This window comes from Nostoc sp. (assembly GCF_036917275.1).
In the GTDB taxonomy this organism is placed as follows: domain Bacteria; phylum Cyanobacteriota; class Cyanobacteriia; order Cyanobacteriales; family Nostocaceae; genus Nostoc.
In genome coordinates, this window is the sequence record NZ_JBALDF010000068.1 from 1 (window position 1) to 57671 (window position 57671).

Annotated in this window: 54 protein-coding genes and 2 pseudogenes (1 of these 56 running past the window's edge); 31 read left to right on the top strand and 25 right to left on the bottom strand. The window is 43.1% G+C overall.

What is annotated here, in order from left to right; genetic code table 11:
- Positions 1-1721, top strand: a 1721-nt coding sequence (locus V7K35_RS26270) for an AAA family ATPase (protein WP_335083048.1), incomplete at its 5' end; no start/stop codon positions are given.
- A gap of 2 nt (positions 1722-1723) precedes the next feature.
- On the opposite strand, the gene V7K35_RS26275 is transcribed toward V7K35_RS26270, so the two are convergent.
- Both V7K35_RS26275 and V7K35_RS26280 read right to left on the bottom strand, forming a co-directional pair.
- Complete coding sequence (locus V7K35_RS26275; protein ID WP_335083050.1) at positions 1724-1864, bottom strand: hypothetical protein; 141 nt, start codon at positions 1862-1864, stop codon at positions 1724-1726.
- Complete coding sequence (locus V7K35_RS26280) at positions 1827-2093, bottom strand: hypothetical protein (RefSeq protein ID WP_335083052.1); 267 nt, start codon at positions 2091-2093, stop codon at positions 1827-1829. The genes V7K35_RS26275 and V7K35_RS26280 overlap by 38 nt, the downstream gene beginning before the upstream one ends.
- A 360-nt stretch (positions 2094-2453) precedes the next feature.
- On the opposite strand from V7K35_RS26280, the gene V7K35_RS26285 reads away from it, so the two are divergent.
- The 4 genes from V7K35_RS26285 to V7K35_RS26300 all read left to right on the top strand — a co-directional run bounded on the left by V7K35_RS26285 (position 2454) and on the right by V7K35_RS26300 (position 7149).
- Positions 2454-2759 (top strand): glucose-6-phosphate dehydrogenase, encoded by a 306-nt coding sequence (locus tag V7K35_RS26285; protein WP_335083054.1) that lies wholly within the window; start codon positions 2454-2456, stop codon positions 2757-2759.
- 5 nt (positions 2760-2764) lie between these two features.
- Positions 2765-5650 (top strand): hypothetical protein, encoded by a 2886-nt coding sequence (locus tag V7K35_RS26290; protein WP_335083056.1) that lies wholly within the window; start codon positions 2765-2767, stop codon positions 5648-5650.
- 6 nt (positions 5651-5656) lie between these two features.
- Positions 5657-6478, top strand: a complete 822-nt coding sequence (locus tag V7K35_RS26295; protein ID WP_335083058.1) for a hypothetical protein — start codon at positions 5657-5659, stop codon at positions 6476-6478.
- A gap of 302 nt (positions 6479-6780) precedes the next feature.
- Positions 6781-7149 carry a hypothetical protein gene (locus tag V7K35_RS26300; protein WP_335083060.1) on the top strand — a complete coding sequence of 123 codons (369 nt, stop codon included), beginning with the start codon at positions 6781-6783 and terminating at the stop codon, positions 7147-7149.
- Here V7K35_RS26300 and V7K35_RS26305 read toward each other — a convergent pair whose 3' ends face one another.
- The gene (locus V7K35_RS26305; RefSeq protein ID WP_335083062.1) at positions 7150-7404 is read right to left on the bottom strand and encodes a hypothetical protein; all 255 of its coding nucleotides are present in this window, start codon (positions 7402-7404) and stop codon (positions 7150-7152) included.
- A gap of 98 nt (positions 7405-7502) precedes the next feature.
- Positions 7503-7730 (bottom strand): hypothetical protein, encoded by a 228-nt coding sequence (locus V7K35_RS26310; protein ID WP_335083064.1) that lies wholly within the window; start codon positions 7728-7730, stop codon positions 7503-7505.
- Positions 7731-7796: 66 nt separating this feature from the next.
- Between V7K35_RS26310 and V7K35_RS26315 the strand changes: the two are divergent.
- A pseudogene (locus tag V7K35_RS26315) lies at positions 7797-8563 on the top strand (thioesterase II family protein).
- Between the two features lie 85 nt (positions 8564-8648).
- On the opposite strand, the gene V7K35_RS26320 reads toward V7K35_RS26315, so the two are convergent.
- Together V7K35_RS26320 and V7K35_RS26325 are read right to left on the bottom strand one after the other, a co-directional pair.
- Positions 8649-9053, bottom strand: coding sequence for an ExbD/TolR family protein (locus V7K35_RS26320; RefSeq protein ID WP_335083066.1), 405 nt, complete (start codon positions 9051-9053; stop codon positions 8649-8651).
- Entirely contained in the window at positions 9040-9708 is a 669-nt protein-coding gene (locus tag V7K35_RS26325) for a MotA/TolQ/ExbB proton channel family protein (RefSeq protein WP_335083068.1), read from the bottom strand. Before V7K35_RS26325 ends, V7K35_RS26320 begins: the two co-directional genes overlap by 14 nt.
- A gap of 346 nt (positions 9709-10054) precedes the next feature.
- Here V7K35_RS26325 and V7K35_RS26330 point away from each other — a divergent pair, with 346 nt between their 5' ends.
- The 3 genes from V7K35_RS26330 (at position 10055) to V7K35_RS26340 (ending at position 13298) form a co-directional block, all read left to right on the top strand.
- Complete coding sequence (locus tag V7K35_RS26330) at positions 10055-11509, top strand: energy transducer TonB (protein ID WP_335083070.1); 1455 nt, start codon at positions 10055-10057, stop codon at positions 11507-11509.
- A gap of 498 nt (positions 11510-12007) precedes the next feature.
- Positions 12008-12253 (top strand): hypothetical protein, encoded by a 246-nt coding sequence (locus V7K35_RS26335; protein WP_273767526.1) that lies wholly within the window; start codon positions 12008-12010, stop codon positions 12251-12253.
- Positions 12254-12263: 10 nt separating this feature from the next.
- A complete protein-coding gene (locus V7K35_RS26340) occupies positions 12264-13298 on the top strand; it encodes a hypothetical protein (RefSeq protein ID WP_335083072.1) in 1035 nt (344 codons plus the stop codon).
- A 285-nt stretch (positions 13299-13583) separates the two neighbouring features.
- On the opposite strand, the gene ilvA is transcribed toward V7K35_RS26340, so the two are convergent.
- Positions 13584-15095 (bottom strand): threonine ammonia-lyase, biosynthetic, encoded by a 1512-nt coding sequence (gene ilvA / locus V7K35_RS26345; protein ID WP_335083074.1) that lies wholly within the window; start codon positions 15093-15095, stop codon positions 13584-13586.
- 251 nt (positions 15096-15346) lie between these two features.
- Here ilvA and V7K35_RS26350 point away from each other — a divergent pair, with 251 nt between their 5' ends.
- Positions 15347-16327 carry an aldo/keto reductase gene (locus V7K35_RS26350; protein ID WP_335083077.1) on the top strand — a complete coding sequence of 327 codons (981 nt, stop codon included), beginning with the start codon at positions 15347-15349 and terminating at the stop codon, positions 16325-16327.
- A 203-nt stretch (positions 16328-16530) separates the two neighbouring features.
- Here V7K35_RS26350 and V7K35_RS26355 read toward each other — a convergent pair whose 3' ends face one another.
- Positions 16531-17226: a pentapeptide repeat-containing protein gene (locus V7K35_RS26355; protein ID WP_335083079.1), complete on the bottom strand. Its 696-nt coding sequence runs from the start codon at positions 17224-17226 to the stop codon at positions 16531-16533.
- Positions 17227-17572: 346 nt separating this feature from the next.
- A complete protein-coding gene (locus V7K35_RS26360; protein WP_273767515.1) occupies positions 17573-17755 on the bottom strand; it encodes a hypothetical protein in 183 nt (60 codons plus the stop codon).
- Positions 17756-18379: 624 nt separating this feature from the next.
- Between V7K35_RS26360 and V7K35_RS26365 the strand changes: the two genes are divergently transcribed.
- Complete coding sequence (locus tag V7K35_RS26365) at positions 18380-19474, top strand: WD40 repeat domain-containing protein (RefSeq protein ID WP_335083081.1); 1095 nt, start codon at positions 18380-18382, stop codon at positions 19472-19474.
- A 305-nt stretch (positions 19475-19779) separates the two neighbouring features.
- Here the strand turns inward: V7K35_RS26365 and V7K35_RS26370 are convergent, their stop codons facing one another.
- Positions 19780-20046, bottom strand: a complete 267-nt coding sequence (locus V7K35_RS26370; RefSeq protein WP_335083174.1) for a Precorrin-3B methylase — start codon at positions 20044-20046, stop codon at positions 19780-19782.
- A 260-nt stretch (positions 20047-20306) separates the two neighbouring features.
- Between V7K35_RS26370 and V7K35_RS26375 the strand changes: the two genes are divergently transcribed.
- From V7K35_RS26375 to V7K35_RS26385, 3 genes are all read left to right on the top strand, one after another.
- Positions 20307-21149 (top strand): MBL fold metallo-hydrolase, encoded by an 843-nt coding sequence (locus tag V7K35_RS26375; RefSeq protein ID WP_335083176.1) that lies wholly within the window; start codon positions 20307-20309, stop codon positions 21147-21149.
- A 1015-nt stretch (positions 21150-22164) separates the two neighbouring features.
- Positions 22165-22599: a hypothetical protein gene (locus V7K35_RS26380; protein WP_335083083.1), complete on the top strand. Its 435-nt coding sequence runs from the start codon at positions 22165-22167 to the stop codon at positions 22597-22599.
- A gap of 271 nt (positions 22600-22870) precedes the next feature.
- Positions 22871-24088: a type I restriction endonuclease gene (locus tag V7K35_RS26385; RefSeq protein WP_335083085.1), complete on the top strand. Its 1218-nt coding sequence runs from the start codon at positions 22871-22873 to the stop codon at positions 24086-24088.
- A gap of 140 nt (positions 24089-24228) precedes the next feature.
- On the opposite strand, the gene V7K35_RS26390 is transcribed toward V7K35_RS26385, so the two are convergent.
- From V7K35_RS26390 to acsF, 3 genes and pseudogenes are all read right to left on the bottom strand, one after another.
- The gene (locus tag V7K35_RS26390) at positions 24229-25176 is read right to left on the bottom strand and encodes an L-lactate dehydrogenase (protein ID WP_335083087.1); all 948 of its coding nucleotides are present in this window, start codon (positions 25174-25176) and stop codon (positions 24229-24231) included.
- A gap of 146 nt (positions 25177-25322) precedes the next feature.
- A pseudogene (locus tag V7K35_RS26395) lies at positions 25323-25442 on the bottom strand (IS630 family transposase); the annotation flags it as partial.
- 589 nt (positions 25443-26031) lie between these two features.
- A complete protein-coding gene (gene acsF, locus V7K35_RS26400; protein ID WP_335083089.1) occupies positions 26032-27108 on the bottom strand; it encodes a magnesium-protoporphyrin IX monomethyl ester (oxidative) cyclase in 1077 nt (358 codons plus the stop codon).
- Between the two features lie 696 nt (positions 27109-27804).
- On the opposite strand from acsF, the gene V7K35_RS26405 reads away from it, so the two are divergent.
- On the top strand, positions 27805-28299 hold the full coding sequence (locus tag V7K35_RS26405) for a TM2 domain-containing protein (RefSeq protein ID WP_335083091.1): 495 nt from the start codon (positions 27805-27807) through the stop codon (positions 28297-28299).
- A gap of 120 nt (positions 28300-28419) precedes the next feature.
- Here the strand turns inward: V7K35_RS26405 and V7K35_RS26410 are convergent, their stop codons facing one another.
- Both V7K35_RS26410 and V7K35_RS26415 read right to left on the bottom strand, forming a co-directional pair.
- A complete protein-coding gene (locus tag V7K35_RS26410; protein WP_335083093.1) occupies positions 28420-29142 on the bottom strand; it encodes a DUF2996 domain-containing protein in 723 nt (240 codons plus the stop codon).
- 340 nt (positions 29143-29482) lie between these two features.
- The gene (locus V7K35_RS26415) at positions 29483-30538 is read right to left on the bottom strand and encodes a DMT family transporter (RefSeq protein WP_335083095.1); all 1056 of its coding nucleotides are present in this window, start codon (positions 30536-30538) and stop codon (positions 29483-29485) included.
- A gap of 255 nt (positions 30539-30793) precedes the next feature.
- Between V7K35_RS26415 and V7K35_RS26420 the strand changes: the two genes are divergently transcribed.
- The 5 genes from V7K35_RS26420 (at position 30794) to V7K35_RS26440 (ending at position 37233) form a co-directional block, all read left to right on the top strand.
- Positions 30794-31156 carry a hypothetical protein gene (locus V7K35_RS26420; RefSeq protein WP_335083097.1) on the top strand — a complete coding sequence of 121 codons (363 nt, stop codon included), beginning with the start codon at positions 30794-30796 and terminating at the stop codon, positions 31154-31156.
- Between the two features lie 729 nt (positions 31157-31885).
- On the top strand, positions 31886-32419 hold the full coding sequence (infC, locus tag V7K35_RS26425) for a translation initiation factor IF-3 (protein WP_335083099.1): 534 nt from the start codon (positions 31886-31888) through the stop codon (positions 32417-32419).
- 290 nt (positions 32420-32709) lie between these two features.
- Complete coding sequence (locus V7K35_RS26430; RefSeq protein WP_335083101.1) at positions 32710-35709, top strand: MFS transporter; 3000 nt, start codon at positions 32710-32712, stop codon at positions 35707-35709.
- Positions 35710-35934: 225 nt separating this feature from the next.
- Positions 35935-36612, top strand: coding sequence for a potassium channel family protein (locus V7K35_RS26435; RefSeq protein WP_335083103.1), 678 nt, complete (start codon positions 35935-35937; stop codon positions 36610-36612).
- A gap of 75 nt (positions 36613-36687) precedes the next feature.
- Entirely contained in the window at positions 36688-37233 is a 546-nt protein-coding gene (locus V7K35_RS26440) for a DUF3124 domain-containing protein (RefSeq protein ID WP_334724348.1), read from the top strand.
- Here V7K35_RS26440 and V7K35_RS26445 read toward each other — a convergent pair.
- The 5 genes from V7K35_RS26445 to V7K35_RS26465 form a co-directional block, all read right to left on the bottom strand.
- Positions 37218-37490, bottom strand: coding sequence for an SDR family oxidoreductase (locus tag V7K35_RS26445; protein WP_335083105.1), 273 nt, complete (start codon positions 37488-37490; stop codon positions 37218-37220). The genes V7K35_RS26440 and V7K35_RS26445 overlap by 16 nt on opposite strands.
- A 401-nt stretch (positions 37491-37891) precedes the next feature.
- Entirely contained in the window at positions 37892-38893 is a 1002-nt protein-coding gene (locus tag V7K35_RS26450) for a hypothetical protein (RefSeq protein WP_335083107.1), read from the bottom strand.
- 356 nt (positions 38894-39249) lie between these two features.
- Positions 39250-39675: a YybH family protein gene (locus V7K35_RS26455; RefSeq protein ID WP_335083109.1), complete on the bottom strand. Its 426-nt coding sequence runs from the start codon at positions 39673-39675 to the stop codon at positions 39250-39252.
- 255 nt (positions 39676-39930) lie between these two features.
- Positions 39931-40554 (bottom strand): NAD(P)-dependent oxidoreductase, encoded by a 624-nt coding sequence (locus V7K35_RS26460; RefSeq protein ID WP_335083111.1) that lies wholly within the window; start codon positions 40552-40554, stop codon positions 39931-39933.
- A gap of 59 nt (positions 40555-40613) precedes the next feature.
- Positions 40614-40913 carry a muconolactone Delta-isomerase family protein gene (locus tag V7K35_RS26465; RefSeq protein ID WP_334965188.1) on the bottom strand — a complete coding sequence of 100 codons (300 nt, stop codon included), beginning with the start codon at positions 40911-40913 and terminating at the stop codon, positions 40614-40616.
- Positions 40914-41070: 157 nt separating this feature from the next.
- Between V7K35_RS26465 and V7K35_RS26470 the strand changes: the two genes are divergently transcribed.
- From V7K35_RS26470 to V7K35_RS26485, 4 genes are all read left to right on the top strand, one after another.
- Entirely contained in the window at positions 41071-41955 is an 885-nt protein-coding gene (locus V7K35_RS26470) for a LysR family transcriptional regulator (protein WP_335083113.1), read from the top strand.
- Positions 41956-42536: 581 nt separating this feature from the next.
- Positions 42537-44189, top strand: a complete 1653-nt coding sequence (locus V7K35_RS26475) for an adenylate/guanylate cyclase domain-containing protein (protein ID WP_335083115.1) — start codon at positions 42537-42539, stop codon at positions 44187-44189.
- A gap of 227 nt (positions 44190-44416) precedes the next feature.
- Entirely contained in the window at positions 44417-45784 is a 1368-nt protein-coding gene (locus tag V7K35_RS26480; RefSeq protein WP_335083117.1) for an NAD-dependent succinate-semialdehyde dehydrogenase, read from the top strand.
- Between the two features lie 248 nt (positions 45785-46032).
- The gene (locus tag V7K35_RS26485) at positions 46033-47676 is read left to right on the top strand and encodes an acetolactate synthase large subunit (protein WP_335083119.1); all 1644 of its coding nucleotides are present in this window, start codon (positions 46033-46035) and stop codon (positions 47674-47676) included.
- Positions 47677-47829: 153 nt separating this feature from the next.
- Here the strand turns inward: V7K35_RS26485 and V7K35_RS26490 are convergent, their stop codons facing one another.
- Positions 47830-48186, bottom strand: coding sequence for a hypothetical protein (locus V7K35_RS26490; RefSeq protein ID WP_335083121.1), 357 nt, complete (start codon positions 48184-48186; stop codon positions 47830-47832).
- 58 nt (positions 48187-48244) lie between these two features.
- Positions 48245-48481, bottom strand: coding sequence for a hypothetical protein (locus V7K35_RS26495; RefSeq protein ID WP_335083123.1), 237 nt, complete (start codon positions 48479-48481; stop codon positions 48245-48247).
- A 215-nt stretch (positions 48482-48696) separates the two neighbouring features.
- On the opposite strand from V7K35_RS26495, the gene V7K35_RS26500 reads away from it, so the two are divergent.
- The 4 genes from V7K35_RS26500 (at position 48697) to V7K35_RS26515 (ending at position 52965) form a co-directional block, all read left to right on the top strand.
- The gene (locus V7K35_RS26500) at positions 48697-49794 is read left to right on the top strand and encodes an ATP-binding protein (protein WP_335083124.1); all 1098 of its coding nucleotides are present in this window, start codon (positions 48697-48699) and stop codon (positions 49792-49794) included.
- A gap of 14 nt (positions 49795-49808) precedes the next feature.
- Positions 49809-50027, top strand: coding sequence for a hypothetical protein (locus V7K35_RS26505; protein ID WP_335083125.1), 219 nt, complete (start codon positions 49809-49811; stop codon positions 50025-50027).
- Complete coding sequence (locus tag V7K35_RS26510) at positions 50024-50416, top strand: type II toxin-antitoxin system VapC family toxin (RefSeq protein ID WP_335083126.1); 393 nt, start codon at positions 50024-50026, stop codon at positions 50414-50416. The genes V7K35_RS26505 and V7K35_RS26510 overlap by 4 nt, the downstream gene beginning before the upstream one ends.
- 263 nt (positions 50417-50679) lie before the next feature.
- Positions 50680-52965: an AAA family ATPase gene (locus V7K35_RS26515; RefSeq protein WP_335083128.1), complete on the top strand. Its 2286-nt coding sequence runs from the start codon at positions 50680-50682 to the stop codon at positions 52963-52965.
- Positions 52966-52995: 30 nt separating this feature from the next.
- Here the strand turns inward: V7K35_RS26515 and V7K35_RS26520 are convergent, their stop codons facing one another.
- On the bottom strand, positions 52996-53316 hold the full coding sequence (locus V7K35_RS26520; protein WP_335083130.1) for a hypothetical protein: 321 nt from the start codon (positions 53314-53316) through the stop codon (positions 52996-52998).
- A gap of 597 nt (positions 53317-53913) precedes the next feature.
- Complete coding sequence (locus V7K35_RS26525) at positions 53914-54231, bottom strand: hypothetical protein (RefSeq protein WP_335083132.1); 318 nt, start codon at positions 54229-54231, stop codon at positions 53914-53916.
- 120 nt (positions 54232-54351) lie between these two features.
- Between V7K35_RS26525 and V7K35_RS26530 the strand changes: the two genes are divergently transcribed.
- The 3 genes from V7K35_RS26530 (at position 54352) to V7K35_RS26535 (ending at position 56209) form a co-directional block, all read left to right on the top strand.
- A complete protein-coding gene (locus V7K35_RS26530; protein ID WP_335083134.1) occupies positions 54352-54483 on the top strand; it encodes a hypothetical protein in 132 nt (43 codons plus the stop codon).
- Between the two features lie 110 nt (positions 54484-54593).
- Positions 54594-54656 carry a hypothetical protein gene (locus V7K35_RS29840; protein ID WP_442939768.1) on the top strand — a complete coding sequence of 21 codons (63 nt, stop codon included), beginning with the start codon at positions 54594-54596 and terminating at the stop codon, positions 54654-54656.
- 470 nt (positions 54657-55126) lie between these two features.
- Positions 55127-56209, top strand: a complete 1083-nt coding sequence (locus V7K35_RS26535; protein ID WP_335083136.1) for a class I fructose-bisphosphate aldolase — start codon at positions 55127-55129, stop codon at positions 56207-56209.
- A gap of 71 nt (positions 56210-56280) precedes the next feature.
- Here the strand turns inward: V7K35_RS26535 and V7K35_RS26540 are convergent, their stop codons facing one another.
- Positions 56281-57671, bottom strand: the 3' portion of a protein-coding gene (locus V7K35_RS26540) for an inorganic phosphate transporter (protein ID WP_335083138.1). 70 nt of this gene lie beyond the right edge of the window; the window shows 1391 of its 1461 coding nt (coding positions 71-1461); its start codon lies off the right edge, out of view; the stop codon is at positions 56281-56283.

The following is a 57671-nucleotide window of genomic DNA, read 5'->3' on the forward strand; positions in this document are numbered from 1 at the left end:
AGGAATTAGCAGGTTCCACGGTTCGGGAATGGCTACTAAACGGACTTATCCCTAAAAGTACAACCATCTTGCTAGCCTCAGATGGTGGAGTAGGTAAAACCAAATTTGCTTATGCAATTGGCAAGATCCTGATTCAAGGGACTCAGCTTGGTTCATTCGTAACCACAGGAAAAAGAAAAATTCTTTACTACCAGGGAGATGAAAGCCCCGGTGACATGCTGCAAGCTTTAGATTCTCTGGGTTATTCCGAGGAAGATATTGGCGATTCTGTTCGCGTTCGCTTTGGTTGGAGCGCTGAAAATATGCCAACACTCATCCAGGATTTAAAAGAATTTCAGCCAGAAATTGTTTTTATTGATTCGCTATCCACGGCCAACCGATTTTCGATTTACCGCGAGTCAGAAATGGAGTATGCCCGTCCCATTTTGGAAATGACTGGACTAGCCAACCAGTACAAAACCACCTTTGTAATCATTCACCACATGAACAAGGGCGGTGAAGTCAGAGGTACAACCGCAATTAGAAACGCAGTTAGTGAAGTTTGGACGCTATCCAAGGACAACAAAGAAACCGCCACTGCTTACGACCGGATACTAGAAATCGACAAATCGCGATCGCGCTCTTGCAATAAGAAATACCGAATGTATTTCAACCCAGAAGACCTCAGCTTCACATTTTTAGGAGAAGAGGGAGAAGAATTTGGAGGACCGGCTCACTCTGCCAAGGAATCAACCTTGCAATTCTTAGCTAACAACAGAAATATCAAATTCACCGGTGAGGAGATTGCTCATCGGCTAGACATTTCCAAAGACTATACCCGCCGTTTCCTAAACGAACTATCAGCTGATGGATTGATCGGTGTAAAACGCCATCCAGGAAAAGCAAATACCTACTTCTTAACTTTTGAGGGAGGATCACCAAAGGATCACCCCTCGGATCACCTCACTTTACATTCCGTAAGCGTTGATGGCAATAGCTTACAAGCTAATTCTGAGCTTGGTATAAAAAAAGTAGGATCACCCCCAGATCACCTCTATGATCACCCCATAAAAGCCGACACAGCAAGGGATACAAGCGAAGGTGATCCTGGGAGTGGTGAAAATAGCAAAAAAAATCCCAACGCAAAGATTTCTGAGGATAAAGGGGGGGTAAAGGATCACCTTTGCCTGAAAGCTTTGTCAGTCAACCACTTTGGGGGTGATCCTGGGGGTAATCCTAGTACTGACCTGGGGGTGATCCTGCACGAAAATATACTTGACAAAGAAATGGTCGCTAAACCATTACCAGACAACAACCCTGGCAGTTTTTACCAGGGTGATCCTAAGGGTGATCCTTCAAATTCTCAGGATCACCTCGACAGCAATAATCCCTCCCCCCTGAAACAAGCAGATTTTGAGGAAAAGGGTATTTACTGGTCGCCACGACTCAACAACCAAGTAATGATATGGAAGCTTTTTAAATCCCTGCCAGAAGCCGAAGTTTACCAAGCTGGGAATCCTACAGATAAAATTCGGGTGAAACTGTCTGAGCTTTACCCACTGCCGGAATTCAAAATTAATGATGAGGTGGCAGTCATTGGCGATCACAAAAAATTCAACGACAGAGTATTCACAATCAGCGCTATTCACCCTGGTGGTATCTGGATTGAAGGGAAAACCAGAACGGGCACTGACTCTTATGGTCCATTTTCGCCAAGTCAACTGAGAAAAGTAAGCGGCTAATTCTAATTCGCCACTTGGTGATTAGTAGTTACTGCGATCGCCCTTCTGCCTTGAAGCGATCGCTCCGGCGAAATCAAGAGCGATCGCAATCGATTTATTGAGGTTTTAAACAGCAACGTGAACGGGCGTTGAGGTTGACTCATACTCTGCAAGCAGTTGCTCTAGAGAAGCCAGCTTTGCTGTTGTGTCGGCTTTTTCTTGTTCGTCTTGATTTAGCGAAGATGATATCGCCTCAAGTTTAGAAGCCAGTTCGGTATTAGCTGCTTTCAGTTGGGCGTTCTCAGACCGCAGTTGTACATTTTCTTGGATGGAAGCGATCGCACTTTGAAAAAAGCCAGTCAATTTGTCTAAAAAGTCGGGTGTCGTAGTCATGGGATGCCCTAATTTCTTTACTCTGGTTCAGGATAATAGATAAAAAATACAATTGTCTAATCAAGAGCGATCCGTGTAGCTTTAAGTAAAATCAGAATATCTTGATAAAACTTTACATTGTTTTATCCAGTATAAATGCGAGTAAAAAGGAAGTGTAAATTCAACTAAGTTCCTGTTTTGCCTTCTGGCAAGGTAAAACAGGTGTACTTCTCCATGTTTCTAACAGCTATATCTCTGCATCCGAGATATAGCAAGGCTTTAAGTCGGTAAAAACACTTCCGAAATTACATAAAAGTGGCATATTTACTTATTTGAAATTGATTAATAAAACAGAGAAGTAACTATTCAAAACTTCTTCTGATGACAGCAATTAATATAGCTACTCAAATTCCTTCCCAAATCACAACTTTAGAACAGTTGCACGCCTGGTCAGCGCAAGCTTTATTTGCAATTAATCCAGGACTTACGATCATCGAAGGTGTGGGGTATACCGAACGCGCCGCTCAAGCAGGTACTTTTTGGGTAGCGGCAGATTCAAAAACAAGAATGATTTGTCGGTTGTCCTTAGAAGTTTCCCCAGATTATTTAAGTGCTAGTGGTAAGCCGTGGACATTTATCCAACCACTTAGTAGCACCGCTTTACCTGCAAGCTTTAGCGCCAATTAATTAAAATGTCAGACGAAATTAATCCCCGGCAGTTCATTTCACTTGACTACAACGATGCTGATTTATACGGGGGATTAAGTCAACGTCCAGCGCCAGCTATCCCACTAGAAAAAGCCATCGCGCCAACGCAAACGGGTAGAGAAAACGCCAGTACTAGGGCGATGGAAAAAAATCTCTGGGAATTAGAAACAGCAAGAAATGCTCAATTCCTTCGAGAACAAAAAGAGCAGGCAATTGCTAGAGAAGAAGAGATAATTCGCCGTGAACAAGCCCGCCGTCAAGAAATAGCTAACAAAATCTCTAACAATCAACCGAAATCAGAAGAGGTATCCCAGCCACCTAAATCAGAATCGCCTTTAACAAAACAACAAAGATCCACACCAGAACGCCAACCGCAACCATCGACAGGTTCGCCACCTCCAACGCCTAGCGGGACTGCTGCAAGAGCAAACCCACTAGTGGAACCGACTGCAACGCCAGCCCCCGCAGCATTGCCTGAACCAATGCCCAGCCCAGCCCCAAAAGCAGGTAGTGGACTTTCATTTAGTTCTTTACCAACAGGAGTAGGTAGAGCAATTGTTCCAGGTGTTTTTACAGCTGCAAATTTTGCAGATCGGGTTGTTCATGGTCAGCCAGTGGTGCAAGCAGCTAGCGGCGCGGGGGCTTCTTTGGTTGGTGGAATTGCTGGTGGTATTGCAGGTACGGCTGTTGCTGGGCCCATCGGTGGACTTGTGGGCGGATATGTTGGCGGAGCAATTAGTGACTGGTTTTTTCAACCTCCAAATACAGGCAGCCCGCCTGTTGAAGTTCCTAACTACCCTCCTTTTCGAGGTGGACAAGTCCCAAGAGTGCAATATTTGGTAAAAGGAGAATTTGATGTTTTTCAAGCGTTGACTCAAAATAGAATACCAGCATTTGTTCGCCATTCAAGCGTTCAAGGGGTAATTTTTGGGCCTATAAATAGTATTAAATTCAAAGATGGAAAAGATGGCGATTTTATTGGATTTTTAATCGATGGTTACAATCAATTCGGAGATCCAGAGATTGCTTTTCCTCAAGTAGGACATGCTGGGGGTGAATATGGTGCAAATCCATCTAAAATAACAATTTTAAGAGTTGACGGAAAAAACGAAATCTATCCCGATAAAACAGCCCCCGCACCACCACCCGATAATGATCCATATCATTTTAATGTTTCTCCAATAGGAAATAATAACTCGACTCCATCAGGCACGCCAGGAGCTAGAAAAAAAATTGGAAATAACAAAGATGTTGCCCCTTCAATGCCAAGCGGCAACACTCCCAACGGAAATTCATTTTTTCCAGGACACGGAGGATTAGCCCCAAGTAAAAATCCAAACCCAACACAAGCACCCTCAAACCTTGGAGGAGGATTACCCGCAACCAAACAACCACCTCCACCCCCATTGCCTTTTGCTGAACCAGATGATATTCCCGCACCGCGCACAATTACTTTTAATACTCCAGGTGGGGGAACTGTAACTTCAAGTCAAGGTGGGGGACTTGCTTTAGGACCGCCATCTTTTCCGGGTTCAACAGTTAAATACGATTCTCAAGGAAACGTTTTACCCACAGGCATTGATGGTAAAGATCCTTATTCGTTTAAACCTAATCCTTTAGTTGCTAACCCATTAGTAGCCAATGGATTACAGCCAAATGGACTACCTTCGACCAAAGCTCCAAGCCCAATAAGTGATGCTGATTCCCCAATACCAAAAAGTAACACATCACCCAAACCAGAAACAACCGGGCAAGCAGAAACACACAAGCAATCAGATAATAATGAAGCTACTAAAAAAGCGATACAAGAAGAAGTCAAAAAACTTACAGAAATAGGTGCTTTAATAGCTGGACTAACACCAATTATCAAAGGAATTCCTGATGCAATTGCTAAAAGCCCCACAGTACAAGCGGCTAATAAAAAAACAACTAAAGATGCAGTATGCGAAATTGCTCAACCTGGGGGATGCCTCGGAAACGCTTTAGATGATTCGGCTGATAAAATCAATCAAAATAATGATAAAAACGCAAATAATATTTTAGACAAAATTAATGCTGGGGCAAATGCTGCACAATTGGCACTTTTAGAATTAATTAATACTAAATTAGGTAATTTAATCCCTGGTGGATTATCAGGAAAGCTTGAACGTCTCAGTAAATGGCTGCATCTTAATAGAGCATTAAATATATTAATTTGGTGGCAAACTCTTCACAATGCTTACATGTTAAGCGCTAATTTAGGACAAACTTTAACCAGCGCTATATCGAATGTTTTAGCAGCAATCGGCATTAAAGATGCCGAAGGTAGTCCATTAAATATTGGAGAAATATTAGGTCATGAGTTTGACTCTCTTGCAAAATCTGTAATTGGTGAGAGTGAATGGGGAAGCATCAAAGCAGAATACAAAAAATGGAATCGTATTTATCAAGCTGCTGCTAACTTACTCAATGCAGTTCAATCAATTGGATATTCAATTATTAGCGCTTTAGAAGTTGTTGGTAGCTATGTTGCTTTAATTGGCAATGCTTTACGCAAATGGGGTGAAGTTGGAGAAAGCGCTTACCGCTGGTTTAACCCACAGCCTAATTTTCATGATAAGTTTTTTACCGTACTAGAAAATACTACTAATGTTGTCTCTCAAGTAGATCAGGTAGCTTCCGAAGTCTTATCTGTACAAGATAATGTCAATCAAATTGGCCAATTAAAAAATGAACTCAACAAATCATTGAGTGAAGAATCAGAATCCAAGCAAGGTACTATTCCCCCGGAAGCTGCCAAAATTAAAGATACAGCCGAAAAATCTAAATCAGCAAGCGCTACTGGATTACAGCTTCAGGATACAGATTTTGAACCTGACGATGGAGACTAATAAATAATGCCATTACCAGATGATTTTAATGAATGGGAACACCTACAAGATACTTTAAGACTTTGGCACAATAGAGCAGTAAACCAGTATTTTAAAAATACTGAATCTGACAGTTTAGCTACTCCCAAACAATCTTTAAAGGTAGCTTGCCTGATGAAAGATTCTGATACTTCAACAATGACATTAATGAGAATGTGGTTATTTGAAGTAACAGCCGGAAGATTACAAAGCGTCCAACGACCTGTCTATGGTATTCCTTGGTTTGATGTGCAATCAGAACGTACCTTCAAACCTCAAGTAAAACTTTATTTTTTAGAACCTTACAATTTTGAAATTCACGAGAATGAATCAACCCCTCAGCTAGAAGGTGAAATCACTTTTAGATTAATGCACGAGTCTAGCGAAACTATTAGTAGAAGTGATGCTCAAAGGCTAGCTAGACAAATTAAAAATGTCTTTGCTACTCCTCCTTTTTTGTGGCACAAAGGACATTTCAAATGCACTTATTTTGATACAGCACGCGGTTATGAGTTGAAACTTTTAGTTCCTAATAAAGCTGAGGGGGAACGAATCATCAGAGCAGTGTTAGAAATTCAAGAACACCCCTTTGAACGTGAATTTTTGCAATTTATTGACAATGACCGAACTTATCCCACAAATCCCGGAACTCATCGTGTTTATGGGCGTACAGTCAAAAAATTTGCTAGACGGCGAACGGCACAAGTAAAGTTTCGCTTCGCTCAACTACTAATCTGGGGGAAACAAAACCCTGTTAACTTGGTTGCTACATCTGGCTCTCGGTTGCGGAGCGTCATCGAACGAGTTTAAACAGAATCATAGCATTAAAACTAGGTCAGATAACGCCGATTACTATCCTAGAAATTGGCAATTTTTAGGAAGCAATGATGCAATTAATTGGGACTTATTAGATGAACAGATAAACAATAATGTTTTAAATAGTATTAGTCAGTGGCTAACAATTTCTGTCTCAACAGCTACTAGATATTCATACTTTAAATTATTACAAAACGGAGTAGATTCGTCAGGCGTAGGATATTTATGCTTAGGGGAAGTAGAACTGTACGGAAATTATACCCGGTGAATAACAATTAAATTTTTGTAGTAACAAAATGGATACTCACAATAATATTGCTGTTATTGTTGGCATTACTGCGGTTATATCAACTGTTTATAAGCTTTTGATTGAGCCAAGTATTGATGCGAAAATAGCAGGGTTAGAAACAAAAGGTTTTTTGGCAATTGATACTTTTAAAAGTAATCTCAATGATAAAATTATCGTTTTAGATAGAAAAGTTGATATTCACCTACAAGATTACACTAACTATAAAGAAGCTAATCTTTTACATAACAATGGTTTGAACGAAAAAATTAACCATACTTGGAATAAAACAAAAGAGTTGTTTTCTGAAGAGAAAGCTACAAGGAAAGAGATTCAAGCGTTTTTTCAAAAGCAGCATGGGTCAAAAAATCCTAACTAGTCATGATTCCATTTTTTTTTGTAATTTTTTTTCAAAGCTGACTTTTACCCAATTAGGCGGGTGGTAGAATTCAGCCATATAGTAATCAATTTCCTCTCCCATCTCTTCAAAGCCTTCAGCCCAGATGTTTAAGTGAAACCCAACAGATTTTTTGCAGACCAGGATTGAGTAAAGTAATTCCGGTTGACTGCAAGGTAAAATTTTTCCTGTACTGTCTAACTTCCAAAAGCAGTATTTTGCATCATTTCCTTTCAAGCCTGGTTCAATTATTGGTTGGTAGGGTGCAAAGCTAAATTTATTTGCATTTTGGAGGTAGAACTGGTAATCACGCTCGAACTGAACACTATATTGCATTACTGTAATAAAAAATTATCCGTTAGTGTGCCCAGTTTGCCCTTTGGGGATTCTTCGTACTTCTGGACATATTGTTTTGATGCGGCAAAAATTATCTCCCTAGTTTTTTCGTCTAGGCTTTTACCAAATATTCCTAAGACCTTACTGCCACCTCCCCAAAGGATTTGGAAAATCGGAACTGCTACACCACTAACGACTGATATCGCCCAAGGTTCCATTCCTGTCATAAGATTATTCAGTGAATATTTTTAGCAATTAAAGCTGGATTGTGTTATCCAACTCTAAGTTATATTATGACAACTACACCAAGCTTCAATTCCTGGGTTATCTGTCCCCAACCAAATCCTCAAGCCAACTTGCGTTTATTCTGCTTCCCCTACGCTGGCGGGAACTCAGCGATTTTTCGCACCTGGCCTAATAATCTACCTAATAATGTCGAAGTCTATGCTGTGGAATATCCGGGACGGGGAAGACAAATTAAGTCAGCACATTGACGCGATTAGAACCTCTTGTGGAAGCGATCGCTCCAATTCTTTTACCATATTTAGACAAACCATTCGCTTTCTTCGGTCACAGTATGGGCGGATTAGTTAGCTTCGAGTTAACCCGTCTACTTCGCTCTAAATATAGTCTTGCTCCCTTTCATCTCTTCATATCTGCTCGTCGCGCCCCGCAAATCCCGTTGATAAAACCACCCCTCCACGTCCTATCAGACGTTGATTTGCAAGACGAGCTACACAGTCTTAACGGTACACCTAAAGCAGTTTTAGAAACTCCAGAACTGATGCAGATATTCCTGCCGATTTTACGGGCAGATTTTGCAGTTCTGGAAACTTATATTTACACTCAAAAACAGCCATTGAAGTGTCCTATTACTGTTTTTGGTGGTTTGCAAGACCGAGAAGTTAGTCATGAAGAGATGCAAGCATGGCAAGAGCAGACTATCGCTGCTTTTTCATTACATGAATTTAACGGTGATCACTTTTTCATCCATTCACACCAAGAATTATTATTAAAACTTATATCTCAAGGATTGCAGATGCGTCAGCGCAGCTGGTAGTAGTCATTAGACGAGAAGGAGTTAGGAGTCAGAATATAGAATTTTCCTGACTCTCTGAACTTCTGATGTACAATATTTTTACTGTTTATCTTTGGGTAGCGATCGCTAGCCTTGCTCCCTTTACCTGACGGACTTGATCCATTATCCCCACTATCTCACCGTGCAAGACTTTTTGATCAGCATTAATAATCACCAATGCATCTGGGTTAGAACCAATTAAAGTCCGCACTCGCGCTGCTAAATCATTAACTGCTATTGGATCGCGGTTTAAGCTTACCTGACCTTTTTCATCTACCGTGATGGTAACTTTAGTGGGAATTTGCTGTTCCTTCGCCGTAGCTGCTTTCGGTAGATTTACTGGTAATCCTTCTGAGCGTGTTAAAAACAGCGTTGACATGATAAAAAATGTCAAAAGGGCAAACATCACATCAATCAGAGGTACTACATTTATAAATGGTGCTAAATCTGGTTCATTCTCATCTAGATCCATAGGACTTCTCCTGTTGTTGGTAGCGATCGTGTTGTTCATAGCGATCGAGGAACAGTATTTCTAACTGTCCGCCGTACTCTTGAATCATTGTTATCTGCCGCTGGTATAATCCCCGGAAAATGCTGGCTCCTAAAAGCACAAAGATAGCCACAATCAATCCTGAGGCGGTAGCAACTAAAGCTTCACTAATACCAGCAGTAACCGCACCAGTTTTAGTACCTCCGACATCACCAATATTCAGTCCAGCAAATGAGCGAATTAATCCTAAAATTGTGCCGAGAAGTCCCAACAGAGGCGCTAAACCGATAATGGTGTCAAATACAGGTTGAAACCGCTTGAGTGTAGGAATTTCTGCTTGCGCCTCGCTTTTCAAAGCCAAACGAAATTTTTCTGGAGTCGGTCTTTCTAGCTGTAGTCCAGCCAGAAAAATGCGTGCTATGGGTAAATCTACATTTTTTTGCAGCTTATCCACAGCACTAACGACATTATCAAGTCGATAAAGATTTAAAACTTCTCGCACCACTCGGTTTTGACGCTTACCAATTTGTAGCCAAAACTTCGCCCGCTCAATCATTAGCGCCCCTGCCAACACTGAAAACAGCAACAGCGGCAACATGACTACACCACCTGCTGCAAACAAATTTTGAATTCCCATGTAGTGCCTCTAAACGTCATCAACAATACAAAATTAGACTACCAGAATTAAGGGAAAAAATGAAACTTTTTCTCAATAGAGTTTAAGAGACAATCATAATTCTTTAAAATATAATCTAACATCATTATTTTTACTTACTTTTTTTTTGTTTTAGATAAAATAATTTAATTAACAAAAAATTAATCATATCTAAAAATCGTGATATAGAACAGTATTTTTCAAAAATATTTTGATGATGTAAGTATGCTGTTGCGTAATACTGCCAAAATAATTTTAATTTTTTACTTGATATTTGCAACCATGCATTCTAAGATGACTAAATTAGTGAGAATAGGTAGCAATAGCTATGAGCTTTTCCGGCACTACTGTCGAGCAACGTTCCAAAGAAGTTGAGGCTCTCAAGTCTTTTCTGACTTATAGTCTGATAGGTTCACTGGCGCTGCATATCGGCGTACTGTCCTCAGGCATAGGTAATTATTTAACGAGAGTGCCCACAGACGAAGATGAACCAATAGAGGTGGCGATCGTAGATTCTCCGACTGCCGAACCAGAAAAACCACTTGAGAAAATTCCCGAAGAACCCAAAAAAGAACCAGAAATTGTTCAAAAACAGCCTAGAGAAATTCCATCAGTACAAAAACCAGTACAAGAATTGATTGAAAGACCACAAATTCAGCCAGTTCAACAACAACCAAAACAAACTACTCAAATTCAGCCAGTTCAACAACAACCAAAACAAACTACTCAAAACCCACAACCTACAAATAGGGAAATTGCTCCCAAGCTACATGTCCCTGTGACAACTGTTGCACCTGTGAGCGGCGGCGGTGGCGGTGGCGGCGGCGGCGCTAGTCCAGTCCTGACAGATAACTCTGGTAGCTCTGGCTCAGGCGTTGCTTTAAATACAGGTTCAGGTTCAGGTTCAGGTTCAGGTTCAGGTTCAGGTATTGGCAGTGGTATTGGCAGTGGTATTGGCAGTGGTATTGGCAGTGGTATAGGTTCAGGTATTGGCAGTGGTATTGGCAATGGAGTAGGAAACCCTCCGACAGTAGCAACAGCACCAATACCTCCGGCATCTCCAAAAGTCAATAGTTCAGGTAATGGTAATGGTAATGGTAGGGTAGCTTGCCGTCGCAATTGCAAATTCCAGTATCCAACTTCATTAAAAGGGCAACACGTTGAAGGCAGCCCAGACTTACATCTTGAATTAGATGAACAAGGTAATGTCACTAATGTGCGTCTTGTTCGCTCCAGTGGAAACTCCACCGTGGATGAAGACGCCATCAAACAGGCACGTACAATCCAACTAAGTGGTGGCAAAAAACAAGTGACACTCAGGCCTAATTATACTATTGAAGGTTCACGCCGAAACCGAGAAGCTAACGAACGGAAAGCACAAAGAGAAGCACAAGAAAGAACCCAGCAGGCAGCAACAACTGCTAACTCCACACCAGAAAATCCAAGACGTAGGCGCAGAGAGTTGACACCCTCATCTAACGAAGCTACAGCCACAAGACCAGCAATATCTGGATTGAGTAGACGCTTGGAACCTCAAAGACGAGAAATTATTACCTCAGGCTCATCATCTGAAGCGAGGATAAATCGCACTCAAGGAAGTGCCAGAGACTCCCTACGCAATATCCAGCGTGAACGAGCGGCTACCAATTCATCACAACAGCCACAAGCAACCCCAACTCGGCGGCGGCGAGCAGAAAACACCAGTCAGAACAAGTTGCGGGAGTCTTTGCGGCGTTTACGCCCACAACCTCAATCCCAACCTGCTGCTCCCAGTCAGCAGTAGTCTGTCAAAGACTACTAGTAGAGGGACAAAACTTACAAAAATCATACTTTGATTAACGATAATCGCCGCCTCCTGTTTTTAGGAGGCGGTTGTTTTTTAGATCCGAATGGCTACATTAAGCATCATCCCTCTACCATGAGGAAGAGGGGTTAGGAGTGCGGTAATTTTATGATGGGCAATTAGACACACTGGCGATCGCGCCCTTTGCCAATCAATGGAAGTGGAAGTGAATAATCCCGTACTTTCCCATCCCCTATTTCTCTGATGAAGGCGATGAAAATCGCTTGCGCCTAAGGAATGGTTTGCTCATCACCAAATTATATGCTGAGAGGATAGTCAATGGCTAACTCTCAAGTTGCTCATCTGCACTTTATGCTAGGCTTCAAATTCACTGATTTGAATAAAACTTCTACATAAACACACACTGATGCAGTTTCATTTGCTTGAATAGCTATATTGATAAGACATTGATCCGACGGCAATTCACAATTCCTGATTATGGCAAGTAAATTCATTGATGTTAGGGAATATACTGTCAGAGCGCATAAAAGACAGATCCACACTCGTGTTTTCCAGTTTGTCTGTAAAGAGTGTAACGATCTGACAAAACGCGAGACTTTCGGACCTCGACCTTTATATTGTGAGAGATGCCGCCCTCCCCAACCGCCTAAGAAATCCCAACCAACATCTCACAAAGCAAAACCCAGACCAATGTCTTACAAAAGTGACATCAACTTAAATTGATTGAAGCCTTATGACTCAAAATGGACAATTAGAACCACCTCCGGGCACCTTTGTTTCACCACTGTTGGAATTACGAGACTATTATGCTCGCCTTACAGAAGAGTATGAACGCCTTTTCGTGCAGGCGCGATCGCAGCTCGATCATGTAGAAGCGTTGTTGTCTAACTGGTCTTTTTCTGATACCAACAAGCAGATATCAAGTCTGACGGCAGCTGAGGAAATCTCAAATCTTTCTCAACAAGGCTCTTTGCGGTTTTTAGCACCTCTTGATGACATCGACGAAATCAACTTGGTGGAGTCTGTATCAGAACTCGCAGACTCAGATAAGGTTGAGATAGATAATTCTTTTTCTGCTGTTGATACAAAAGAGAGTCAATCTTCAACTACATCGCCAGATCCAAAGATAGCCCTAGAGAACAACGATAGTTCAACAAAGGTGGCGGAAATCCCCATGCTACCCCAGTATGATCACGCTCTCTCGCGAATGGAAGCCATAAAACAGCTATTGCAAGAGCAGATAGGCACTGTCTGTCATATTGATTTTATCGTGCGATCGCTTTATGGAGAGTTGGATTCCAATCTATTCAAAGTAGTTAAAGGTAGGGTTCAATCTTCCCTCACCCAAGGCAGAGAAAGGAATTACTGGGTAACTATTCCCGATGAACCAGGTTGTTATACTCTGGATTTAAGTTTAGTAGCCTCAAGTAACCGCAATGGTGCTTTTAGGAGCATCAAAAACAAAAATAAGAAGCCTTTCGTACCTCCGATAAAAACAGTACCAATGCTCAAAGCCTTTGAGGGTCAATTCTTAATTGATGCCCTCACTTCTCTGTTAGAACAAAATCCAGGTAAAGTTTTCAGCGTTGCTGAAGTCATTGCCGGAATTTATGGAGAACTAGATTCTCAGCAACTTAGAGAGATCAAAAATAAGGTGCTGAATGAATTATCTAGAGGCTATCGGACAGGCAGATTTTCTAGGGTTCCTAACCAAATTGGCTTCTATACTTGGGACTCCAATCTGATATTGGAGGGTAGTTCTCGCTAAATGGGCATTGGGCACAAAAGGCAGAGGGGCAGGGGGCAAGGGGAGAATGACACTAAGATAAGTCCAAAGTCTTGTGTTGCCTCGTTAAGAGCCTCCAGGCTGGGAAACCATTGTGAGAGGCTCTGCCTCCTCTTTGTTGACCAGAGGCAGAGCCTCTTGGAACTAGTTCCCAGTCTGAAGACTGGGAACAAGGCTAGACAAGCTTTTCGGCTTTTCTTAGTGCCATTCGGGCAAGGGGGCAAGGGGGAGAATTAAAATTACCTCTTTCCCCCCTGCCTCCCCTGCCTATCCCAAAAACAGCTTGTATGCCGGATTCTTGTTTTCATCCCAATAACGATAGCCCAAGTTATCGAGAAAAGCTTGCCACTCTTTCATCTCGTCGGGGGGAACCTGGATACCAACAACGATTCGTCCGTAATCTGCGCCATTGTTGCGGTAGTGAAAAAGACTAATATTCCAATTGGGACTCATGGAAGTAACAAACTTCATCAATGCGCCGGGACGTTCGGGAAACTCAAAACGGTAGAGCAATTCATTGTGAGCCAAGGGAGAGTGCCCACCCACCATGTGCCGCAGATGTAATTTAGTTAGTTCGTCGTCTGTTAAATCAAGAGTTTTAAATCCTTGAGCTTCAAAGTTTTCTACCATCTTTGCAGCATCGGCCCGGTTTTGAATTTGCACACCTACAAAAATATGGGCTGTTTTTTCATCGGCAATGCGATAATTAAACTCGGTAAGATTACGGTTGCCAATACATTCACAAAACCGACGAATACTTCCCCGTTCCTCAGGGATTGTGACTGCAAAGATAGCTTCGCGGCGTTCGCCCAACTCTGCCCGTTCTGCCACAAAGCGGAGGCGATCAAAATTCATGTTTGCACCACAAGCTACAGCAATTAAGGTTTGTCCCTCAATTTGTTCTCGTTCTGCGTAGGCTTTGGCAGCTGCGATCGCCAATGCACCGGCTGGTTCTAAAATGGATCGCGTATCCTCAAACACGTCTTTAATCGCGGCACAAGTTTTGTCTGTATCCACCAGAATAATTTCATCTACATACTGCTGACATAAACGAAAGGTTTCTTCACCTACTTCTCGCACCGCCACGCCATCAGCAAATAACCCCACTTGGGACAAGCGCACCCGATGTCCGGCTTTTAGTGATTGAGACATCGCATCAGCATCTACTGGCTCAACCCCAATAATCTTGATTTCCGGACGCAATCGTTTCACATAAGCCCCAATCCCAGAAATTAATCCGCCCCCTCCAATTGCGACAAAAATTGCATGGATAGGTTGCTGATATTGCCGTAAAATTTCCATCCCGATTGTTCCCTGTCCAGCAATTACATAAGGATCATCGAAAGGATGAATAAAGGTCAATCCTTTTTCTACTTCTAATTCACGGGCATAACTATAAGCATCGTCGTAGGTATTTCCATGTAACACGACTGCTCCACCCCTCATCCTAACCGCATCTACCTTAACTTGGGGTGTGGTTACTGGCATGACGATAATCGCTTTGGTTCCCAAGCGCTGGGCTGCAAGGGCGACCCCCTGAGCATGGTTCCCCGCAGACGCTGCGATTACACCTTGCGCCAATATATCTGGTGGCAGTTGCACCATTTTGTTATAAGCACCCCGCAGTTTAAAGGAAAATACTGACTGCATATCCTCACGTTTCAGCAGGAGTCGATTATTTAGCCGCGCAGACAAATTTGGAGCATACTCCAGTGGTGTTTCCTGGGCAACATCGTACACACGGGCAGTTAGAATTTGGATGAGGTAGTCACAATACATGGGTGTCAAGGTGTTAGCAAATGCCTGATGGAAATTAATTTTACGTTACAAGCGATCACACTGGTTTGAATTCACCATCGCATCTTGGATGGATTATAGAGAGACTAAACTATGTAAATTTTTAAAACAAAATAGGCACAGTTGCACAACTATCAAGAAGATTCTCCTGATTTGCTTGATAATCATGCTACTCGCGCGTTAATACCTGCTATATGCCTGATAATTAATAAAGCAATCTACAGAGAGCAAAGATGCAGACTCTCCAAAAACTCTCCCTCCCAAGCATGGGCTGCGGGACTTGGGCCTGGGGCAACCAACTGCTTTGGGGATATAACGAAAGTATGGATGACCAGTTGCAAGCCGTCTTTAACCTATGTGTAAGCAACGCTGTGACTTTATTTGATACAGGTGATTCTTACGGAACTGGGAGATTGAATGGTCGCAGTGAGTTACTCTTGGGACGATTCAACCGAGAATATGTATGTTCAGGTAAAGAAAATATTTGTATTGCGACTAAGCTTGCTGCTTACCCGTGGAGATGGACACGTCAGTCAATGGTGAAAGCTTGCAAATCATCTGCCCAACGCCTGGGAAGAAACGTAGATTTGGTACAGATGCACTGGTCTACAGCAAATTATGCTCCTTGGCAAGAGGGAGGGCTGTTAGATGGTCTTGGCGATTTGTATGAGCAAGGACTGGTTAAGGGAGTGGGACTATCTAATTATGGGCCTAAGCGGCTTAAACAGGTACAGAAAAAGTTTGCTGAACGAGGCGTTCCGATTACTACTGTGCAAGTTCAATACTCTTTGTTGTCTACATATCCTGTCACTCAACTAAAGCTTAAAGACCTTTGTGATGAGTTGGGAATCAAATTGATTGCTTACAGCCCTCTAGCTTTGGGACTACTGACAGGAAAATACTCTGAGCAAGGCCCTTTGCCCAAAGGCATTAGAGGTCTGTTGTTTAGGCAGATATTACCAGGAATGCGATCGCTTTTGGCATGTTTACAAGATGTGGCACAGTCTAGAAACAAAACCATGTCACAGGTAGCAATTAATTGGTGCATCTGTAAAGGAACTATTCCTATCCCTGGAGCAAAGAGTGTGGAACAGGCAAAGGAGAATATTGGTGCATTGGGTTGGCAATTAGACGGCAATGAGATTGCAGAGTTGGATAAGGCGGCAACGAATGCAGACAAAAAAATGGTACAAAATATCTTTCAAACTAAGTAAAATTTAAAGGTTGCTGAATATGAATCATTGCAAACACTTGGTTTAAGTCTGAGACTCCAGGCGTACTCATTAGACCTCTTGCAAAAATCCTTGAATCACCCCCCCCAACCCTCCCCGATGTGTTGGGGAGGGGGCAAGATTTCAAGTTTACCCCCTTTATATCGGGGGAATTAAGGGGGGTCTATTGGACTTATGCAAGAGGTCTATTGTCTAGCAAAAGCCAAGTCACTTTCAATTATCTTGGCACCTGTTAGGTTAACCCCACTCAAATTGCAGAAGTTAAAATTTGCCCCTCTTAAGTCTGCTAGTGCTAGATTGGCTCCTCTTAGGTCTGCATCAGTTAGGTTAACTTCACTTAAGTTAGCGCTACTTAGATTAGCTCCTCTCATATCTGCTTGTTGCAGGTCTGCCTTGGTTAGGTTTGTCCTCATTAGGTATGCCTTACTCAGGTCGGCTCGACTTAAATTAGCTTCACTTAGGTCTACTGCCGTTAAATCAGCTTTACTTAGATTGGCTTGACTTAAGTCTGCCCAACTCAACTTTGCATAACTTAGGTTAATTTCACTCAGCTTTACTGATGCAAGTACTGCACACCTCAAATTAGCATTAATAAAATTTCTTTCTCCCATTGCATAACGGCGTAAAAGTTCATCAGTTGCTACTCTGTCTAAAACAGCTTTTGATGCGCCTTGATAACACCATGTAGCTTCTAATAGTTTGGCCGCAGTATTAATAGCTACCTCATCACATTTAGCTATGCTCACACCATTGCAGCCATCCCATTGACCGTTAAGTATAAAGGCAATCTCATTAGCGGCAGCAATTGAGTCAAATAGTAAAATAGATTCCTTGTGCCGTTTTAACCAGCTATTCCAACCAATCGAGATAATATTTTTCATTTTTATAAATTTTGGCACGTTAAGTGACGATTAAGGCTCTAACTTCTAGATATTTAAGACTTACGCACACTCTACGAATTCTCGGCGCTCTTGGCGTCTTGGCGGTTCGATAAATTAAGCTTTTTAGCAATTTTTGCGTAAGTCCTAATATGAATAAACAGAGTTTATTCATAGTTAGTTTCACCAGCACAAAAGACTGAGCTTCCTTTTTCAAGACTGCCTCTTTTGTGCGCCAGTTTATGACAGGGCGCTGCACAAAGACCTACAACACTGATGCAGCCCATTATATAGCGCTCTGTCACAAAGGAGTTACAATCGGCTTAAGTACAAATACAAGAACTTAGTTCTAAACAGTTGAGTCTGAGCGTTCTATTTGTTGCCGAATGGTATCAATAGAAGCATTAACGCCAGCTAGTTTGGACTCTAAATCATCTCGCATCCAAATCAAGAATTTTAATTTCCGCTCTAAGCCAGCTTTGCGCGAAATGGGTTCGCTTCCATAACAGGGATTACCCCAAAAAGGAAACATAATTTACCTCTGTATTTAGCTTTTGTAACAGTGCAATGTATTGCACTACTACACTACATTATGACTAATCACAATCAGACTGGTGTGTGTAACAACCGATCTAAATTAGACGTGCTTAACGAACTTTGCTAAAAGTTATCTATTGAACTAGCAGAGGTATTTGACCATACTGCCATCAACTCTTTCCATTCCTGCGTTAAGAAAAAGGTGAAGTGACGGCAGCACTTCAAATAAACACAGAAAGATTCTGCCAATTTGGCATTACAAGTCTCTGTTTTGCAGTTTAAATGAGATATCAAGAGAACGGGATAGCCCGAAGGTTACACGAGGAATAGTTTACCCTATGCCTCAGTCGCTCCACAAATCGCCAGTTGTTGACCCAACGCTGTAGAATCACTTCTCAAGCAACTTACAGCGCTCGGTCATCGCTTCTTTACAACTGGCTAGTAATGTACTAGAAAACACATAGTAATTGAGCAGTCTATCTACTGCTTAGATTTGGCAGACACCCCTGGTGGCATATTTCCTTACTTGAATCAAGAGGATGAAGGGCGATGCCTACGGCGGTAAACTACGCACTTCATAAAATGGGAACCCTATTATATAATTGCGTTCCTCACTGCCATGAAATTATTAAATTTCCTCAAATCCAAACTAGCTATTATAGCCTTAGCGATGCCTGCGGCGGTAAACTACGCACTCAACATCACGGTGATTGTCATTGATGTCCATTCTTCCAGTTCAAATCCTCCCATTGTCAAGAGTACAATTACTCAGTCTCAATCACATATTCAACTTGTTCATACACTGACTGGGCATAAAAAAGTGACTTTTGGTGTTCGAGCAATTGTGATTAGCCCGGATGGGCAAACCCTGATTAGTGGAGGTAGAGATGATACTATTAAATTCTGGAATCTTCAGACTGGAAAATTGCTGAGTAGTTTAGAAGCTCACTCAGATGGTGTTACTTCAATTGCTATTAGTCCAGATAGCAAGCTGCTTGTAAGTGGTGGGATAACCACCCCAACTATGAAGGTTTGGGATTTACGCACTCAATTAATGCTTAACATCGAAAGTGGACATCCGCTGCCAGTAGAAACCGTTGCTATTAGTTCAAATGGTAGATTGATTGCTAGTGGCAGTGATGATCATACAATTAAGCTTTGGGATTTACACACTCTAAAGCTGCTTGATACCATTGCTGCACATTCAGCATTTGTGAGTAAGGTTGCATTTAGCCCTGATATGCAAACCCTTGTGAGTACTGGGGGTGGCGATGACAATACAATTAGGCTCATTAATCTGCAAACTAAAAAAACCCGCCATATTCTCAAAGGACACAAAACCGGAGTTGATGCTATTGCTATTACTCCAGATAGCAAAAAGCTCGTCACTGGCAGTTTTGGTCAACTAGTTTCTCGAAATCGTGCAACTAGCACCCTGAAGTTATGGAATCTTCAAACTGGAAAACTGTTGCATGAGTTTCCTGACAATTTTAGTTCAGTTGAATCTCTTACCATTAGCCCGGATGGAAAAATTCTGATTTGTGGCAATTTTGATGGCAGTATTAAACTGTGGAGCTTAGAGACTTTAAAATTGTTGCACACCTTTCAGGATGGTTCCAGTTCTGTTTTAGCGGTTGCTTTTAGCCCAGATGGTAAAACCCTTGTGAGTAGCAATGAGGATAGTACTATTCATATTTGGCAAATCAACAAGTAAGTGGGCTTAAAGGTTTGTAGTAAGGAATTCAGCCTTTACTACGAGCCAATTTAATTAATTTTACATTGCGTAATATAGTTTGATTTATTCTTGCTCACTTTGCCCACTCACTTAATAGCAGTTATCGTTTACGTGAGGTAAACCCGTAGGGGCACGGCATTGCCGTGCCCCTACACCTCGTGATGTAACGTTGTACTGCATCTGAATGGGAACCGCTATAACTGCATTATTTATTACCTACAGAATGGAAATTTAAAAGACAAGTATGGAGAATTGAATAATTGAGCTTGTTGTCCTGGTAAGGACTATTTTGATTTTCGTGCCGATTTGGGCGGTGTTCGGTGTGCGCCAAAATACTTCTCACTGCGATAGCGCAGCCACACCCGCAACACTTGCGGAATCTGCTCTTTTTGTTCCTTGGTCAGTGTATTGTAAAGGAAGATTGCGCGATCGCGCTCACCCCGACAGGCGGCATTATTGTGAGCATCCCAATAGCTGCGGGCTACCCGAATCCGCCGACAGACTTCTTTAATCAGCGCAACTCCGGTGAGTGGAGCGTCCTGCTTTGCCATACTCAGATGCGATAAGTTTCTAATGCGATCGTAACGAATCAGACTCATTTTCACAATCGCAACCCAAACAAGTCAAACCCGCAAATCGATTTCACTAGACTTTAGACACAGACAGCAAAAGTAACTCAGCAATCAAATCCTCTGAAAACATAAATTTGTTCACTCCTAAGTATGTTGATGATCCATATTTTTTCGTCTTTAAAAGAGATTGATGCTCGATAGAATAATTTATGCGTATTCATCATCTTAATTGCGGTTGTATGTGCCCGATTGGTGGGGCACTCTTCGACGGTTTTAGTCGTGGGCTGACAGCCTGTCTGGTCTGTCACTGTCTGCTGATCGAGACAAATCAGGGACTCGTTCTCATCGATACAGGCTTCGGCCAGCGCGATATCAAAGCGCCATTATCAAGACTCAGCCCCTTCTTCATGAATTTGAATCGAATCAAGTTTGAACAAAAATACACGGCGGTTGCGGCTATTGAGCAGCTTGGCTTGAACCCGCGCGATGTCCGCCACATAGTGCTTACTCACCTCGATTTTGACCATGCAGGCGGGTTAGAAGATTTCCCAGAAGCAACCGTGCATGTAATGCTCAGTGAGATTGAAGCAGCGCAGGAACGGCACGGCTTTATCTCATCGCAACGTTACCGTCCTGGCCAGTGGGACGAAGTAAAAGATTGGAAGTATTATTCGGCTGGCGGTGAACCTTGGTTCGGCTTTGAGGCAGTACGTAACCTCGAAGGACTACCGCCCGAAATTCTCCTGATACCGCTCGTCGGTCACACACGGGGTCATGCAGGCATCGCTATTGAGACATCTGAAGGCTGGCTCTTACATGCAGGCGATGCTTACTTTTACCGACACGAGATCGGCTCTGATAAACGAGTTTGCACACCTGGTTTGCGTGCCTACCAGTGGATGATGGAGGTAGACCGCAAGGCTCGACTTTCTAATCAAGAAAAGTTACGTACATTATCGCTCGACCACAGTAGTAACGTGCGCCTCTTTTGTAGCCATGATGCGATCGAGTTCAAAACCTTCGCTGACCAAGATAATTCACAATTGCAGAAAGGCAATTCGCGCTCAACAACCTTAGATTAGCTCAAAAACTCGACGTATTTCAACGGAATTATCCAGTTTTTAAGGTTCGGGTGAGATGCGTTAATCAGTTTTAACACACTCACCCCAAAGTAAAATATCTTACCTAAGCTTGTCAAGCTTTTACAGCAGTTTTCATGTATTTGAACCACATCTGTCGTAGGGGCACAGCAATGCTCATTGGTGTTAACTTAAGCCAAAACCTCTTTAAAACCTCGTTTCCAGCCAGAGGCTGGAAATGCACTTCAATTGCGGCTCTGCCGCAAGTCTTGAGGCGGAGCCTCTTATTAGGCATTCCCAGTCAGAGACTGGGAACGAGACAACAGGACAATCTCTAAAAGCTTGTTCTAAACTAACTTTCACGTTAAGTTGACACCAATGAGCAATACTGTGCCCTTACCGCATGGTCTATTTACCTGAAAATAGCTGTAATAAGCTGTTCCACATTTAGCTTGTATATCTAAATTTAATCAAAGTCTTGTGGAGTAGACGGGAAAGCCCGCCTTAATGAGAGCAAGTTAAAAATGGAACAGTTTACCTAATCAGTCAATTTTAATAAGCAATCAAGCATATTGCTTTCTGAAAATGCTTGATTGCTTTCTGATTTCGGTAGATTTAGCAAGTAAAAAGGCATATTGCTTTCTCAAAATACTTGATTGCTTTCTCCTTTCAGTAAATTCAGCAAGTAAAAAGGCATATTGCTTTCTTAAAATGCATAATTGCTTTCTCATTTCCGTATATCACGTATACATTTCAGTAAATTCAGCAAGCAAAAAGGCATATTGCTTTCTCAAAATGCTTGATTGCTTACTAATTTCGGTAGATTCAGCAAGTAAGAAGGCATATTGCTTTTTCAAAAGCTTGATTGCTTACTAATTTCGGTATATCGCGCATTCATGACAACGATCGCTATGTAACAAAAATCATTGCAGAATTGCCGGAGTTCTCCCAAGCGGATCAATACGGAAGTTTTTTAAAGTAAAGAATATTAACCGTACTAGATTACAAGGCTCAGATCATGACTCGCAGAAAAAGAACCTCTCAGGTGTTAGAAAAAGCAGCGCGTCGTGCTGCTGGCATTAATTCAATTGATCCGAATTTAAATGTAGGCAATGGACTGACGCTACCTGCCTTTTCTACCCTAATCGAGACAATGCGAACTAGAGAGAATTTATACAACACTGCTCTTTCCAACCTTGATAAAATGTACCATGACATGCTCCAAACAGAGCGCGAGTTGGCAGATATGGCAGAGCATATGCTGTTAGGAGTTGCTACTCAATATGGTAAAAGCAGTGTGGAGTACGGGATGGCGGGAGGTGTTCCTAAGAACCAGCGCCACAAGGGACTGCGAGGCGAGTCACCAGTTCACAGTTCACAGCAACCGTCATTCATTGCCAGTGTGAACGGCAGCGGCAGCAAAAATGGCAACAAAGCAGCTACGACAAGTTAGCTTGAGTATTTTTCTTTTGAGAATGCCTATAGACTGAGGCTTTATCAAAAATTATTCTGACTTCTTGTCATTCATTACCGATGCCATTGCATCTGGGAACAAGTCATAAGTGTTACCGTCTGACACTTGTCTGGGAATACTTTTATAGGAGTGATAAGGAAGGCGATCGCGCTAACACTTTCAATTTAAATGTACTTTATCACCTTACAATCACTCCTATTTTACAAAAAATATTGTATTAATACTCACTAATCTACCAGAAGCAAATAAAATGGGATTCATTGAAGATATTACCAAGCTGTCTGAACAAGTCCGTAAGCGGGCTGACCAAGTTGTTGGCGAAGAAGCTACTAAAATGGCACTAATTGTTCCTTTTTTGAGTGCTATTGGCTACGATGTCTATGACCCTAGTGAAGTAATGCCGGAATACGTGGCAGATTTTGCTATTAAAAAAGCAGGGCAGTTTGAAAAGGTAGATTACGCCTTAGCTATTAACAATAATATAGTTATGCTCGTAGAAGCAAAAGCCCGTGGTCAAAAAGCTGAAGCACATGATGGGCAACTGAGCCGCTATTTTAATGGACTTTTGACAACAAAAGTAGCTATCGTCACTAATGGGGTTGAGTACCGTTTCTTTACAGACTTGCGTGATAAAAATGTCATGGACAAGGAGCCATTTTTTGCTTTTAACATCCTGGAATATGATACCAAAGATATTGATAACCTCAAATTCTTTCACTGTGATAATTTTGATGTTACAGCTATTACCAGTCATGCTGAAGAAATGGTTTATGTAAAAGGCATGACTCAGCTTCTAGGAAATCTTTTACGTTCTCCTTCTGAAGAATTTATTCGCTTTTTAGTAGCTGAACTCGGTACAGTTGCCCCTAGTTATGAAATTAAAGGTCGAATGACTGGTAAAGTTATTGATAAATTTAAACCAATTGTTAAAAAGTCGATTCAGGGAAGTTTAGTAGAGTTAATGACTCGCTCACTTAGCCAAGAAATAACTCAGCCTGTTGAAGTAGAAGTAGAACAAGAGATTGAAGAAGAGGAAAAACAGCAGGAATCTCAAGAATCGACGAAAATAGTAACAACTGCTGAAGAAATTGAAGCCTTTGAAAAAATTAAAGCAATCACGCAAACTTCAAGGAGTTACAACTTTGAACTCCAATACAAGGATACTGTTTCATACTTTGGTATCAATCTTGTTGGCAAAACTACCTGGTGGTTTCTCAGACTATATCTATCTTCGCAGAAAAAAAGTTTTATTACTCGCTTAAGTGTAGATGAAGTAAAGTCTCTAGCTTCAAATTTTGAAGTGCAGGAAGTAACAGCTTCTGTGGGGGATGCCACATCAAAAGTAATTATTTCCTCTGTCAGTGATTTCGATAAGCTGACATCACTGATTCTCAGATGTTACGAGGCAGAAGCAGCCAAGCACCAAGTATTCACCCCAGATGTAATCAGAATGGAAAAATCAGCTTAACTCCGTGTAATTGCTTTTACTAGCAGCATTAGTTACATGGGCCATCACTGCACAAGAAAACTACTACCGTCAACTGGGACTAAGAGATAGAATTCTTAACTTCCCGTTGATGATCGCAGTGGTGCTAACGTTGATTTTAATTATGCTCCCGAATTGTAGGCAAGATTTAGTTTGGTGGCTGACTCTTCTAATAAGCGTTGTTCATCAGCATTTCTTGGTAACACCAGTTGGCGCTCAATACCTATTGAGCTAATGATACATGGAAGTCCAAGAACAATATCAGTGTCAACTCCATACTTAGAATCTGCTCTCACGGATACTGGAAATATTTGCTTTTCATCTTGCAGGATGGAATCAACTAACTGACAAACTACCGTTGATATACCATAGCTAGTATTTCCTTTACGTTCAGAAATACTATAACCTCGCTTACGCGTTAACTCTGTGTACTCTTGCTGAATTTGTTCCAGTTTTTCTCCTTGTGGTATGGGAAATTCAGTTAACGGAATTCCCCCAATGAATGCATTAGACCAAACAACAAATTCACTGTCTCCATGCTCTCCAATCACATATACATGAACGTCTTGAAGAGCAACATTCAGCCGCTTACCAAGTTGATATCTCAGTCTAGCAGTATCAAGAACAGTTCCCGAACCGAAAATTAGGTTTTCTGCTCTAGTGGAACTGGCGATCGCAATCCGCGTTAGTATATCCACTGGATTGCTAACGATAAGTACGATTGAATTCGGTGCGACTCGATCCAATTCTTTCATCGTGGAACGCATAATCTCTGCATTGTCGCTCAACGTATCTAATCGGGTCTGTCCTTGTTTTTGCTGCACCCCAACAGTCACGACAATAATATCAGAATCCGCTAAATCTTCATACTGGTTTGATGGTATAATCTCCATCTCTTGAAGTAGGGGAATGCTGTCTCCAATATCCCATGCTTGCCCCTCAGCTTTTGATAAAGTTCGGTCAAAAAGGACGACTGTTACACACTTACGGAGTAGCACTAAAGCATTTGCTACGTTTGCACCCACATTCCCCGCACCAATAATACCGACCTTGGATGTTTTGCTACTCATGATTATATTTCACCTTTTTTGTAACTGAATCAATAAGTATATATTAACTCCAGCTAGTTAGTGCGAAGTGCTATTCTGCAAATATAATTTTTTAAATATAGTATAAAATAGTAGTTTTTTATCTTAAATAAAATTTTATAGCAATCCTAAATCATTTGTGATAAATTACTCGATTCATTCAGCTTAGAGAAGTAAAAATTTTGACTATTGATTGCTAGCTCGAATAATGCTTTCACTATAGAAAAAGAATAATATGAAAAATGGAACTATTTGTTAAAAGTTTGATTTGGGAAAGTTTAGTAGAGTTAATGACTGGCTTATTTAGTCAATAAAAAACTCAGCCTGTTGAAGTGAAAATAGAACAAGAGATTGAAGAAGAAGAGAAACAAGAATCTCAAGAATCAAAACTACTAACAACTGCTGAATAAATTGAAGCCTTTAAAAAAATTAAAGCATTACTAAACTTTAAGGACTTAAATTTTGAACCCGAACCAAGGATACTGTTTCACCCTTTGGTATCAATCTTGTTGGCAAAAGTACAGCCAAGTAAATCCTGTGAACGTTTACAATAAAAGCGTCTAAATAATAGAGGTAAATTGATGACAGGTGAATTTAATGGCAAAGTCGCGATACGTACAGGGCGATCGCCCCATCTCGATACCAATCACTGACATAAAGTTGGCTACCAGGTGGACGTAAAGGAGCAAAGCCAAATAATGATAATAGTTAAACTACATATACAACCCAACTGCCTAGACCTATTGACGAGTAGTACCCCTTATGGTATTGGTTTTGACAAAAAAAGTGGCTCTGCAATCAGCAGAACCACTAAAGCTTTCGCAAACCTGTTATAACTTAACGAACTGCCCCTTGAGCAGAAACAGTATCAATTGGCTTCATTAGGTACAGCCGCAATAACTGCCAGCCATTGGAGATGTAATGCGGCAGTTTCTGGAATAATTGCAGGAATTTGGGAGTATTAGAGTTAGCGATCGCACTCAACTTCTGATTATTGCTTATACAAGTATCCAATCGCTGATAAAACTCTGGATTCTCTACATCCAGCATCAGTGGGAACACCCTACCTGCGTTTTCATTAGTCTTCTGAATAACATGGATGTCGTATTCTCGCGCATCCAATCCAAGGGTGGCATAAAAGTCCTTACGTTGGATGTCATTGAGATACATTGTCGCAAACACCGACAATAGGAAGAACCGACTCCACAGCCGTGCTTTCCAATCATTCAATATTTGCGGCTGGGATTTCATGATCGCATCGAAGAAATCACCGTGACGGTTTTCATCTTGACACCAGTTCTCAAAGAACCGGAAGATTGGATAAATCCGGTCTTCGGGATGTGCTTCTAAGTGGCGATAAATGGTGATATAGCGCCAATAACCAATCTTTTCAGAAAGATAAGTGGCGTAAAAGATGAATTTTGGCTTAAAGAAGGTATAATTGCGGCTCTTAGTCAAAAACCCTAAATCTAGGGACAGATTAAAGTCCGACATAGCTTTATTCAAAAAGCCAGCGTGACGTGCTTCATCCCGTGACATCAGGTTAAAACACTCTGCCAAGACGGGGCTTTTGCCTTTCAAGCGACGACCGAGTTCTTTATACAGCAAAAAGCCAGAAAACTCTGCCGTACATGAACGTTCTAAAAATTCAACGAACAACTGGCGAGTCTCCCCATCAATATGATCCCAGGATTGTTCAAACTCGGCATCCCGAACAAAGTGATGGCGATTGTAGTCGGTGCGAAACTCTTCGAGAATGGCTCTTAACTCGTCTTCGTTAACGGAGATGTCCATCCGTGCCATTTCATCAAAATCGGTAGTATAAAACCGAGGTGTTAACAGGGTTTCTTTTGCCGGGACTTTAATCCCTGGCCGGATTTCTTCAAAGCCTGGTTTTTTGAGGGAATCTACCATGTCTTGATTGCTCTTTCGTCTTTATTATCTTAAGTAGACCCTTCGGGTGACGCTTCTACGTCGCTACCGCTATACTAACGGCAGTTCCTCATGGGGGAAACCCCAAAGATCGGACTGCCTCACCATAAAGCCAAGGGTTAAGCTCTGTTAAGGCGCAACAGCCCACAATAATCCAATTGTATAAAGTTCAGTCTACCAAGGTACGGGTTAGAAATTTGCAAGCGAAACATTAAGAGTTGCAACAATAATTCAATGTTTGCGGAATCAGAAATCGCAGATTGGTAGTCAAATAAGCGTAGTTCAGTGATCAGGATTGTTTTGATCAAGTGGAGTAAGACGCTCCTCTTGTATTCTCAAAGCACTACTATCTCAGTAATTTTCTGTGGTTCTTATTACAATAAATTAATGCGGTTTTCTCAATCCGTTGCTCATCTTAAAATTAACAATCCATGATTAGCATAATTACTGAAAAATTCTAATTATTTAGTGATATCTTGCACCCTTTTCAATAACTGTAGGTTGGACACTGCCCATAACATCAAATTATAGTTAGAGCGAACATCAGTACCAACCTCCAAAAATTGCCAGAAAGTAACTGGTGTAAGATGTAAATCTAACTATTCATACTTGGTATAAAAAACAGTATGGAAAAACTATCTTAGACAACAAGAGCAAATCCAAAGAGTTGAAAACAAGATGAATCTTGAAAACAATCAGCAAAAAGACCGACTTCTTGTCTCTTACATCTTGTGTGCAGTCGGATTTTTCGGGGTGGGAGGGCTGCACCGTTTCTACAATGGCAAGATCGGCACTGGGTTGTTGTGGCTGGTGACCGGTGGTGTGTTTGGTATAGGGCAGATCGTGGATTTGTTCTTCATGCCCGGTATGGTTGACGAATACGAACACCAGCTAAGACTAAAAGCGGGTGTATCTCCCTTTGGTGTGCCGTTAAATCAAGCAGTGGTTGCTTCTCAAGTTCACCGCCCAATAGGCAACCAACTCATGATGAAACTGATCGAAGCGGCGGAAAGCAAGGGTGGTATTTTAACTGTCACTCAAGGCGTGAAGTTCACGGGAGCTAGCTTTGCCGAAGTGGAAGCTACTCTCAATGAGATGTACAAATCAGATTATGTGAAAATTGATAACGACCCCAATACTGGAGCCGTTACTTACCATTTCCGCGAACTTTAAGGGAAGTGGGCAAGAAGCAGGGGAGCAGGGGGCTGCTCTTGCAAGGGGAATAAAAAATTACCTCTTTTCCCTCTGCTCCCAGCAAGAACTGCCCCTCTGCCTCTTTTCAATACCCAATGACTAATTTATACCTAACCACTTTTGACCGTCTAAGCGCTGAACTAAGCCAAATACCAATAAATCGAGTGTAATTCTGCGCTCATCGATTAAGAACGACTCAAGGGTGCTAGGTTTTTTGCCTTCATTACAGGAAAATCCCTTTTTCCCTTGAATATCTTCTTCGGGGAAATACAGGTTAAACTGACGCTGACCGATTTCTGTCCAACTGCCGATAATTTGCCAGCATTCTTCAGAGGATTCAAAGCCAGTGATTGGCACCTTTTGCTTGGCAAAAGACACCTGTAAATCTTGCACGCCTTGTTGAGCGATCGCTTTTTGTAAAGCTGGCAAGTAATCTTGCTCGATGAACTCTACAAATGGCTTATCTTCAACAGCTGGGGCTTTTTCCTTTTTGGCGGCTTTAGCTGCGGCGGCGGGTTTTTCTCCTGTTGCTGCGGCTGCGGCGGCGGGTTTTTCTCCTGTTGCTGCGGGTTTTTCGCCTCCTGCGGCTTTAGCTGCGGCTGCGGGTTTTTCTCGCTTGGGTGGTACAGCAGCTGGTTTAGCAGCATTGGGGTTATCTTCGGGATTTGCGGCTTTAGGATCTGGCGCGTTGGCAGTAGGAATATCTGTGGCTTCGGGTGAGTCTGTACTAGGAGCGTGTTCTTCAGCTACACTGGGAGCTTGCTTATCAACAGTGCTGGGAGCTACTTCTCCCGCTTGATTGTGATTGGTTTGGTCTGCCATTGCTCAGGTCAATCCTTTAATCTAGCTTTCGGAGCGATCGCTCACCTTGAGGTATCGGGTATTTTCATTTTGACATAATAGTACCGCAAGGCAATAATAACTGTACAGATTAAAAATAATGCAAAGGCTTAGGACATAAGCTTTTTTCCCTTCTGTCCCCTGTTCCTTCAATTTTGGATTTGCGGTTTTAGATTGTTCAACAGTACGATGTTTTGCATCCTGTGTAGAGATGTCTGTACACGTAGCTTTAAAAGGGGTAGGTTTTAAGAGTTAAGTTTTAAGGGGGTTAGGGAGTTTCTTCTACGTAAATCTTATTTAATCTAAAATTCTTCTGCCTCCTTCAAATCCCCTTGAATCCCATACCAGTTTCTACCTGTTGCTGTGCTTGAGTAGAACTTACCTTACCAGACGTAATGCTAAAAGTCTTGCGCCAAATACCAACTTGGCTTAAGAATAGACTTAATAAAATCAAGCTACCGCCAATATATTGAGGTCGGGTAGGAGCTTCACCTAAAATTAAATAGGCTGCGAGAATGCCCACAATGGGGCTAAATGAGCTAACTAAGGAAGCCATAGATACAGTGGAAGTTTTCAAGCCTTTAATCCAAAAAGACTGACCTATTACCACAATCAACCCACCATAGAGAAACATCCATTGCCACAAGAACGGTGAAAGGACATTAGCAAAATGATCGCTGCCATAGACGACTAAAGCAATGAGGAAAAAGATTACGGTTCCTAGTGCAGTCCGAAATATGCTATAGATTCCAAGCGGGATCTGCGAAAGGTATTTCTTACCAATAATCGTAGAAGCGGTTACAGCCACAGATCCTGCTGCTGCCAAAAGTTCCCCTATGCCTAAACTGAAACCTCCCATGTTCATCATGTTTTCTGCTGGGGATTGAAGGATGATAGTTAGGATAACACCGACAAACGCTGCGATCGCTCCGATAAATTCCCAAATATTTACCCGTTCTCTCAATAACCAGACTGATAAAGCCAGAGTTAGAGGCGGTTCCAAACGTCCCACCAAGATGACATTGTTTACTCCTGTGAGTGCAAATGCCTGGAAAATTAAGCCAGGGGCCAACGCACCCGATAAAATAGCTACTGCTGTTAAACTGACCCAATCCTTACTTGAGAGTTGCTTCAAAGTAGCTTTGTTCCACTGTCGCTCATAAATTAAGATCAGAAGTATCAAGGCGCAAAGGTTTCCCACGAATAAAACATTACAAAAAGAAATCGGATTACGATTGCCTATGAAATGTTCAGCACCAATTTCTGTTAGCTTCCGGGTAACTGCGCCAGATGCTGCAAAAATTAGCATTGCTAGCCAGAGATATGTTTGTCCAGAAATTCTATGGATTAGGCGATGTGGTCTTTTGGGTCTAGTCACAATAACATCACTGCAATGAAAGCATTGCTCATTATATTAAGTTGCCGTCATTCAGTTCTGAATGAGGTTTTGTTGAGAAAATACTTAAATTCTGCTGTGACTTGGAGTAACCATGATTGCCTGAGAAAGTGCTGAGAATCAACTAAATTTTCTCAAAGGATAAATTCATGAAAATAGTGGCTTAGTTTCAATCAACTCTCACTCCCACCTGAGATGCTTGGGATGTTCAGGATAAAACAAAGAAGAGAGTAACAAATGAAACTCGCACCCATACTTACAAGTGTCGCCTTGGTTGGTTTTCTCACAGTTTGGGACGCACCATTAAAGGTGATCAATCCGTTATTAGTGCAGGCATCAGCAGCCCAAGAGATGACTCTAACACAGAAACTAGACTTGCTAACTAAGAGTAAGGGTCAGATTGGTAGTGGTGATCAACTGCGTCGTTTCTTTTATGGTGACTTGGAGCCAATCGGTATCCAGGTAGGTGGTGCAGGTCACGTAGTTAACCTTTACAACAAAGCCAATGATATCACATTCGCTTACTGTTCATACTACGATGTAATTGTAGCAATTAAGAAAGGTAAAGTGACTAAGTTTGAACCCAGTGAAGTGAAGTGAAGTAATCCTATATCCACTTTTCAATTAATATTTTGCTAAAACCAGAGGAGCTATTTGATTACATCTAGGTTGCGATGTCTGACAACAAGCCGCGCCGCATCCACGCTAGAGTAAAAGTCTGATTTAGTCCTCCACAAAAAGGCATTATTCTTGCATAATCAGGTTAAAGGGCAAAGGTAAAAAGAAAATTTAATCTTTTTACCTTTAATGGCCCATTAATTTTATTTATCTTAGACAATGCCAGCTACCAAGTGCAAGGCTAATAGCTGAAGTCCACTCAAGTAGACTGGAACCTTTTATTAGTCCTCTTTAAAGGACTTTGGCTATTGGTTCCAGGGAGTTTTAATCTTTGGTGGGTGAGTGGGTAAGCGAAAAGTTCATTAGTTTTGCTAGATGTCCTGCATCTGTGATCAAGGTATTCTGGAGATATGTTGCTCAGATGCGATCACCTCCGGTGGGCGGTTACGCCATCAGATAAAGTATTGTATTGCAAAATAATTGTAATAATATTTAACATGAGTTGATGTTGTGTTATCTAGATTAACTATTGCAAAGAAATTCTTTCAGAGTCAGGAGAATGACAAATACAGCCAAGCAACTATTTTATAGATTAGTTACCCTAGAACTGTAGACCATGTTTTCAGTCCTGAGTTATTTAAGTATTTTGCCTCTGCGGCATATCAATCAAGACCACACCAAATCCTTCATTAAGATCTCCCACAAATCATAATGCCTGTGATTGAGAAGAAAAGAACTCGCGATTTACCCCAAATTAATGAACGAATTCGCTTCCCGAAAATTCGAGTGATTGACACTGACGGTGGCCAACTGGGAATTATGCCCCCAGTGGAAGCACTACAATTAGCAGAAGAAAAAGAGTTAGATTTGGTGCTACTCAGTGATAAAGCTGACCCGCCAGTTTGTCGGATTATGGACTACGGGAAATATAAGTTTGAGCAGGAGAAAAAAGCACGAGAAGCTCGGAAAAAGCAGCACACGGCTGATGTCAAAGAAGTTAAGATGCGCTACAAAATAGAAGAACACGATTACAACGTGCGTGTCAAGCAAGCAGAGCGCTTCTTGAAAGATGGCGATAAAGTCAAAGCTACTGTGATGTTCCGGGGTCGAGAAATTCAACACAGCGACCTAGCAGAAGATTTGCTCAAGCGAATGGCAACGGATTTGGAGCCATTTGGTGAGGTTCAACAAATGCCTAAAAAAGAAGGGCGAAACATGATGATGCTCATCTCGCCCAAAAAATAATCCTCTAACTGTTTAATAGACCAAGTTTGAAAATCCCCTGACTTCTAGCCAGGGGGTTTTTTCGTTTTTTGTTTGGATACAACATGCGCCCAAAGGTAGCGAGGTCATTTAAATTTATCGAAAATCGATAGTCCTGAAGGCTGAGTGGGAAACATAAGACTCAGTTGCTCAGGACTTTTGCTATTTCCAGGAGATGAGGGACGAGGAGGACAAGGAAGTATTTTCTTCCCCTGCAACGCCAGATTCCTACTCGCCTATTGCGCGGTGATACTACCAGAAAATAAAACTGCATGGAACTGAAAAATCACTGGTTGGCTGCAAATAAAGTTGCCTTACCACGGCTACTACAGTGGGTGAATCTCCGACCAGAGGAGAGTGAACGGACTCGGATAATGTTTGTTTTTTACACAACTGTATGTGTAGGATTGCGGTGGGCAGAGGACAGTACGGTGGCGCTGTTTTTGGATAAATACGGAACTAACCTACTGCCGTGGATGTATATTGCCAGTGCCGCTATGAGTGCAGGGCTGGTTTTTTTATACTCTTGGTTACAAAAGATTTTTCCCTTACGCCGGGTGATTGTAGCGATCGCACCTTGCATGTTGATGCCATTAGTTCTATTAATTTTATTACGTTGGGGATGGCAGGTTTCATACCTGGCAGTTATTTCGGTATTTCTGCTGCGGCTGTGGGTAGATGCACTTTATGTAGTCAATGACCTCAACACCTCGATTGTCGCCAACCAACTATTTAACATTCGAGAGATTAAGCGCACTTACCCACTGGTGAGTAGTGGTCTTTTGGTAGCAGATGTGATTAGTGGCTTTAGTTTGCCTTGGCTAGTGCAATACACCACGCTGAATAAGATCATCCTGATCGCCTGTATAGTAATTTTATTAGGATCGGGGATTCTCTTCTATTTAACTCATCACTACCGAGCAGCTTTTCCTGAAACCCCACAAAGACTAATTTCTGAAGAACAAACCTCACGAGAGCGTTTCATTAAAAGTCCGCTGAAACGCTATGTCTGGCAATTATTTGCCTTTGTCGGTCTGTTGCAAGTCATTGGGTTGTTAGTAGATTTTCAATATCTGCGCGAACTTCAATCTAATTTGGGTGATCGAGAACTCGCTAGCTTCTTGGGTCTTTTTGGTGGCATGTTAGGACTGTGTGAGTTGTTGTTGCAGTGGTTTATTTCCAGCCGACTCATCGAACGGATGGGGGTATTTTTCACAGCCACACTTTTACCAATCACTGTAGGCTTTTCACTACCAGGAGTGCTGGTATTCCTGCATTTAATTCCAGCCATCCAATCGCAAAGTTTTTTTTGGGGTCTGGTGATTGTCAAATTCTGCGATGAACTTCTGCGCTATACCTTTGTGATGAGTAGCGGCCCCATCCTGTACCAACCGATTCCAGAGGCAATTCGCAGCCGGATGCAGACTTTATCTGGTGGAACTGCCGAAGCGATCGCTACAGGTTTGACAGGAGCGCTAATTTTTGTAACTCTATTGTTTTGTGGGAGGTTTGTACCCGTACCCCTGCAAAAGTGGGTGTTGGTAGCAGAAACAATGCTTATAGCTAGTGCCTGTTTAAAAGTAGTTTGGGAATTGCGATCGCGCTATGTTGAACTGTTAGTCTTAAGTGTGGCACGGGGTCACTTAAGCGCAACGAATGTGGGTCTGCGATTCTTTAAGCAGGGGGTAGTCAAAGCTCTAGCAGAAAAAGGCAGTGAGGCTGATAAACGTTCTTGTATTGAACTTTTAGCCCAAATTGATTCCCAAGGAGCTGCGGAAGTTTTAGCACCCCTATTATTCAAGTTAACTCCAGATTTGCAGCGCCAAAGTTTGGAGGTGATGCTGATGGCAGGTGCCAATCCCGCTTATCTAGCCGCCATCCGTCCTTTGTTAGAACAACCCCAACAAACTAACCCCGAAGTTTTTGCCTTGGCGCTACGCTACATTTGGCTGGCTGAACCAAATCCTAATTTAAGCCTGCTAGAAGAATATTTGAACCCTCGCCAAAACTCACTCATCCGTGCTACCGCCGCCGCTTTAGTCTTACGCCAAGGAACGCCCATGCAAAAGGTAGCAGCCACTCAAACCATGCGCCGGATGTTGACTCATAAGCAAGAACGGGAACGGGTGAATGGAGTTAGAGCGCTCAGAGAAGCAGTTTATTTGCAGGCGTTGCGGATTTACATCCCAAATTTATTACAAGATGAGTCCTTAAGGGTACGCTGCGCCGTATTAGAAATGATCGCTGCTACCCATTTAGAGGAGTACTATTCGGCACTGATTGCAGCACTTTATTATAAATCAACCCGCAATACAGCAATGTCAGCCCTAATACTACTGGAGAATGAAGCTGTAGAGATGCTGTTGCAGTTGGCTATCAATATTTACAAACCAGAAGTAGTGCGGATGTACGCTTGGCGGACTATTGCTCAAATTGGTACTCAGGAAGCATTGGAGACTTTATGGGAAAACTTGCAATCATCTTGGGGAACTACCAGGGATCATATTCTCCACAGCTTATTAAAAATACACAAACAACCAGGAATTACAGGTTTAGTAGATCGGTTTTATGAAAGTCAGGTAGAAAATTTAATAGAACAGGAATTAAAGTTTTTAGGTGAGATTTACGCCGCCTACATTGACTTCAAAACATTAGACGAAAAAGAAAATTATCAATCAAGTGAGAGGATTGTGATTGTCTCTGAATTACTGCAACGCGCCCTCCTCGAATTGGAATTGGATGTCAAAGAGCGGCTGCTATTGCTATTGAGACTGCTTTACTCGCCAGAAAAGATGCAGGCAGCAGCATTTAATCTGCGATCGCTCTCAGTGGTAAATTTAGCGCGGGGCTTAGAAATCTTAGAGCATACCGTAACTCTGTCTTCAAAGTCTTTGTTGTTGAATACTTTAGATAACCGACCACAGGCAGAAAAATTGCAACATCTTGTAGAAGCCAAGATCCTAGAATATGAAAATATGGTAGTTAGCGATCGCCTCCACAGATTGCTGATGTTGGGTAACTTGCTTTCTGACTGGTGCCTAGCTTGCTGTTTCCATTTTGCTCAAGTGACTCGTATCCGACTGACAAGTTCTGAGATTTTAATGAGTTTGCGTCATCCAACTGGCTTTGTTAGGGAAGCTGCGATCGCATACTTGCATCTGGTTTCACATCGCGTTCTCCTGCAAATATTACCCCAGCTACAAAAAGATCCACATCCTCTGGTGGCTGCTCAAGTTAAAGAGTTACTCGAAAAATACCAGTTTAAAAATTAGACCAATCCCACTAGAGACACCGACCGATAAATTAAGCTTTTTGGCAATTTTTGTGTAAGTCCTAAATAAATTAGGGACTTTAAAAAAAAGAAGTGATCCAAAATGATTAGAAAGGCAATGAAATCAGATAGGCTCTAAGTATTGAATTATCCTCACAAGCTACATCTTCATTTCCTTGTTAGCCTATAAAGTGAAGTAAGAAATGAAAGAGCATTAGGAGCATTCATGTACGTACTAATTGGTGGAGCAGGCTTAGTGGGGCTGACTTTAGCCCAAAAACTGGTAGAAGTAGGACATACTGTTGCCGTTATTGACATTGATCCTATAGCTTGTCGCTATGCCCGTGAACAAGTAGGAGCAATGGCTTTTGAAGGAAGTGCTGTGAGTACAGAAGTATTGTTAGAAGCTGGGATTCGGAAAGCCGGCTCCTTGGCAGCTGTCCTGAGAAGTGATGCTTTAAACTTGGCAATGGTAACTCTTGCGAAACATTATGGTGTTCCCCACCTTTTAAGTCGGATGCGCCACCCCGATTTTGCCGAACCACTGCGGATAGCTGGAGCCAACCATATCATCAGTACTGTTGAACTAGCAGTTTCAACAATGGTGAATGCTATTGAGTATCCGCAAGTAGAATCAATGATGCATTTTGAGCAAGGGCAAATTGAGGTTCTGAAACTTTCCATCCCAAACAATTGCTATGTTGCTGGTCGTAGCGTCGCCGAAATCGCTCAGGATTCCGGGTTTCCTAGTGGTTCGCTAATTATTGGCTATCAACCCCATCCCCACGAAGACTTAATGATTCCTAACGGCAGTACAATACTGGAACCTCATTCAACAGTGCTGATTGTGACTAAACCAGGATGTTTACACCAAGTAATTGATTTTATTGAACAAAAATGTTGAGCGCAGTCCCTACCTAAACTCTTTATTAGATGGGGTTAGCTACAGATGTATAAAAAATGGGTATAAATAGTTTTAATGAAGCCGTATCCACATCTTTATTTAGCGATCGCTGTTATTTTTCTTGTATCTTGTCAATCAACAAGTATTCCACCCAAGTCACAACCCGATGCTACTCAAGCAACCCCATCTCAAAAAATAGTGACGCTGGATAAGAATTTTAAGATAGCAAGCGGTCAAACTGTTTATGTTCCTGTCTATTCTCATATCTATCATCACAATCGCCAGGAGATTTTTGAGTTAGCAGTTACGCTCAGTATTCGGAATACAGATTTGACCAATCCGATGATCATTACTTCCGTGCGCTACTATAACTCAGATGGGAAATTAGTTAAACAGTATTTAGAGCGCCCTATTCAGCTTGATGCACTAGCTTCTACAGATTTTTTTATTAATAGAAATGACACTAGTGGAGGTTTAGGCGCAAACTTTATTGTAGAGTGGGTAGCCCAAACAGATATATCCGAACCTATAGTGGAAGCAGTCATGATTGGTACTGACTTTCAGCAAGGAATTTCTTTTATTAGTCCCGGTAGAGTCATTAAAAGTCAACCTAATTCATAATCACCATCGACTCGAATGTTGGCACAATTAATGTAGTCAGCTTTGGGATTGACAACAAAGATAACTGCATTACCAATATCTTCAACTCGTCCCAGTCGTCCCCATGTATTTGAGACCCACTCACCCAACTTCTGTTCGCGCTCCTTTTTATCCTTGGGAATTTCCATTGCATCTGCCTGTTTGTCAATCATTTCTGTCCAAATCAATCTAGGACTGATAGCGTTGCTCGTCACTCCTGTTTTAGCAAGCAAGGGCATTGGCGAGCGAAATAGAAAGATTAAGCACAGCTGCTTTTGAAGCCGACTAAGCTTCTGCAAGGTTGACGCAGGTTTGTATATCGCTTGCAGCTTGACAGTGTGCTTGTAACGCTTGATTTTGTATAATAGCTGCAAAAAATTGGTTGATCGGTGTTTGAGCCATGTCAATTTATCTCCTTATGAAGTGAAGACGGGCTAACGAACCCAAACTCAGTGACAGAGGCTGGCGAAGTCAAGCGTGGTAATACGCGAGAAAGCTCACCGCCAGCCTCTGTTCGCTAGAGCGCGTCGTTAGGCGGGGGATTCGCGAGGGAACGCGGAACTTTGATAGCCCCACTCCCGGAGATCGGCTAATAGTTAGTGAAGTGATGCTTCTGATTTTATTGAGATCGTCACCAGCGTCACGTCTTGAGAAGCTCGGGTACGAAAATGTCCTCGCAAGTGAGCCGCCGCTTTGACAAGCCCTGCTCAAAATGATATCGCAGGAAAGTGTCAACAGCCTTGCGGTTCGCCTCCAAGCCGTAGGGCCACCAGTCGTCACCCAGCAGGGTGCGATCCTCGTCTACAAGTTTGCTCAACCAAGGGATCATGGTCGCCATGTTGTTGAAAATCATGCCCTTTTTATACTGCTCCCGGACGGCATCTTTAGCATCGCAGAAGCCTTTGTAAACTGCCTTCACAATTTCGGGCCGCTCTGAGGCCAGTTCCTTGCGAACGACGACCACGTGCATGATTGGAAAAATACCCGTGCGCTGGTAATAGGCACGCTCGATCGCCTCATAGTCTTCAAACAGATGGGCGACCTTCGGCGACTTTTCCAGCACGCACTTGGGTACATCCGCAGCAATCAGCGCATCAATTTCTCCCTCTTTGAGCATTTCTCCCAAATCCGTTTCTTCGGGAGCCTGTTCAACTTCAACGTTCGCAGGGTGCGGGTGCGGAATGAAGTCAATCGGCTTCAAGGGCCAGTCAAGCGTGCCAACGATCCAACGGCACTGGTCGGGCGTCACGCCATAGTCGTCCGACAATATCCCCTTGGGCCACACACCCGCGTCGTGACCGTAGAGCGCAAACTCGCCGATGGTTTTGCCCACAAGATCATTCGGTGTTTTGATGCCGCTCGCCTTGTTGATGTAAATCGCCGAGTGCCGGAAACAGCGATTCGGGAATACAGGAATGGCGATGAAAGGCGGTTCTTCAAAATCCATCGTGCGTAGAAAATACGTCATTCCAAGTTCCGACACGTCAAAAGCATGCTTTCGGATCATGCCTTCAAAAACTTCGGTGACGATGGGGTTACTGTGAAAGGTGGCATCCACTCCATCAATTTTGATAGTGCCATCCGCCAAAATGCGAGTCCGGTCGTATTCCCCGAAGGCAATTTCAAGTTTCGTATGATTCATGCTATTGTTTCGTCTCGAACAATTCTGTTTAAGTGTGGTGCGTTTGCCCTGGCCCTCAGCCGCCCAAACTAAGGCTCTGCAACGAATGGCACTAAGATAAGTCCAAAGTCTTGTTTTGTCTCGTTCCGAGCCTCCAGGCTGGGAAACTATTTTGGGAGGCTCCGCCTCCTCTTTCTTGACCAGAGGCAGAGCCTCTTGAAACTCGTTCCCAGTCTTCAGACTGGGAACGAGGTTACACAAGCCTTTCGGCTTTTCTTAGTGCCATTCGGCTCTGCGACGGCGATTTCTGTTTGGGTGTGAAGATAACAAGATATTGCATATAAAACCTCTATTTAGCTTACTTGGTTATAAAAACTTCATTCAGAAATTGGCACAGTCCCTGTATTGTGGAAAGCGGTAATCTGCCAGGTGTTCTCCTTGCGGGTTGTTACGGCTGTCCAGACACCTATATCTTCTATTCGATGTACTTCATCAGGATTCTTCTGTCCAGTAGTTTCCCAAGTGGTATGTGCGACTGCCACATCCGGGGTGAGGAATTTAATTTGGGTGTCAGTAATAGTCATCTGGTTATCGCTTAAGAACGACGCCAGCGCCTGCGCGTGTGCTTGTTTCGTCTCGGCCCGCCCTTTATACCAACGACCCATGACGTCCACGAAATCGATATCCTCGGCAAACAACGTCGCCAAGTGCTCCGCATCTTTAGCGTTCCACGCCTCGGCAAACGTTGTCATCACTGCTTTAATTGCCGCTTCATCCTTTGCACTGGTTTCTGTTGTAGACATAATGATTGTTCTCACTAATGATTTGTATTGAAGAACTACCGCTTAGGAGCGCAGCACCTTGAGTGCCACCTGGGGAAATAAGCCTTGTAACACCAGCGAACTGTACCCAAATTGTCGCCATTGGCTCTAGTCAACGGGCATTACAAAGGGTTGTGTTGCCTCAATTCTTTAATTTCCATCTAGTTTGTCCAGGACTGTCCTGGATACTCAACGAACACGCTGCCGTCCCAAAAAAAGAGCGGAGCCGAAGAGTTCTTAGCTATTTGCGATAGTAACTGCTTGATGGAGGTATTCGTTACTGTCAAGCTGGGCAAGCATGAAGTCAGCCAAGTCGGCACGGGTAATCTTATGGGCTTTCTCGCCCGTTTCGGCATCGAAGACTCGAACGTTCCCCTTGGCAGGGTCGTCGTTGAGGATGGCTGGGCGAAGAATCACCCACTCCAGACCGCTCGATTCGACAGCAGACTCCATTGCCGCTTTGTCCTTGTCCGCGCCGCGCAAAAAGGTCGCAATCAGTAAACGCTCATACAGAGTCGCATTCACTTCACTATCCCCTTCGCCAATCATCGAAGTTACCACCAGACGGCGCACACCGTTTCGCTGCATGGAAGCGATAATTGTGTTGGCGGCGCTCGATTCGAGCGTAGTTGCCTTGTAAGGCGTTTTGCCGCCAATCGTGTCAAGAACAGCGTCTTGACCAAGGACTGCTGCATCCATTGCGACACTGTTGGTAGCGTCACCTTCGATGACGCGAACGTTCGAGACCTCGTATTCGTCAGCTTTGTGAACGAAGGCCGTGACCTGATGACCAGCGGCCACAGCCTGCTCAACTACAGCTCTACCGGTCTTGCCAGCGGCTCCTATGACTAAGACTTTCATGTTTTAACTTCCCTATGTAACGCTTAGTGGATTTTTCGGTCAAAGAAATGCAGCCTCGATTAAGACTTCTGTGCGAATGCAGGATCTGGGGCGAGAGGGAAGACCTGGGTGTTAGAGTAGCCAACCTTGATCAGTGGAAAGCTGTCGATTATCTCTTGCATATGCTTCGGTGACTCCGCTTCAAAGAGAACGGCCGCGCCATGATCCCTCTTGCCCAGCACCCACGATTGACGGAGAAGTCCCTCCATGTAGAGATATTTCGCTCGCGCCTCTTCCTCAAGTAACAATTGCGGGAAGTCAGAGGGCATTTCATCGCTTCCGAATTTCTGTTTGGGCGTGAAGATAACAAGATATTGCATATGACACCTCTATTTAGCTTTAAAGTTTCCTCTGTATTTAACATCTCCCAGTATGATTAATCAACTTATACAGATAAAGGTAGTTTTTATGAATTGATTGTTTGTAATATTGAACAATAGCAGAGTAGAGATCCTGTCATCGCAGTTAGTGCAGGTTATGGACGATTTGAATGCTGTTTTAGTATTTCTCAAAGTCGCGGAACTGGGAGGATTTGTCGCAGCCGCGCGATCGCTAAACTTGCCTAAATCTACCGTCAGTCTGAAGGTCAATAAGCTAGAGCAACGGCTAGGAGTTCGATTATTTCATCGCACGACGCGGCGGGTTTCTCTTACTGAAGAAGGACGACTGTATTACAAAAACTGTTTACCTATTCTCGATGCGTTACATGATGGTGATGATGCGATCGCCAGCCTGCAAGGACATCCGCAAGGCGTCGTCCGAGTGACAGCTACCCCGTTGTTTGTACGGTCTGTTCTCGCACCCAATTTGTCGGAATTTCTGCTGACCTACCCTGATATTCGAGTGATTCTCAATGCGACGACTGAATACAAGGATATTGTGAAGGAAGGGTATGATCTAGCGATTCGGATTGGGGAATTGGACGATTCAACCCTGATCATGCGGCGGATTAGCACAGATCGTCAGAAACTCTTTGCCAGCGTAACCTATATCAAAACTGCTGGCGAACCAAGAGCAATTGCTGATTTGACCAGTCATACGCTGCTTTCTATGGTTCATCGTCAGAACGAAGTGACCTGGACATTGCATAATAAACAGTACGAAACAGTAACGCTCTCCTTTCATCCACGACTACTCAGCAATGACGTTGCCCCCATTTATCAAGCAATCGTTGCTGGAGTAGGGATTGGGCTGCTACCGGAATTTTTGTTTCAGCAGGAGTTACAGGGTGGGAATATAGTAAACGTCTTACCCCAGTGGTCATCAGCTCCGATCCCGATTAACGCACTTTACCCCAGTCGAAAATATGTCCCAATGAAAGTCAAAGTCTTTCTAGAGTTCCTTGAGCAAAAGATGCGCTAAAACTTAACGTCAGTTCGGGTTAATGTTCGGGCGCTTAACTCCCAGGGTTTTGGGTTTGAGGGGCGCTCCTATATATAGGTATTATACTGTAGTATCGAGTGGGAGTACTGCTATTGATATCAGAGAGTTTGTATATTAGACCTCTTGCATAAGTCGAATAGACCCGCCTTAATCCCACGCCACTTGCTACAACGGAGGGAACCTCCCTTCGGGTTCAGCAGTTCCTCATGGGGGAAACCCCCTTTGAGCGACTGCCTCACCGCAACGCAGTGGCTCCCCGATATATTGGGGGGAAACTTTAAATCTTGCCCCCTCCCCTTCATAAGGGGAGCCACTGCGTTGGGCGGCTCTGCCGACTTGAAGCAAGTGGCGTGAGGGTTGGGGAGAGGTGATTCAAGGATTTTTGCAAGAGGTCTATTGAACTAAACCTCTAGCAAAATAGCCTCCTTCTATGTAATATCTCTCACATACACTTGTCGGAATGGAGTTAACAGTGTCATAAAGAAAAGGTGAAGGTTAACCTGTAGGGTATAACTTACCTTAGAGTTGCTTGCACCTTCTAGCTTCGATGGATCACACTCATGACTGAACTCACGCTACGCCTACAAGAGGAAGATACCGAGACAACGATCGCAGTTGATCGAGATGTATTCACAATTGGTCGTTTGCCGGAATGTAACTTATACTTACCTTTTGCTGGAGTATCCCGCAACCATGCTCGCCTTGTTAAAACGGCTGACGGTGTGTGGACTATTGAGGATCTAGGTAGTAAAAACGGGACGCAAGTCAATAAATATATTATTAGCTATCCCCAAGAGTTACATCACGGCGATGTCGTTTGGCTAGGCAATGTTAACTTGGTAGTACTGCTCACAAGTGCTGTTTCACAATCGATACTTGAGTCTCCCGGAAGTTCGGACGTTAATGAGCAAAGAACAATCCTTCACAATGTTGAACAATTACAACAGCAATGGATTGCAGCTGATAGTAAAGATGGCAACATCAATAATAAGGACAAAACCATTGCCCGTCTCAAAGACTTAGTGGATATAGCTAAAAATCTCTCAGCGGCGGCGTCTATAGAAGAGATTTTTTCCCAGGTGCAGCAAGTGGTTTTTCGTTACCTTGATAGTATCGAGCGCTTGGCATTATTAATTGATGTTAATGGTTGCGGTCAATTAGAGTTAGTAAATGCTGCCACTCGAAACGTTTCCCAACAAAAACATCTCCCCTCAGATGGAAGTTGGATTAGTCGGAGTATCTGTCAAAAGGTATTTGACGAAAAAGTTGTCATTCAAACCGCCGATACCCATGAGGATGAACGGTTTGCTAGTGAACAAAGTATTTTGGTCAAAGGCATTCGTAGCGCGATGGCAGTGCCTTTATGGGATGAAAATAAAGTTGTGGGCGTATTGTATGCCGATGCCAATCTTTCTTCTTACCATTGGGCAAATGAAGGCGAGGAAGAACTCAGCTTTTTTTCGGCTCTAGCAAACCTTGTGGCTTCTAGCGTGCAGCGTTGGCTGTTGGTAGAGAAACTCAAAACTGAAGAAATAATTCGTCACCGACTAGAACGCTATCATTCTCCAGCAGTCGTACAGCAGTTGATATCTGTAGGCGGATTACCGGGTGGTCGTTTAGCTCCCGCTGAGAGCGAAATCAGTATTGTGTTTGCAGATTTGGTTGGCTTTACAGCAATTTCTGAAAGGTTAACACCAACTGCGATCGCTCAATTATTAAATAATTTATTTGAAGAGATGCTAAAAGAAGTGTTTACTTACGGCGGCACTTTAGATAAGTATATTGGCGATTGTATTATGGCATTTTTTGGCGCTCCAGAACCGCAACCAGATCACGCCGATCGCGCAACCGCAGCTGCTAAGGGAATGCTCACTCGTCTCGAACATCTCAATGCCAATGGATTTTGGCACGAACCCCTACAATTACGTATTGCTATTAACAGCGGTAAGGCTGTCGTGGGAGATGTTGGTAGCTCTCAAAGGGTAGATTATACGGCATTAGGCACGACGATTAATCTTGCCGCTCGTATGGAAGCAGTTTGTCCTCCTAGTGAGTGCGTGATTAGTGAAGTCACCTATAAAATGCTTTCAGAACCCTTCGATTTTCAAGAAATGGGAGATTATCGTTTCAAAGGTATTGAGCGATTAGTGAAGATTTATCAGACAAATTTGCGGCAAATGCCAACAATTATTAGTCCAATCATTAATTTTTAGTGATGGTGCATTGAAAAACAACTAACTAATGACTAATGAAAATTGTCAATTTATCAATATAAATACATAGTTAAATTGTATATTTTATTTCAAAAATAATTGCAAAATTGTAATATTAAGCAACTAATTCTGGGCTTAAAGACTAAAATTTGGGTGGTAGCTTCCAACATTAATATGTGTAACACTAAGAAGCCTACCTCAAGCTGTTTTTAACGGGAGATCAGGTAATGGCTATCGTCACCATTAATCCCGCCACTGGGGAGACGCTTAAAACCTTTGAAGCGCTCAACGATGCAGAGATTGCTGCTAAACTCGATTTGGCTAATCAGTCTTTTGAAAAGTATCGTCAGACTAGTTTTTCGACGCGATCGCACGCTCTTCAAAAGGCTGCTGAGATTTTAGAGCAAGACAAAGCAGAATTTGCGAAGTTGATGACTCTAGAAATGGGTAAGCCATTTAAAGCTGCGATCGCGGAAGTCGAAAAATGCGCCGTTGTCTGTCGCTACTATGCCGAACACGCCCCTGGTTTCTTGGCTGATGTCAGTGTAAAAACTGATGCCAGCCAAAGTTTTGTTCGCTACCAACCAATGGGTGCAATTCTCGCGGTGATGCCGTGGAATTTTCCCTTCTGGCAAGTATTCCGCTTTGCTGCACCAGCATTGATGGCGGGAAATGTCGGCTTACTCAAACATGCTTCCAATGTGCCCCAGTGCGCCTTGGCAATTGAGGATATTATCCGACGAGCAGGTTTTCCTGAAGGTGCTTTTCAAACTCTATTAATAGGCGCTGCTAAAGTCGCCGATTTGATGGCTGATGACCGCGTAAAAGCTGCCACCTTGACAGGAAGCGAACCAGCAGGTATATCCCTCGCCGTCGCTGCCGGCAAACAAATTAAAAAAACTGTTTTGGAATTGGGAGGAAGTGACCCATTTATTGTGTTAGAAAGTGCTGACTTAGAGGCAGCAGTTGTCACAGCTACTACAGCGCGGATGTTGAATAACGGGCAATCATGTATTGCAGCCAAACGTTTTATTGTCGCAGAAGCGATCGCAGACAAATTTGAAAAATTGCTTTTAGAAAAATTTGAGACGCTTAAAGTAGGCGATCCCATGCAACCAGATACCGATTTAGGCCCATTAGCAACACCTGGTATTCTCCAGGATTTAGATCAACAAGTGCAAGATGCGATCAGCAGTGGTGCTAAAGTCCTCACCGGTGGACATCCTTTATCAGATCGTCCAGGGAACTTTTATCCACCAACGATTATCATAAATATCCCGCCTGAAGCACCAATTGCAAAAGAAGAATTTTTTGGCCCAGTAGCCTTGTTATTCCGGGTTTCGGATATTGATGCTGCCATTAAACTTGCTAATGACAGTCCCTTTGGCTTAGGTGCAAGTGCTTGGACAACCAATGATCAAGAAAGCGATCGCTTGGTTGAGGAAATTGAAGCCGGTGCAGTATTTATCAACAGTATGGTCAAATCTGATCCCCGATTGCCCTTTGGCGGCACTAAGCGTTCTGGATATGGCAGAGAATTGAGTATCCAAGGGATACATGAGTTTGTCAATGTTAAAACTGTGTGGGTGAAGTGATAGGGATTGGGTATTGGGGACTGGGGATTGGGTATTGGAGACTGGTATTGGGATTAAAAATTAGGAATTAGAGATTAAGAATTAGGTATTGGGAAAGATTTTTCCCAGTCCCTAGTTCCCAGTCCCTAGTCCCCAGTCCCCAATCCCCAGTCCCCAGTCCCCAGTCCCCAGTCCCCAATCCCCAGTCCCCAGTCCCCAGCCCCCAGTCCCCAGTCCCCAGTCTTATTCGTTGCAAGTTAGGAAATCAAATGAATACAGCAGAATTATTGGTGCAGTGCCTAGAAAATGAAGGAGTGCAATATATTTTTGGACTCCCTGGTGAAGAAAACTTGCACGTTTTGGAAGCGCTGAAACATTCTTCGATTAAATTTATTACGACTCGTCATGAACAGGGTGCAGCATTCATGGCCGATGTCTACGGACGCTTAACAGGAAAAGCCGGAGTGTGTCTTTCTACTCTTGGGCCTGGGGCAACCAACTTGATGACTGGGGTAGCAGATGCTAACCTCGATGGTGCGCCCTTAGTGGCGATTACTGGTCAAGTGGGAACAGATCGAATGCATATTGAATCCCATCAATATTTAGATTTGGTGGCAATGTTTGCACCTGTTACCAAGTGGAATAAGCAGATTGTGCGACCGAGTATTACACCAGAAGTAGTGCGGAAAGCATTTAAGCGATCGCAATCTGAAAAACCTGGTGCAGTTCACATCGATTTGCCCGAAAATATTGCTGCCATGCCCGTCGAAGGCAAACCTTTGCGTAAGGATAATAGTGAAAAAAGCTATGCATCTTTTGCTAGTATTCGGGCAGCAGCAGCCGCAATTTGCCAAGCAGTTAACCCATTAATCTTAGTAGGAAATGGAGCAATTCGCGCTCATGCAAGTGATGCAGTCACACAATTTGCTACATTGCTGAATATACCTGTTGCCAATACTTTTATGGGTAAAGGCGTGATTCCCTATACACATCAATTAGCTTTGTGGTCGGTTGGATTACAACAAAGAGATTTTATTACGTGTGCCTTTGACAACACAGATTTAGTAATTGCGATCGGCTATGATTTGATTGAGTTTTCCCCGAAGAAATGGAATCGCAATGGTGAAATTCCCATTGTACATATAGGGGTAAGTCCGGCGGAAATTGATAGTAGTTATATTCCCAACGCCGAAGTCGTGGGAGATATTTCAGATTCCCTCTATGAAATTTTAAAATTAGCAGACAGACAAGGTAAACCCGATCCCTTGGCTATTAGCTTAAGGTCAGAGATTCGCGCTGATTACGAACAGTATGCCCATGATGACGGATTTCCCATTAAACCGCAAAAGTTAATTTATGACTTACGGCAAGTAATGGGCCCAGATGATATCGTCATCTCTGATGTTGGCGCACATAAAATGTGGATGGCGCGTCATTATCATTGCCATAGCCCCAATACTTGCATAATTTCCAACGGCTTCGCAGCTATGGGTATTGCCATTCCTGGCGCTTTAGCAGCAAAACTCGTTCATCCTAAGCGCAAAGTCGTTGCTGTAACAGGCGATGGTGGTTTTATGATGAATTCTCAGGAATTAGAAACAGCCTTACGTGTCGGTACGCCCTTTGTCACCATAATTTTTAATGATGGAGGCTATGGGTTAATTGAGTGGAAGCAAGAAAATCAATTTGGCAAAGGAAACTCATCCTTTGTGCATTTTAGCAATCCTGATTTTGTCAAATTAGCCGAAAGCATGGGTTTAAAAGGTTACCGAGTTGAATCAGCTTTAGATTTGATTCCCACCCTGAAAGAAGCCCTCGCTCAAGATGTACCCGCTGTCATAGATTGTCCCGTGGACTACCGGGAGAATCACCGCTTCAGTCAAAAAGCCGGCGAGTTGAGTTGTGCGCTGTAAAAAATAGAGACAAGAGAGACGCGATTAATTGCGTCTGTACAAGAGTTAGGAGTTAGGAGTTAGGAGTTATTTATTCCTAACTCCTTATTAATTTCCACTCCTTTAACGTTTTGGTAGAGTGCGTTACGCCAAAGGCTAAGGCACCGCTTTACTTCACTTCATTTGTAGAGATATTTCTTCTCCTTCTTCGCGTCCTTCTCTACGAGACGCTACGCGAATGCGTCCTTGGCGGTTCGTTAAAAAAACCACGAGTATCAAAGACTCGTCAGCGAGTATTAAAGACTCATTCACGAGTATCAAAGACTCGTTGACGAGTATCAAAGACTCGTTAATGGAGTTCAAAGACTCATTCACGAGTATCAAAGACTCGTTGACGGAGTTCAAAGACTCGTCCACGAGTATCAAAGACTCGTCCACGAGTATCAAAGACTCGTTGACGAGTATCAAAGACTCGTTGACGAGTATCAAAGACTCGTCCACGAGTATCAAAGACTCGTCTACGAGTATCAAAGACTCGTTTACAATAAATTAGAAGTTATTGATTCTAACTCATCACTGATTTTTACTGTTAATTAATCGTCTTCTGGTTGGAATTTGTACTTTCTTGCTTTTGGGCAATATTTTTTACTGCTTTGCATTCCCTTTTGTCAATATCTGACTTAATCTTCAATTCTTTAGTATTGAGCGTTATTTCAACTTGGTATTGACCATTCACCATATTAATAGCGGCGTAAGTTACTGTACCAAACATCATCACTCCGCAAAGTGATAAGGTAATTTGCAAAACTCCCAGTTCTCGTTTCATTTTTAAAGCCCTTAATTCCTTATATTCCCATTACAACTTGGTGCTGGCTGAGAACAAAGTTGAGAAATAGTCATCCATTAGACGAGTTTTAGTTGATTATCGGTTAACTTCAGGATGACTCTAATTTAGTAGAGTGCAACAGGCGATCGCTCAACAGCAAGGCTATTTAGCTAGTATAAAAACCTGATATACTCACAGCAGTTTCTCGATGAGGAATGATGGCGCGATCGCTCCGAGTAGCCCCACAGTATATTAAAAAAGTAAAGTCAGCACTTGGGCGTAACGGCTATCCCAGCCAGCAGTCCTTGGCTACTGATATAGTAATTTCTCTTTCCACAGTCAAAAGCTTTCTCATTGGTAAACCTGTTGACTATCTAAATTTTGTAGAACTTAGCAAAAAACTGGGGTTAGAATGGCAAGACATTGCATACAAAGAACCAGAAACTCAGCCAAATAAACCTCAGCCAACTAACGGGGAAGCATCACCCTTCATCACTGGCGCACCCATCACCCAGCCGCGTGACTTTTTTGGACGCGAGAAAGAATTAAAACGTCTCTTCAACTTACTCAAACGCCATCCCCTACAAAACGCCGCCATTATCAGTAAAAAGCGCAGTGGTAAAACATCTCTGCTGCACTACCTAAAAAATATCACCACCACACCAGCAGAACAGCTGCGTCCTGAACAAAAATCTGACTGGCTACCGCATCCAGAAAATTACTGTTGGATTTTCGTAGACTTGCAAGACGCACGAATGCAAAGCCGAGAAGGACTGCTAAAGTACATCTTGGAATCACTGAAGATGCAAGTGCCAACACCCTGCGATTTAGATCATTTCATGGATGTAGTCAGCGATAATTTGCATTCTCCCACAGTCATTTTATTGGATGAGATTAGTGTTGGCTTGCAACGCTGTCCAGAATTAGATGATGGCTTTTGGGAGAGTTTGCGGTCTTTGGCGACTAACCACACAGACGGGAATCTAGCATTTGTCTTGGCTACCCCCGAATCACCGATTGACATGGCGCACAACACAGGACACAGTTCACCCTTTTTCAATATTTTCGGTTACACCGGATATCTGGGAACATTGACTGAGATAGAAGCGCGAGAATTGATAGCAAGTTCGCCGATTGCTTTCACTGATGAAGATGTGGAGTGGATTTTGACAGAAAGTTGCTGCTGGCCACTCTTGTTACAAATCCTGTGTAGAGAAAGATTATTTAGTTTAGAAGAAGAGGAGAGTGATGATAACTGGCGTGAGGAAGGATTACAACAAATGAAATCATTTACTCATTTATTAGATTCATAACTAGCAGAGTAACTATGAAAGCACACAGAATTGAAACAAAGTTAACTAAAAACGGAACCTTGATTCTTGAGGATTTACCATTTCAGGCTGGGGAAGCTGTTGAAATTATTATTTTAGAACGTTTTCCCCAAGCTTCAGAATCTAATCCTTATCCTTTACGGGGAACAGTTATTCACTATGACGATCCTTTTGAGCCTCCTGTACCTATAGAAGATTGGGAAGTCTTGCAATGATAATCTTAGATACCCATATTTGGATTTGGTGGGTAGATAATAGTGAACGACTAAACCAGAAATATCGAGATTGCATTGAAGAATATCAATCTCAAGGACTAGGAGTCAGCATTATTTCTTGTTGGGAAGTCGCCAAACTGGTTGAGAATCGCAAACTTGCTTTTTCAATTTCAGTTGACGAGTGGATAGCAGTAGCTTTAGCTTATCCAGGAGTGCAGCTACTCGAACTGACAATTCCAATTATCGTTGAATCAACCAAACTCACAGGTTTTCACCGAGATCCATCTGACCAAATCATTGTAGCCAGTGCCAGAATTAACGGTTGTCCGTTACTAACTGTTGACGCCAAAATTCTGGCATATCCTGGGGTGCAAACTCTCAAAAAGTGAAAGAAAAGTTAGCGTTGCTGAATTAAGCTATGAATTGTTCTTTGCGTCTTTGTGCTTTTACGTGAAGCTCTTTAACATCCTGATTTAGCAACACAGAGTATTAAATAGGAGTGTGCGATGTGCGACTTATTCTTGAAACCCCTCTCCAAACCTCTCCCCGCTTCGGGGAGAGGCTTTAAGTCTTGCTCCCCTTCCCTTGTAGGGAAGGGGCTGGGGGTTAGGTTTGAGAGAAAGTTGCACACCGCGTTAGGAGTGCAGAAACGTTGACTTCACCACAACTACTCCCCAACGCCTACACCGATGCACCCGAACAGCACCCCAATTTAATACTCGGTAGCCTGCAACTGCTTTTCTGGCTTTTCTTCCACCCTTCAGCGTGGCGTAACCACCTTCAGCGGATTGACCCTGATCGAGACTGGGACTCCTCTTTGATTATCTCGTTAATACAAGGGCGATGGCGAAACTTTGCTCTGTGGCGGCTGCACATCCAGGGACACTTAATTTTACCTATCCTGGCTAACTTACTGCTAGGCTTAGTGCTGTGGATGTTGGGTGAACCAATCGAAAATATAGCTTTTAGGGTGGCGTTCGGCGTGGCGTTCAGCGTGGCGTTCGGCGTGGCGTTCGGCGTGGCGTTCGGCGTGGCGTTCGGCGTGGCGTTCGGCGTGGCGTTCGGCGTGGCGTTCGGCGCGGGAGCCGTGGCGGTAGGCGTGGCGGTAGGCGTGGCGTTCGGCGTAGCGTTCGGCGTGTCGAGAGGCGTGGTAGTAGGCGCGGGAGCCGTGGCGGTAGGCGTGGCGGTAGGCGTGGGGTTCGGCGTGGCGGTAGGCGTGGGGTTCGGCGTGGCGCTAGGCGCGGGAATAACTATTAATTCATGGCGGCCTGTTCTATCCTTTCCATTTCTCCTTGTCTGGAATTATCTCCTCTATAGATTAGACAAACGACGTAATGGTAAAAGCACTTGCTTATTGCGCTTTCACTCCGCCTTCTGGGATGAGTGGCAACGTTTACGTCTACCCCGCTTGGATGAACATCTCCTCTTTGTCATCAAAAATAACCCAGTTGAAGGCAAAGCCGCCCTAGAATATCTCACTACCAGCCCCCAGCACTGGGCTGCACAAGCTGTACAAATTGAACTAGATGCACGTAGTTTACAAGGCTGTGCTGATGTAGAAGCTATCCGTGAAGCTCATCGCAGTCTGGTAATTGGCGAACTAGAGAGTGAAGTTAGCCCTCTACTACGAATCTTTAGCCGTATCAGCGAGGATGTTGATGCTGCTCTCAATCAAGCAAGTGCTTATAACCAGCGTTTACTTCTCAGAGATGTTGCAGATAAATTAAATCTACAGTTGCAGAACTTCGCTCGTAGCAGCGACAAATACACAGTCCGTTTCTACCCCATCATCAAAAGTTGGCGTGAGATAATAACTAACTATGTAGGAGAACTGGCTAGGATTACTCAACTCCGTCAAGAAATTGACTCGCCTTACATTACTGGTAATCCCCTTACACTAGAGCAAGAAATTTTCACAGGGCGCGATGACATCGGTTTACGCATCGAGCAACTATTGCGCGATCGCCGTCGCCCACCTCTGTTACTCTATGGTCAGCGACGCATGGGTAAAACTTCCCTCCTTAATAACATCGGAAAGTTACTACCTAATACCATCATCCCCATGTTTGTGGACTTGCAAGGCGCACCTTCATCAGCTAGTGACCATGCAGGTTTTCTCTACAACCTAGCTAGAGAGATGGAGAAGTCAGCGAAAAAGCAAGGTGTAACTCTACCATCCCTAGCCCGCGAAGTGCTAAAATCTGACCCCTTCACTTATTTCTATGAATGGCTAGATAAAGTAGAACAGGCTTTAGAACAAAATATCGCCTTACTAACGCTAGATGAATTCGAGGTACTAGACAACGCCATAGCCAAAGGTCGCTTTGATGAACAAGATGTTTTGGGAATGCTGCGTAACCTCATTCAACATCGTCCCCGCTTCAAGGTGTTGCTGGCTGGCTCCCATACTATCGAAGAATATCAGCGCTGGGCTAGTTATCTCATTAATGTCCAAGTAGTGCATATCTCCTACCTCAAAGAAGCGGAAGCACGACAATTAATTGAACGTCCCGTCAAAGATTTTACTCTGCGCTATGAACCCAACGCTGTTGAGCGAGTGCTACAACTCACCCGTTGTCACCCATTCTTAGTACAACTACTCTGTGCGGAAATTATTGTCCTTAAGAACGAACAAGACCCCTCTATTCGGCGATTGGCAACTTTAGCGGATGTGGAAGCCGCGATACCAGAAGCTTTGCAAAGTGGTGGCTTTTTCTTCGCTGACATTCAAAACAATCAAGTAGACACTACTGGACAGGCTATTCTACGTTTTATCGCCGCTCAAGGGGAAGGGGCTATAGTTAGCCGCCAAACTCTGTTGCAACAGTTCTCCGATGCTGATATTACTTTCAGCTTGCTGTTGCAACGGGAGTTAATTGAGGAAGTTGACGACGGCTATCGCTTCCAGGTGGAGTTGATTCGCCGCTGGTTTGTTTGAATCATGTCCGGTAAATTAACTTATAATATGTCATTGGGAGCGATCGCAGAGCGTCTCGTAAAGAAGCGAAGCAATCCCAAGGATGTTGCGATTGCTTCGCTCCGCTGGCAATGACAAATATTCTGCCGGACATAATCTCAAAGACTCGTTAATGGAGTTCAAAGACTCATTCACGAGTATCAAAGACTCGTTAATGGAGTTCAAAGACTCATTCACGAGTATCAAAGACTCGTTGACGAGTATCAAAGACTCGTTGACGAGTATCAAAGACTCATTCACGAGTATCAAAGACTCGTTAATGGAGTTCAAAGACTCATTCACGAGTATCAAAGACTCGTTAACGGAGTTCAAAGACTCATCTAAGCTAAACTATTTGTTGCCTAGAGTTTTTATTTACTAAAGCGACGCTTTATATAATCTGCCTGGGAATCGCCGCGAACGGAGTTGATTCGTAAGAAGGTCTTATCTTTAGAAATGTTATACAGCGGTTTTCAAGTGAATAGACCACATGCGTAGGGGCACAATGTATTCAGTAATGTCAACTTAATGTAAAAGCCTGTCTAGATAGACCCTTCAGAGATTGCCTCGTTAAGAGTCTCAGACTGGGAATGCCAGTTTGGAGGCTCCGCTTCCCTCTCCTGGCGGCAGAGCAACCAGGGTATGCATTTCCAGCCAGAGACTGGAAACGAGATTTTACAAGGGTTATAGCTTACAGCTATTTTCAGGTAAATAGACCACGCGGTAGGGGCGCAAGGCCTTGCACACTTACGACAGATGTGATTCAAATACTTGAATTCTGCTGTAAGTTGACACCTATGAATATATTGTGCCCCTACAATGATTTTGAATACTAGAAGTTAGGTAAAGTGGTGCGTTAGCCTTTGGCGTAATGCACCGTACCCTAAAAATAGAAGTTAAAATAGACGAACATCAGACTTAGGGAGATATTTACTGCTTGTGCTGGCGTAATTGCTCTACTATATAGTCTTCGAGTTCTTGTCTTTCTCTGTTACTGGCATTTCGTTGATAAGTTCTTCCTGTTTCTTGAATAAACCTGCGTTTCTCACTTGGAGAAGATTTGAGTTTACCTCCAGCGCCTTGCAGCTTTTGCTGTAATTCTTCCCAAGTCTTTTCACCTACACTTTCACCTAGTTTTACCAGTACCTTTGGTAGTAATGTTTTTGCCTCTCTTTGAAAATCTTCTTCTGTCTCAAGGGAAGCAAAATCAGTTTTGCTGAAATCGATATCGATTTGAAACTTACTCATTTTCCTGTCAATCGTAGATAGGATACGAAGATAGCATGATTAAGCAGCTAACAGAAAGCTCCTGACTCCTGCCAATCCTTTACGTGTGGGCGTTTGGCTGCCCAAACCCAAATAAACAATATGGAAGCTTTCGTCACAAATTTGACGATACTCGCTACAGTTGATATCTTCACTAGCATTATCGTTGGTATCGCTGTATTGGAAGCCATAGTCAAGATTATGGTTTTTTCTTTAGCTGCTGTAAAAAGCTGAAGGAGGCTAAAGAGGAAATTCGGCTAGCATTGGGTATGTAGCTGGTTTCCCTTGAGTTTCTACTGGCTGCTGACATTTTACCTAGTGCGATCGCTCCAACTTGAAACGAAATTGGTAAACTAGCTGTGATAATTGTGCTGCGAACAATTCTAAATTTCTTTTGTCAAAAATAAATTCAGCAAGCAAAGAATAAAAATAATGATATCAAGATGGTTGCAACAACTCTGTTAAAGACAATTAACCTGCAAACTGGGAGACAAATTTTGGTCTTGAGCGTTATCCTATCACTCCGCATCTTTCTTAAGAAGTTATTTACTTGGGAGAAAAGGCAAATTATGATAATTAAATCTCATGCTTAATGAATAAAACAAGTTTTTACAGATGATTTAAGAGTGCTAGATCAGAAGGATTTTACATATAGTTAATCCCCGTATAGCGGTTCTCAGTTGAGTGCGGTACAGACCTAACCCCCAACCCCTTCCCTATAAGGGAAGGGGAGTAAGATTCAAAGCCTCTCTCCTAAAAGGAGAGAGGTCAAAACTCTACTGCACCCAAGCGAGAAGCGCTATACAACCAGGTTAGCAATATTAAAAATGCTATCTTAAAGGCAAAGGTCATTTGCTAAATTATTCAGGAAAACGCTATGACTACAACGCTCAAAGAGGCTAATTCTATCGAGTCATTGCTAGGTAAAGAGGCTGAAGACCTGCTTACCTACAAAGCAAAAGTTTCTCAAGATTTAATACATTTGCCGGGGCCAGACTTTGTAGATCGAATCTGGCTCAATAGCGATCGCAATCCTCAAGTATTGCGTAATCTCCAGTTACTTTATTCTACTGGTCGTCTGGCAAACACAGGATATCTGTCTATTTTACCAGTAGACCAAGGGATTGAACACTCAGCAGGCGCGTCTTTTGCGCCCAATCCGATTTACTTCGATCCAGAAAATATTATCAAATTAGCGATCGCCGCAGATTGCAATGCGGTTGCTACGACTTTGGGAACATTAGGGATCGTTTCGCGCAAGTATGCCCATAAAATTCCCTTTATTGCCAAAATCAATCACAACGAATTGCTAACTTTCCCCAATCAATTTGACCAAGTATTGTTTGCTGATGTGGAACAAGCTTGGAATTTAGGGGCGGCTGCCGTAGGTGCGACAATTTACTTTGGCTCAGACCAGTCTACCAGACAAATTCACGAAATTAGCAAAGCTTTTAAACGCGCCCATGAACTCGGTTTGGTCACAATTCTCTGGTGCTATCTGCGGAATAACGCTTTTAAACAAGATAAAGATTACCACGTTGCGGCTGACCTCACCGGACAAGCGAATCATTTGGGTGTGACGATTGAAGCCGACATCATCAAACAAAAGTTACCCGAAAATAACAATGGTTACGGTGCAGTCGCTAAAGCCACTGGTAAGAGTTACGGCAAAACTGATGAGCGGGTTTACACAGAATTGACAACCGACCACCCAATTGATTTAACTCGTTACCAAGTATTAAATTGCTACTCTGGGCGGGTGGGGTTGATTAATTCTGGTGGGGCGAGTGGTAAAAATGACTTTGCCGAAACAGTTCGCACCGCCGTGGTCAACAAACGGGCTGGCGGTTCAGGATTAATTTCTGGGCGAAGGACTTTCCAGCGTCCTTTTGAGGAAGGTGTGAAGCTATTTCACGCCATTCAAGATGTTTATTTGTCGCCGGATGTGACGATAGCTTAGGGAGTCGCGAGAAGGGGGCAGAGGCAAAGAGGTAATTTTTAATTTTCCCCAATGCCCTATGCCCCATTGTCTTACTTCAAACCCAGAATATTCAAGACTATGTACAAGCCCCCTGCATATGTGGCAGAACCAAGCAGTACGCAAACTGGCAGTGTCAGAACCCAGGCTAGCAGGAGATTTCTCAAGGTGTCCATTTGCAAGCCAGAATGGTTCGCCGCCATTGTCCCCGCGACACCAGATGAAAGGACGTGAGTGGTACTGACTGGCAGACCGAAGTAATCCGCAGCACCAATAGTTGTCATAGCTACTAGCTCGGCGGAAGCTCCTTGAGCGTAAGTAAGGTGGTCTTTGCCAATCTTTTCACCCACTGTTACCACGATGCGCTTCCAACCAATCATTGTGCCAAGACCCAGTGCAATAGCAACGGCAAATTTTACCCAATTAGGAATAAACTTGGTTACTTTATCCAACTGCGTCTTATAGCTGTTAAGCACCTCTTCTTGTTTGACATCAGTTAATTTTTTCTGGTGGTCTAGTTTCCCAATTGTTCCAGCGACTAAATACATATCGGTTCGTAATGAACTTAGCTCATCGCTTGAAAGCTGCTTAAAACTAGTCTTACCAGCAAGCTTGTCTCCAATTGTCCGACTTTTGGCAGCAAGGGCTGCGAATGTTTTGTCGTTAGCTTCGCTAGTTGGTTTGAGGAAGTTGGAAAGCTCATCTGTGATGCTTTGGCTGTTTAAGAATGTTCCTCTTCCTTGTTGTTGCAGCACTGGAATCACAGAGTTGGACGTAGTAGCCAACTGAGCGATCGCTCCTGCATTAGTATTTATATTCAGTGCAAATATACCTGGAAGAATGCCCACTAAGATGAGCATGATCAGACCCATACCTTTTTGACCATCATTTGAACCGTGGGCAAAGCTCACACCAGTACATGTCAAGATTAACAAACCACGTATCCAAGGCGGTGGTGCTTTACCGTGATCTGGCGCACGGTACAACTCTGGTCGTTTGATCAGTATCTTCGCCAGCAGTAACAGCAGTGCGGCGCAGGTGAATCCAATAATTGGCGAAACCAACAGAGACGTAAAAACTTCCTGCGTCTTTGCCCAATTCACGCCCTCGCCAAAGACATGACCCTTAGACAACATTGAATTTGCTAAACCAACACCCATGATTGAGCCAATCAGCGTATGTGAACTGGATGCAGGTAAGCCCAAGTACCAGGTTCCCAAGTTCCACATGATCGCCGAAATCAAAAGTGCAAAGACCATTGCAAAGCCTGCACTTGAGCCAACATTGAGTACCAACTCAACAGGAAGCAGGGCAATAATGCCAAAAGCAACGGCTCCAGATGATGTCAGCACACCAATTAGGTTCCAACAGCCTGACCAGACGACGGCGATGTTTGGCTTCAGAGTATTAGTATAAATGACTGTAGCAACTGCATTTGCAGTAT

What these genes read in the sequence shown, in the direction of transcription:
- V7K35_RS26275 (WP_335083050.1), bottom strand. Translation starts at nt 1,864, where the DNA reads ATGAGTCAACCTCAACGCCCGTTCACGTTGCTGTTTAAAACCTCAATA.
- V7K35_RS26280 (WP_335083052.1), bottom strand. Translation starts at nt 2,093, where the DNA reads ATGACTACGACACCCGACTTTTTAGACAAATTGACTGGCTTTTTTCAA.
- V7K35_RS26285 (WP_335083054.1), top strand. Translation starts at nt 2,454, where the DNA reads ATGACAGCAATTAATATAGCTACTCAAATTCCTTCCCAAATCACAACT.
- V7K35_RS26290 (WP_335083056.1), top strand. Translation starts at nt 2,765, where the DNA reads ATGTCAGACGAAATTAATCCCCGGCAGTTCATTTCACTTGACTACAAC.
- V7K35_RS26295 (WP_335083058.1), top strand. Translation starts at nt 5,657, where the DNA reads ATGCCATTACCAGATGATTTTAATGAATGGGAACACCTACAAGATACT.
- V7K35_RS26300 (WP_335083060.1), top strand. Translation starts at nt 6,781, where the DNA reads ATGGATACTCACAATAATATTGCTGTTATTGTTGGCATTACTGCGGTT.
- V7K35_RS26310 (WP_335083064.1), bottom strand. Translation starts at nt 7,730, where the DNA reads ATGACAGGAATGGAACCTTGGGCGATATCAGTCGTTAGTGGTGTAGCA.
- V7K35_RS26320 (WP_335083066.1), bottom strand. Translation starts at nt 9,053, where the DNA reads ATGGATCTAGATGAGAATGAACCAGATTTAGCACCATTTATAAATGTA.
- V7K35_RS26325 (WP_335083068.1), bottom strand. Translation starts at nt 9,708, where the DNA reads ATGGGAATTCAAAATTTGTTTGCAGCAGGTGGTGTAGTCATGTTGCCG.
- V7K35_RS26330 (WP_335083070.1), top strand. Translation starts at nt 10,055, where the DNA reads ATGAGCTTTTCCGGCACTACTGTCGAGCAACGTTCCAAAGAAGTTGAG.
- V7K35_RS26335 (WP_273767526.1), top strand. Translation starts at nt 12,008, where the DNA reads ATGGCAAGTAAATTCATTGATGTTAGGGAATATACTGTCAGAGCGCAT.
- V7K35_RS26340 (WP_335083072.1), top strand. Translation starts at nt 12,264, where the DNA reads ATGACTCAAAATGGACAATTAGAACCACCTCCGGGCACCTTTGTTTCA.
- ilvA (WP_335083074.1), bottom strand. Translation starts at nt 15,095, where the DNA reads ATGTATTGTGACTACCTCATCCAAATTCTAACTGCCCGTGTGTACGAT.
- V7K35_RS26350 (WP_335083077.1), top strand. Translation starts at nt 15,347, where the DNA reads ATGCAGACTCTCCAAAAACTCTCCCTCCCAAGCATGGGCTGCGGGACT.
- V7K35_RS26355 (WP_335083079.1), bottom strand. Translation starts at nt 17,226, where the DNA reads ATGAAAAATATTATCTCGATTGGTTGGAATAGCTGGTTAAAACGGCAC.
- V7K35_RS26360 (WP_273767515.1), bottom strand. Translation starts at nt 17,755, where the DNA reads ATGTTTCCTTTTTGGGGTAATCCCTGTTATGGAAGCGAACCCATTTCG.
- V7K35_RS26365 (WP_335083081.1), top strand. Translation starts at nt 18,380, where the DNA reads ATGAAATTATTAAATTTCCTCAAATCCAAACTAGCTATTATAGCCTTA.
- V7K35_RS26370 (WP_335083174.1), bottom strand. Translation starts at nt 20,046, where the DNA reads ATGGCAAAGCAGGACGCTCCACTCACCGGAGTTGCGCTGATTAAAGAA.
- V7K35_RS26375 (WP_335083176.1), top strand. Translation starts at nt 20,307, where the DNA reads ATGTGCCCGATTGGTGGGGCACTCTTCGACGGTTTTAGTCGTGGGCTG.
- V7K35_RS26380 (WP_335083083.1), top strand. Translation starts at nt 22,165, where the DNA reads ATGACTCGCAGAAAAAGAACCTCTCAGGTGTTAGAAAAAGCAGCGCGT.
- V7K35_RS26385 (WP_335083085.1), top strand. Translation starts at nt 22,871, where the DNA reads ATGGGATTCATTGAAGATATTACCAAGCTGTCTGAACAAGTCCGTAAG.
- V7K35_RS26390 (WP_335083087.1), bottom strand. Translation starts at nt 25,176, where the DNA reads ATGAGTAGCAAAACATCCAAGGTCGGTATTATTGGTGCGGGGAATGTG.
- acsF (WP_335083089.1), bottom strand. Translation starts at nt 27,108, where the DNA reads ATGGTAGATTCCCTCAAAAAACCAGGCTTTGAAGAAATCCGGCCAGGG.
- V7K35_RS26405 (WP_335083091.1), top strand. Translation starts at nt 27,805, where the DNA reads ATGAATCTTGAAAACAATCAGCAAAAAGACCGACTTCTTGTCTCTTAC.
- V7K35_RS26410 (WP_335083093.1), bottom strand. Translation starts at nt 29,142, where the DNA reads ATGGCAGACCAAACCAATCACAATCAAGCGGGAGAAGTAGCTCCCAGC.
- V7K35_RS26420 (WP_335083097.1), top strand. Translation starts at nt 30,794, where the DNA reads ATGAAACTCGCACCCATACTTACAAGTGTCGCCTTGGTTGGTTTTCTC.
- infC (WP_335083099.1), top strand. Translation starts at nt 31,886, where the DNA reads ATGCCTGTGATTGAGAAGAAAAGAACTCGCGATTTACCCCAAATTAAT.
- V7K35_RS26430 (WP_335083101.1), top strand. Translation starts at nt 32,710, where the DNA reads ATGGAACTGAAAAATCACTGGTTGGCTGCAAATAAAGTTGCCTTACCA.
- V7K35_RS26435 (WP_335083103.1), top strand. Translation starts at nt 35,935, where the DNA reads ATGTACGTACTAATTGGTGGAGCAGGCTTAGTGGGGCTGACTTTAGCC.
- V7K35_RS26440 (WP_334724348.1), top strand. Translation starts at nt 36,688, where the DNA reads ATGAAGCCGTATCCACATCTTTATTTAGCGATCGCTGTTATTTTTCTT.
- V7K35_RS26445 (WP_335083105.1), bottom strand. Translation starts at nt 37,490, where the DNA reads ATGCCCTTGCTTGCTAAAACAGGAGTGACGAGCAACGCTATCAGTCCT.
- V7K35_RS26450 (WP_335083107.1), bottom strand. Translation starts at nt 38,893, where the DNA reads ATGAATCATACGAAACTTGAAATTGCCTTCGGGGAATACGACCGGACT.
- V7K35_RS26455 (WP_335083109.1), bottom strand. Translation starts at nt 39,675, where the DNA reads ATGTCTACAACAGAAACCAGTGCAAAGGATGAAGCGGCAATTAAAGCA.
- V7K35_RS26460 (WP_335083111.1), bottom strand. Translation starts at nt 40,554, where the DNA reads ATGAAAGTCTTAGTCATAGGAGCCGCTGGCAAGACCGGTAGAGCTGTA.
- V7K35_RS26465 (WP_334965188.1), bottom strand. Translation starts at nt 40,913, where the DNA reads ATGCAATATCTTGTTATCTTCACGCCCAAACAGAAATTCGGAAGCGAT.
- V7K35_RS26470 (WP_335083113.1), top strand. Translation starts at nt 41,071, where the DNA reads ATGGACGATTTGAATGCTGTTTTAGTATTTCTCAAAGTCGCGGAACTG.
- V7K35_RS26475 (WP_335083115.1), top strand. Translation starts at nt 42,537, where the DNA reads ATGACTGAACTCACGCTACGCCTACAAGAGGAAGATACCGAGACAACG.
- V7K35_RS26480 (WP_335083117.1), top strand. Translation starts at nt 44,417, where the DNA reads ATGGCTATCGTCACCATTAATCCCGCCACTGGGGAGACGCTTAAAACC.
- V7K35_RS26485 (WP_335083119.1), top strand. Translation starts at nt 46,033, where the DNA reads ATGAATACAGCAGAATTATTGGTGCAGTGCCTAGAAAATGAAGGAGTG.
- V7K35_RS26495 (WP_335083123.1), bottom strand. Translation starts at nt 48,481, where the DNA reads ATGAAACGAGAACTGGGAGTTTTGCAAATTACCTTATCACTTTGCGGA.
- V7K35_RS26500 (WP_335083124.1), top strand. Translation starts at nt 48,697, where the DNA reads ATGATGGCGCGATCGCTCCGAGTAGCCCCACAGTATATTAAAAAAGTA.
- V7K35_RS26505 (WP_335083125.1), top strand. Translation starts at nt 49,809, where the DNA reads ATGAAAGCACACAGAATTGAAACAAAGTTAACTAAAAACGGAACCTTG.
- V7K35_RS26510 (WP_335083126.1), top strand. Translation starts at nt 50,024, where the DNA reads ATGATAATCTTAGATACCCATATTTGGATTTGGTGGGTAGATAATAGT.
- V7K35_RS26525 (WP_335083132.1), bottom strand. Translation starts at nt 54,231, where the DNA reads ATGAGTAAGTTTCAAATCGATATCGATTTCAGCAAAACTGATTTTGCT.
- V7K35_RS26530 (WP_335083134.1), top strand. Translation starts at nt 54,352, where the DNA reads ATGGAAGCTTTCGTCACAAATTTGACGATACTCGCTACAGTTGATATC.
- V7K35_RS26535 (WP_335083136.1), top strand. Translation starts at nt 55,127, where the DNA reads ATGACTACAACGCTCAAAGAGGCTAATTCTATCGAGTCATTGCTAGGT.